This window comes from Curtobacterium sp. MCPF17_050 (assembly GCF_003224435.2).
Classification (GTDB): domain Bacteria; phylum Actinomycetota; class Actinomycetes; order Actinomycetales; family Microbacteriaceae; genus Curtobacterium.
In genome coordinates, this window is record NZ_CP126250.1 from 3,128,156 (window position 1) to 3,183,498 (window position 55,343).

56 protein-coding genes (2 of these 56 running past the window's edge) are annotated in these 55,343 nt (G+C 73.0%); 17 read left to right on the plus strand and 39 right to left on the minus strand.

Features of this window, described 5'->3' with window-relative positions:
- From DEJ34_RS14915 to DEJ34_RS14945, 7 genes are all read right to left on the minus strand, one after another.
- Positions 1–102 carry the beginning of a response regulator gene (locus tag DEJ34_RS14915; RefSeq protein WP_110889327.1) on the minus strand. Its footprint begins 585 nt before the window's first position, so only the first 102 of its 687 coding nucleotides appear in the window; it begins with the start codon at positions 100–102; the stop codon falls past the left edge of the window.
- Entirely contained in the window at positions 99–2,591 is a 2,493-nt protein-coding gene (locus DEJ34_RS14920; protein WP_110900364.1) for an ATP-binding protein, read from the minus strand. The genes DEJ34_RS14915 and DEJ34_RS14920 overlap by 4 nt, the downstream gene beginning before the upstream one ends.
- Positions 2,592–2,714: 123 nt before the next feature.
- Positions 2,715–3,317 (minus strand): potassium-transporting ATPase subunit KdpC, encoded by a 603-nt coding sequence (gene kdpC, locus DEJ34_RS14925; RefSeq protein ID WP_110900363.1) that lies wholly within the window; start codon positions 3,315–3,317, stop codon positions 2,715–2,717.
- Complete coding sequence (gene kdpB, locus DEJ34_RS14930; protein WP_110910561.1) at positions 3,314–5,461, minus strand: potassium-transporting ATPase subunit KdpB; 2,148 nt, start codon at positions 5,459–5,461, stop codon at positions 3,314–3,316. Before kdpB ends, kdpC begins: the two co-directional genes overlap by 4 nt.
- The gene (kdpA, locus tag DEJ34_RS14935) at positions 5,461–7,143 is read right to left on the minus strand and encodes a potassium-transporting ATPase subunit KdpA (protein ID WP_110910562.1); all 1,683 of its coding nucleotides are present in this window, start codon (positions 7,141–7,143) and stop codon (positions 5,461–5,463) included. Before kdpA ends, kdpB begins: the two co-directional genes overlap by 1 nt.
- Entirely contained in the window at positions 7,143–7,232 is a 90-nt protein-coding gene (locus DEJ34_RS14940) for a potassium-transporting ATPase subunit F (RefSeq protein ID WP_110910563.1), read from the minus strand. The genes kdpA and DEJ34_RS14940 overlap by 1 nt, the downstream gene beginning before the upstream one ends.
- On the minus strand, positions 7,229–7,450 hold the full coding sequence (locus DEJ34_RS14945) for a hypothetical protein (RefSeq protein WP_146236859.1): 222 nt from the start codon (positions 7,448–7,450) through the stop codon (positions 7,229–7,231). The genes DEJ34_RS14940 and DEJ34_RS14945 overlap by 4 nt, the downstream gene beginning before the upstream one ends.
- Positions 7,451–7,623: 173 nt before the next feature.
- Between DEJ34_RS14945 and DEJ34_RS14950 the strand changes: the two genes are divergently transcribed.
- On the plus strand, positions 7,624–8,643 hold the full coding sequence (locus tag DEJ34_RS14950; RefSeq protein WP_110910564.1) for an Abi family protein: 1,020 nt from the start codon (positions 7,624–7,626) through the stop codon (positions 8,641–8,643).
- A 14-nt stretch (positions 8,644–8,657) separates the two neighbouring features.
- On the opposite strand, the gene DEJ34_RS14955 is transcribed toward DEJ34_RS14950, so the two are convergent.
- Positions 8,658–9,659, minus strand: a complete 1,002-nt coding sequence (locus DEJ34_RS14955) for a WYL domain-containing transcriptional regulator (protein WP_110910565.1) — start codon at positions 9,657–9,659, stop codon at positions 8,658–8,660.
- Positions 9,660–9,761: 102 nt separating this feature from the next.
- Here DEJ34_RS14955 and DEJ34_RS14960 point away from each other — a divergent pair, with 102 nt between their 5' ends.
- Positions 9,762–10,181 (plus strand): VOC family protein, encoded by a 420-nt coding sequence (locus tag DEJ34_RS14960; RefSeq protein WP_110824323.1) that lies wholly within the window; start codon positions 9,762–9,764, stop codon positions 10,179–10,181.
- A gap of 40 nt (positions 10,182–10,221) precedes the next feature.
- Here DEJ34_RS14960 and DEJ34_RS14965 read toward each other — a convergent pair whose 3' ends face one another.
- Positions 10,222–11,067: a putative RNA methyltransferase gene (locus DEJ34_RS14965; RefSeq protein WP_110910566.1), complete on the minus strand. Its 846-nt coding sequence runs from the start codon at positions 11,065–11,067 to the stop codon at positions 10,222–10,224.
- A 36-nt stretch (positions 11,068–11,103) separates the two neighbouring features.
- Between DEJ34_RS14965 and DEJ34_RS14970 the strand changes: the two genes are divergently transcribed.
- Positions 11,104–11,718 carry a CG0192-related protein gene (locus DEJ34_RS14970; RefSeq protein ID WP_110910567.1) on the plus strand — a complete coding sequence of 205 codons (615 nt, stop codon included), beginning with the start codon at positions 11,104–11,106 and terminating at the stop codon, positions 11,716–11,718.
- A 59-nt stretch (positions 11,719–11,777) separates the two neighbouring features.
- Complete coding sequence (locus tag DEJ34_RS14975) at positions 11,778–12,716, plus strand: aldo/keto reductase (RefSeq protein ID WP_110910568.1); 939 nt, start codon at positions 11,778–11,780, stop codon at positions 12,714–12,716.
- Between the two features lie 78 nt (positions 12,717–12,794).
- Here the strand turns inward: DEJ34_RS14975 and DEJ34_RS14980 are convergent, their stop codons facing one another.
- The 12 genes from DEJ34_RS14980 to DEJ34_RS15035 all read right to left on the minus strand — a co-directional run bounded on the left by DEJ34_RS14980 (position 12,795) and on the right by DEJ34_RS15035 (position 24,132).
- Entirely contained in the window at positions 12,795–12,992 is a 198-nt protein-coding gene (locus DEJ34_RS14980) for a hypothetical protein (RefSeq protein ID WP_110824327.1), read from the minus strand.
- Between the two features lie 48 nt (positions 12,993–13,040).
- Complete coding sequence (locus DEJ34_RS14985; protein WP_110910569.1) at positions 13,041–13,325, minus strand: hypothetical protein; 285 nt, start codon at positions 13,323–13,325, stop codon at positions 13,041–13,043.
- Between the two features lie 54 nt (positions 13,326–13,379).
- Entirely contained in the window at positions 13,380–15,002 is a 1,623-nt protein-coding gene (locus DEJ34_RS14990) for a serine/threonine-protein kinase (RefSeq protein ID WP_110910570.1), read from the minus strand.
- 45 nt (positions 15,003–15,047) lie between these two features.
- Positions 15,048–15,887: a phosphatase PAP2 family protein gene (locus DEJ34_RS14995; protein WP_110824330.1), complete on the minus strand. Its 840-nt coding sequence runs from the start codon at positions 15,885–15,887 to the stop codon at positions 15,048–15,050.
- A 49-nt stretch (positions 15,888–15,936) separates the two neighbouring features.
- On the minus strand, positions 15,937–17,622 hold the full coding sequence (locus tag DEJ34_RS15000) for a bifunctional 3'-5' exonuclease/DNA polymerase (RefSeq protein ID WP_110910571.1): 1,686 nt from the start codon (positions 17,620–17,622) through the stop codon (positions 15,937–15,939).
- A 49-nt stretch (positions 17,623–17,671) separates the two neighbouring features.
- Positions 17,672–17,866, minus strand: a complete 195-nt coding sequence (locus tag DEJ34_RS15005; RefSeq protein WP_110824332.1) for a multidrug transporter — start codon at positions 17,864–17,866, stop codon at positions 17,672–17,674.
- Complete coding sequence (locus tag DEJ34_RS15010) at positions 17,863–18,651, minus strand: hypothetical protein (RefSeq protein ID WP_110910572.1); 789 nt, start codon at positions 18,649–18,651, stop codon at positions 17,863–17,865. The genes DEJ34_RS15005 and DEJ34_RS15010 overlap by 4 nt, the downstream gene beginning before the upstream one ends.
- Positions 18,648–19,556: a carbohydrate ABC transporter permease gene (locus tag DEJ34_RS15015; protein WP_181419465.1), complete on the minus strand. Its 909-nt coding sequence runs from the start codon at positions 19,554–19,556 to the stop codon at positions 18,648–18,650. Before DEJ34_RS15015 ends, DEJ34_RS15010 begins: the two co-directional genes overlap by 4 nt.
- Entirely contained in the window at positions 19,553–20,512 is a 960-nt protein-coding gene (locus DEJ34_RS15020; protein ID WP_110824334.1) for a carbohydrate ABC transporter permease, read from the minus strand. The genes DEJ34_RS15015 and DEJ34_RS15020 overlap by 4 nt, the downstream gene beginning before the upstream one ends.
- Before the next feature lie 121 nt (positions 20,513–20,633).
- Positions 20,634–21,950: an ABC transporter substrate-binding protein gene (locus DEJ34_RS15025; RefSeq protein WP_110900351.1), complete on the minus strand. Its 1,317-nt coding sequence runs from the start codon at positions 21,948–21,950 to the stop codon at positions 20,634–20,636.
- The gene (locus DEJ34_RS15030; protein ID WP_110889341.1) at positions 21,947–23,188 is read right to left on the minus strand and encodes a Gfo/Idh/MocA family protein; all 1,242 of its coding nucleotides are present in this window, start codon (positions 23,186–23,188) and stop codon (positions 21,947–21,949) included. Before DEJ34_RS15030 ends, DEJ34_RS15025 begins: the two co-directional genes overlap by 4 nt.
- Before the next feature lie 155 nt (positions 23,189–23,343).
- On the minus strand, positions 23,344–24,132 hold the full coding sequence (locus DEJ34_RS15035; RefSeq protein WP_110824337.1) for a DeoR/GlpR family DNA-binding transcription regulator: 789 nt from the start codon (positions 24,130–24,132) through the stop codon (positions 23,344–23,346).
- Between the two features lie 131 nt (positions 24,133–24,263).
- On the opposite strand from DEJ34_RS15035, the gene DEJ34_RS15040 reads away from it, so the two are divergent.
- The 5 genes from DEJ34_RS15040 to DEJ34_RS15060 are packed head-to-tail and all read left to right on the plus strand — an operon-like array spanning position 24,264 to position 29,065.
- Entirely contained in the window at positions 24,264–25,142 is an 879-nt protein-coding gene (locus DEJ34_RS15040; RefSeq protein ID WP_110889342.1) for an SIS domain-containing protein, read from the plus strand.
- Complete coding sequence (locus DEJ34_RS15045) at positions 25,142–26,119, plus strand: ROK family protein (RefSeq protein WP_110824339.1); 978 nt, start codon at positions 25,142–25,144, stop codon at positions 26,117–26,119. Before DEJ34_RS15040 ends, DEJ34_RS15045 begins: the two co-directional genes overlap by 1 nt.
- On the plus strand, positions 26,116–27,240 hold the full coding sequence (locus DEJ34_RS15050; protein WP_110910573.1) for an N-acetylglucosamine-6-phosphate deacetylase: 1,125 nt from the start codon (positions 26,116–26,118) through the stop codon (positions 27,238–27,240). The genes DEJ34_RS15045 and DEJ34_RS15050 overlap by 4 nt, the downstream gene beginning before the upstream one ends.
- Positions 27,237–28,232, plus strand: coding sequence for a 1-phosphofructokinase family hexose kinase (locus DEJ34_RS15055; protein WP_110910574.1), 996 nt, complete (start codon positions 27,237–27,239; stop codon positions 28,230–28,232). The genes DEJ34_RS15050 and DEJ34_RS15055 overlap by 4 nt, the downstream gene beginning before the upstream one ends.
- Positions 28,229–29,065, plus strand: a complete 837-nt coding sequence (locus DEJ34_RS15060; protein ID WP_110910575.1) for a class II fructose-bisphosphate aldolase — start codon at positions 28,229–28,231, stop codon at positions 29,063–29,065. The genes DEJ34_RS15055 and DEJ34_RS15060 overlap by 4 nt, the downstream gene beginning before the upstream one ends.
- Before the next feature lie 66 nt (positions 29,066–29,131).
- Here the strand turns inward: DEJ34_RS15060 and DEJ34_RS15065 are convergent, their stop codons facing one another.
- The 4 genes from DEJ34_RS15065 to DEJ34_RS15080 form a co-directional block, all read right to left on the minus strand.
- Complete coding sequence (locus DEJ34_RS15065; protein WP_110910576.1) at positions 29,132–31,477, minus strand: S8 family serine peptidase; 2,346 nt, start codon at positions 31,475–31,477, stop codon at positions 29,132–29,134.
- Positions 31,478–31,608: 131 nt separating this feature from the next.
- The gene (locus tag DEJ34_RS15070) at positions 31,609–33,006 is read right to left on the minus strand and encodes an L-serine ammonia-lyase (protein ID WP_110910577.1); all 1,398 of its coding nucleotides are present in this window, start codon (positions 33,004–33,006) and stop codon (positions 31,609–31,611) included.
- A 75-nt stretch (positions 33,007–33,081) separates the two neighbouring features.
- The gene (locus tag DEJ34_RS15075) at positions 33,082–33,276 is read right to left on the minus strand and encodes a PspC domain-containing protein (RefSeq protein ID WP_110824345.1); all 195 of its coding nucleotides are present in this window, start codon (positions 33,274–33,276) and stop codon (positions 33,082–33,084) included.
- A 105-nt stretch (positions 33,277–33,381) separates the two neighbouring features.
- The gene (locus tag DEJ34_RS15080; protein ID WP_110910578.1) at positions 33,382–34,320 is read right to left on the minus strand and encodes an NADP-dependent oxidoreductase; all 939 of its coding nucleotides are present in this window, start codon (positions 34,318–34,320) and stop codon (positions 33,382–33,384) included.
- A 93-nt stretch (positions 34,321–34,413) separates the two neighbouring features.
- Between DEJ34_RS15080 and DEJ34_RS15085 the strand changes: the two genes are divergently transcribed.
- Positions 34,414–35,232 carry a shikimate 5-dehydrogenase gene (locus DEJ34_RS15085; protein WP_110910655.1) on the plus strand — a complete coding sequence of 273 codons (819 nt, stop codon included), beginning with the start codon at positions 34,414–34,416 and terminating at the stop codon, positions 35,230–35,232.
- Positions 35,233–35,353: 121 nt separating this feature from the next.
- Here the strand turns inward: DEJ34_RS15085 and DEJ34_RS15090 are convergent, their stop codons facing one another.
- Genes DEJ34_RS15090 through DEJ34_RS15100 form a run of 3 tightly spaced genes read right to left on the minus strand, consistent with a single transcriptional unit; the run spans position 35,354 to position 37,963 of the window.
- A complete protein-coding gene (locus DEJ34_RS15090) occupies positions 35,354–35,797 on the minus strand; it encodes an SRPBCC family protein (protein ID WP_110824348.1) in 444 nt (147 codons plus the stop codon).
- A 1-nt stretch (position 35,798) separates the two neighbouring features.
- Positions 35,799–37,244 carry a phytoene desaturase family protein gene (locus tag DEJ34_RS15095; RefSeq protein ID WP_110889351.1) on the minus strand — a complete coding sequence of 482 codons (1,446 nt, stop codon included), beginning with the start codon at positions 37,242–37,244 and terminating at the stop codon, positions 35,799–35,801.
- A gap of 47 nt (positions 37,245–37,291) precedes the next feature.
- A complete protein-coding gene (locus DEJ34_RS15100) occupies positions 37,292–37,963 on the minus strand; it encodes a hypothetical protein (protein WP_110824350.1) in 672 nt (223 codons plus the stop codon).
- A gap of 102 nt (positions 37,964–38,065) precedes the next feature.
- Here DEJ34_RS15100 and DEJ34_RS15105 point away from each other — a divergent pair, with 102 nt between their 5' ends.
- Complete coding sequence (locus tag DEJ34_RS15105; RefSeq protein WP_181422171.1) at positions 38,066–38,341, plus strand: hypothetical protein; 276 nt, start codon at positions 38,066–38,068, stop codon at positions 38,339–38,341.
- A gap of 79 nt (positions 38,342–38,420) precedes the next feature.
- Here the strand turns inward: DEJ34_RS15105 and DEJ34_RS15110 are convergent, their stop codons facing one another.
- The 6 genes from DEJ34_RS15110 to DEJ34_RS15135 form a co-directional block, all read right to left on the minus strand.
- Positions 38,421–39,446, minus strand: a complete 1,026-nt coding sequence (locus DEJ34_RS15110) for a glycine betaine ABC transporter substrate-binding protein (RefSeq protein ID WP_110889353.1) — start codon at positions 39,444–39,446, stop codon at positions 38,421–38,423.
- Positions 39,443–40,207 (minus strand): ABC transporter permease, encoded by a 765-nt coding sequence (locus DEJ34_RS15115; protein ID WP_110824353.1) that lies wholly within the window; start codon positions 40,205–40,207, stop codon positions 39,443–39,445. Before DEJ34_RS15115 ends, DEJ34_RS15110 begins: the two co-directional genes overlap by 4 nt.
- On the minus strand, positions 40,204–41,529 hold the full coding sequence (locus DEJ34_RS15120) for an ABC transporter ATP-binding protein (protein WP_110889355.1): 1,326 nt from the start codon (positions 41,527–41,529) through the stop codon (positions 40,204–40,206). The genes DEJ34_RS15115 and DEJ34_RS15120 overlap by 4 nt, the downstream gene beginning before the upstream one ends.
- Positions 41,516–42,163: an ABC transporter permease gene (locus DEJ34_RS15125; RefSeq protein WP_110824355.1), complete on the minus strand. Its 648-nt coding sequence runs from the start codon at positions 42,161–42,163 to the stop codon at positions 41,516–41,518. Before DEJ34_RS15125 ends, DEJ34_RS15120 begins: the two co-directional genes overlap by 14 nt.
- Before the next feature lie 206 nt (positions 42,164–42,369).
- A complete protein-coding gene (locus DEJ34_RS15130; protein ID WP_146236860.1) occupies positions 42,370–43,032 on the minus strand; it encodes a DUF6197 family protein in 663 nt (220 codons plus the stop codon).
- 92 nt (positions 43,033–43,124) lie between these two features.
- Positions 43,125–44,024, minus strand: coding sequence for an aminoglycoside phosphotransferase family protein (locus DEJ34_RS15135; protein ID WP_110910580.1), 900 nt, complete (start codon positions 44,022–44,024; stop codon positions 43,125–43,127).
- Between the two features lie 51 nt (positions 44,025–44,075).
- Here DEJ34_RS15135 and DEJ34_RS15140 point away from each other — a divergent pair, with 51 nt between their 5' ends.
- Positions 44,076–44,507: a hypothetical protein gene (locus DEJ34_RS15140; RefSeq protein ID WP_146232822.1), complete on the plus strand. Its 432-nt coding sequence runs from the start codon at positions 44,076–44,078 to the stop codon at positions 44,505–44,507.
- 65 nt (positions 44,508–44,572) lie between these two features.
- On the opposite strand, the gene DEJ34_RS15145 is transcribed toward DEJ34_RS15140, so the two are convergent.
- From DEJ34_RS15145 to DEJ34_RS15155, 3 genes are read right to left on the minus strand one after another with little or no spacing between them, the layout of a single operon-like run.
- Complete coding sequence (locus tag DEJ34_RS15145) at positions 44,573–45,751, minus strand: GAF domain-containing protein (RefSeq protein ID WP_110910581.1); 1,179 nt, start codon at positions 45,749–45,751, stop codon at positions 44,573–44,575.
- Entirely contained in the window at positions 45,748–46,551 is an 804-nt protein-coding gene (locus DEJ34_RS15150) for a ThuA domain-containing protein (protein WP_110910582.1), read from the minus strand. Before DEJ34_RS15150 ends, DEJ34_RS15145 begins: the two co-directional genes overlap by 4 nt.
- Positions 46,548–47,711 carry a Gfo/Idh/MocA family protein gene (locus DEJ34_RS15155; protein WP_110910583.1) on the minus strand — a complete coding sequence of 388 codons (1,164 nt, stop codon included), beginning with the start codon at positions 47,709–47,711 and terminating at the stop codon, positions 46,548–46,550. The genes DEJ34_RS15150 and DEJ34_RS15155 overlap by 4 nt, the downstream gene beginning before the upstream one ends.
- 152 nt (positions 47,712–47,863) lie before the next feature.
- Between DEJ34_RS15155 and DEJ34_RS15160 the strand changes: the two genes are divergently transcribed.
- Together DEJ34_RS15160 and DEJ34_RS15165 are read left to right on the plus strand one after the other, a co-directional pair.
- On the plus strand, positions 47,864–49,303 hold the full coding sequence (locus tag DEJ34_RS15160) for a DUF4832 domain-containing protein (RefSeq protein WP_110910584.1): 1,440 nt from the start codon (positions 47,864–47,866) through the stop codon (positions 49,301–49,303).
- 80 nt (positions 49,304–49,383) lie between these two features.
- Entirely contained in the window at positions 49,384–49,842 is a 459-nt protein-coding gene (locus DEJ34_RS15165; protein WP_110910656.1) for a DUF3817 domain-containing protein, read from the plus strand.
- A 244-nt stretch (positions 49,843–50,086) separates the two neighbouring features.
- On the opposite strand, the gene DEJ34_RS15170 is transcribed toward DEJ34_RS15165, so the two are convergent.
- Both DEJ34_RS15170 and DEJ34_RS15175 read right to left on the minus strand, forming a co-directional pair.
- Positions 50,087–52,297, minus strand: coding sequence for an NADP-dependent isocitrate dehydrogenase (locus tag DEJ34_RS15170; RefSeq protein ID WP_110910585.1), 2,211 nt, complete (start codon positions 52,295–52,297; stop codon positions 50,087–50,089).
- Between the two features lie 160 nt (positions 52,298–52,457).
- Positions 52,458–52,946 carry a hypothetical protein gene (locus DEJ34_RS15175; RefSeq protein WP_110824365.1) on the minus strand — a complete coding sequence of 163 codons (489 nt, stop codon included), beginning with the start codon at positions 52,944–52,946 and terminating at the stop codon, positions 52,458–52,460.
- A 194-nt stretch (positions 52,947–53,140) separates the two neighbouring features.
- Between DEJ34_RS15175 and DEJ34_RS15180 the strand changes: the two genes are divergently transcribed.
- From DEJ34_RS15180 to DEJ34_RS15775, 3 genes are all read left to right on the plus strand, one after another.
- Complete coding sequence (locus DEJ34_RS15180; protein ID WP_146236861.1) at positions 53,141–54,139, plus strand: M23 family metallopeptidase; 999 nt, start codon at positions 53,141–53,143, stop codon at positions 54,137–54,139.
- Positions 54,140–54,310: 171 nt separating this feature from the next.
- Positions 54,311–54,478 (plus strand): CNNM domain-containing protein, encoded by a 168-nt coding sequence (locus tag DEJ34_RS15770; RefSeq protein ID WP_502864387.1) that lies wholly within the window; start codon positions 54,311–54,313, stop codon positions 54,476–54,478.
- A 13-nt stretch (positions 54,479–54,491) separates the two neighbouring features.
- Positions 54,492–55,343, plus strand: partial view of a hemolysin family protein gene (locus DEJ34_RS15775; RefSeq protein ID WP_502864383.1) — the 5' portion only. 252 nt of this gene lie beyond the right edge of the window; the window shows 852 of its 1,104 coding nt (coding positions 1–852); the start codon lies at positions 54,492–54,494; the stop codon falls past the right edge of the window.

Genomic DNA, 55,343 nt, shown 5'->3' on the forward strand with positions numbered 1-55,343 from the left:
CCGACCGTCCCGGGCCGTGACGACCTCGTACCCGCGGGCCCCGAGCGTCACGGCGAGCGCCCGCACGAGCTGCGCGTCGTCGTCGGCGATCAGCACCTTCATCGTCCCACCACTCCCAGGTGTCCGGCGATCGGCAACCGCACCACGACGGTGAGCCCGCCGCCCGGGGTGTCGTCGACCTCGATCGTGCCGCCCATGCCCTCGGTGAACCCGCGCGCGAGCGCCAGTCCGAGTCCGAGCCCGGTCTCGTTGTCGGTGTCGCCGAGGCGCTGGAACGGCTGGAACACGTCCTCGCGCCGGTCCTCGGGGATGCCCGGGCCGCGGTCGGCGACCCGGAGTTCGACCCCGCCGGCGAAGGCGCTCGCCGCGATCCGGACGCGCTCGCCGTCGGGTGAGTAGCGGACGGCGTTGGCGAGCAGGTTCACGACGACGCGCTGCAGCAGCACGGGGTCGGCGAGCACCGGCGGGAGCTCGGCGGGCAGGTCGAGGTCGACGTCCTCCGGCCCGAGCTCGAGTTCGTCGAGCGCGGGGGCGACGACCGTGTCGAGCGAGGTCGGGACCGGGGACGCGGCCAGTACCCCGGCCTGCACACGGCTGACGTCGAGCAGGTCGCCCAACAGCACCGCCAGCTGACGGAGGCTCTCGTCGGCGGTGGCGAGCAGGGCCTCCCGGTCGGCTTCGCGCAACCGCACGTCCCGCGCCCGGAGGGACTGCACGGCCGCGGACGCGGCGGCGATCGGTCGCCGCACGTCGTGGCTGACGGCCGCCAGGATCGCGCTCCGCACCCGGTCGACCGCGGTGATCCGCTCCGCGTCGACGGCGGTGCGGGTCAGCGCGCGGTGCTCGAGGGCGGCGTCGAGCTGCTGCTCGACGACCCGCAGCAGCCGGCGCTGGGTGGGGTCGTCAGGCGCACCGGCGAACTCCAGGACGGCGCCGGACGGGAGGCTCGTGGTCGCGTCCGGTGCGTCCCCGAACGTCCCCGACGTCGCCGGCACCTCGTCGCCCTGGCGGACCCGGACCCCAGCGAAGCCGAACGCCTCGCGGGTCCGGTCGACGAGGGCCTGGAGGGCGTCGTCGCCGCGGAGGACGCTCCCGGCGATCCCGACGAGGAGCCCGGACTCGGCGGCCGCGCGGCGGGCGGTGCGGGAGCGTCGGGCGGAGCGGTCGACCACGAAGCTGACGAGCACGGCGCTGACGACGTACATGACGAGGGCGACCAGGTGCCAGGGCTGTTGCACGGTGACCTGGTGCAGGGGTTGCACGAAGAAGAAGTCGAGACTCAACCCGGAGAGCACGGCGGCGAACACCGCAGGGAGCATGCCGCCGATGAGCGCCACCACGAGCACGAGCAGCTGGTAGGCCAGGACGTCGACCGTGATGGAGTCGGGGTCGTCGGTCAGGCTGAGCAGCCAGGTCAGCAGCGGCCCGGCGACCAGCGCGAGCACGAACGCGGCGACCACCCGGCTGCGGGACAGGCTCCCGCCGAGCTTCGGCAGCGCGAACCCGCCGCCGGCGCGCTCGTGCGTCACGACGTGCACGTCGATGTCGCCGGACTCGCGGATGACCGTGCTGCCGATGCCCGGGCCGGTGAGTGCGGCGGCGAGACGGCTGCGACGACTGATGCCCATGACGATCTGCGTCGCGTCGATCGAGCGGGCGAACCGGACGAGGGTCGTCGGCACGTCGTCGCCGACGACCTGGTGGTAGGTGCCGCCGAGCTGTTCGAGCAGGGCGCGCTGCGTGCCGAGCGCGCCGGGGTGCCGCTCGCGGAGGCCGTCGTTCGTCGTGACGTGCACGGCCGCGAGCTCGCCGCCGGCGGACCGGGCCGCGATGCGGGCGCCGCGACGGAGCAGGGTCTCGCCCTCCGGGCCTCCCGTCAGGGCGACGAGGACGCGCTCCCGCGTCTCCCACCGGTTCGCGATGCCGTGTTCGGCGCGGTACCGCTTGAGGGCGTCGTCGACCTCGTCGGCGAGCCAGAGCAGCGCGATCTCGCGGAGGGCGGTGAGGTTGCCCAGCCGGAAGTAGTTCGACAGTGCGGCGTCGACGCGGGCGGCCGGGTACACGAGCCCGTCGGACAGGCGGTCGCGCAGGGCCTGCGGGGAGAGGTCGACGACCTCGATCTGGTCGGCGGCGCGGACGACGGCGTCGGGGACGGTCTCGCGCTGGACGGTGCCGGTGATCTCGCGGACGACGTCGCCGAGGGACTGCATGTGCTGCACGTTCACCGTCGAGATGACGTCGATGCCCGCGGCCCGGAGCGCCTCGACGTCCTGCCAGCGCTTCTCGTGCGGGCTGCCCGGGGCGTTCGTGTGGGCGAGCTCGTCGACGAGGGCGACCTCGGGGCGACGGGCGAGCACGGCGTCGAGGTCCATGTCGTCGAGCGCGACCCCGCGGTGCTCGACCGTCCGGCGCGGGACGACCTCGAGCCCGTCGACGAGCGCGGCGGTGGCGGCGCGGCCGTGGGTCTCGACGACGGCGACGACCACGTCCCGCCCGTGGTCGGCCATCCGACGCCCCTCTTCGAGCATCGTGTAGGTCTTGCCGACGCCGGGGGCCGCACCGAGCAGCACCCGCAGCTTGCCTCGCTTCACGTGCTCATCCTCTCCTGCTCGGTGCCCGGCGCGGACCGGATCTGCACGTCGTCGTCCAGCTCGAACCGCAGTCACACGCGGTTCGGACGGGTCCCGGTTGTACGAGTCCGGTCCACACCGGGGTCAGTGCGCCCGCGCCAGGGCCAGATTCAGCTCGAGGACGTTCACCGCGGGGGCGCCGAGCACGCCGAGCTGGCGGCCGTCGGTGTGCTCGGCGACCAGGGCACGCACCCGGGCCTCGGACAGCCCGCGGGCGGCGGCGACACGGGACACCTGCTGCTCCGCGTACGCCGGGCTGATGTCCGGGTCGAGGCCGGAGCCCGACGCGGTCACGGCGTCCGCGGGCACCTGCGATGCGGGCACGCCGTCGGCCTCCGCGATCGCGGCTCGGCGCTCCTCGACGGCCTTCGTCAGGTCGGGGTTGGACGGGCCCAGGTTGGACCCGGACGACGCACCGGCGTCGTACCCCTCCTCCCCCGCGGCGGAAGGACGGGACTGGAACCAGCGGTCCGCGTCCTTCCCGGCGAAGGACTGGCCGATGAGGGAGGAACCGACGACCGTGCCGGACGAGTCGGTGACCATCGAGCCGTTCGCCTGGTCGGAGAAGGCGGCCTGGCCGACGCCCCACACCGCGAGCGGGTAGGCGACGCCGAGGACGACGGTGGCGAGCACGGTGAGGCGGACGGCCACGCCGGCGGAGCGGGAGAACGAACGAGTGGAAGTCATGACGAGAACCCCGGGATGAGACCGACCACGAGGTCGATCAGCTTGATGCCGATGAAGGGGACGACCACGCCGCCGAGCCCGTAGACGAGCAGGTTGCGGCCGAGGATCGACGACGCCGACGCTGCGCGGTACTTCACGCCACGCAGGGACAGCGGGATGAGTGCGACGATGACGAGCGCGTTGAAGACGATCGCCGACAGGATCGCCGACGCGGGGCTGTGCAGCCCCATGACGTTGAGGACGCCGAGGCCCGGGAACGTCGCCTGGAACATCGCCGGGATGATGGCGAAGTACTTCGCGATGTCGTTGGCGATGGAGAACGTGGTCAGGGCACCGCGGGTGATGAGGAGCTGCTTGCCGATCCGGACGACGTCGATGAGCTTGGTCGGGTCCGAGTCGAGGTCGACCATGTTGCCGGCCTCCTTCGCCGCGGTCGTCCCGGTGTTCATCGCGACGCCGACGTCCGCCTGGGCCAGCGCCGGGGCGTCGTTCGTGCCGTCACCGGTCATCGCGACGAGGTTGCCGCCCTCCTGCTCCCGCTTGATGAGCGCGAGCTTGTCCTCCGGCGTGGCCTCGGCGAGGAAGTCGTCGACGCCGGCCTCGGCGGCGATCGCCTTCGCGGTGCGCGGGTTGTCGCCCGTGATCATCACGGTGCGGATGCCCATGCTGCGGAGTTCGGTGAAGCGCTCGGCGAGGCCGTCCTTGACGACGTCCTTGAGGTGCACGACACCGAGCAGCGCGACCCGGCCCGACGGGTCCTTCCGGGCGACGACGAGCGGGGTCCCACCCTGGTCGGAGACCTCGGCGACGGTCGCGTCGACCGACGCCGTGACGGCGGGGTCGCTCGTGTCCGCCCACGCGAGCACCGCTGCCGCGGCGCCCTTGCGGACCTCGGTGCCGTCCGGCAGGTCGACGCCCGACATGCGCGTCTGTGCGGTGAACGGCACCTCGACGGCGCCGGCCGGGAGGCCCTGCACGGCCCCGGCGGTCAGCGCCAGGTCCACGATCGAGCGGCCCTCGGGCGTCCCGTCCGCAGCGCTGGACAGCGCGGCCGCGGCGGTGAGGTCGGCCTCGGTCACCCCGGGCACCGGCACGAACCGGGAGGCCCGGCGGTTGCCGTACGTGATCGTGCCGGTCTTGTCGAGGAGCAGCGTGGTGATGTCACCGGCTGCCTCGACCGCGCGGCCCGACATCGCGAGGACGTTGCGCTGCACGAGCCGGTCCATGCCGGCGATGCCGATCGCCGAGAGCAGCGCACCGATGGTGGTCGGGATGAGGCAGACGAGCAGGGCGATGAGCACCGTGATGCTGACCGTCGAGCCGACGAGCCCGGCGATCGGCTGCAGCGTGAGGCAGACGATCACGAACACGATCGACAGCGACGCGAGCAGGATGTTCAGCGCGATCTCGTTCGGCGTCTTCTGGCGGGCGGCACCCTCGACGAGCCGGATCATCCGGTCGATGAAGGTCTCGCCCGGGGTGGACGTGATGCGCACCACGATCCGGTCGGACAGCACGCGGGTGCCGCCCGTGACGGCGCTGCGGTCGCCACCGGACTCGCGGATCACCGGTGCGGACTCGCCCGTCACGGCGGACTCGTCGACCGAGGCGATGCCGTCGACGACGTCGCCGTCTCCGGGGATGACCTCCCCGGCGACCACGACGACGAGGTCGCCCTTCGCCAGGTCGACCGACGCCACGTCCTCGGTGGACGCCGACAGTGCGGCCGGGTCGGCCGGGGAGTACCCGACGATGCGCCGGGCGGTGGTCGTCGAGCGGGTCTTCCGCAGGGTGTCGGCCTGGGCCTTGCCCCGGCCCTCGGCGACGGACTCCGCCAGGTTGGCGAACAGGACGGTCAGCCACAGCCAGACGGCGATGACGAGGGTGAAGGAGGACGGGACGGGCGCGCCGGAGTCGGCCGTGCCTCCCGTCCGGCTGAACGGCTCAACGACGGCGGTGACCGTCGTCAGGGCGGCGCCCACCTCGACGAGGAACATGACCGGGTTCTTCCACATGAGCCGGGGGTCCAGCTTGCGGAACGCGCCCGGGAGGCCCGCCACCAGTTGGCGGGGCCCGAACGCCGACGGGCGTCGGCCCGGTTCGGGGGTCGTGTGCTGCTCCGTCTCGGGAGTCAGGGTGGTCATCAGGACAGTCCTTCTGCGAGCGGCCCCAGTGCGAGCACCGGGAAGTAGGTGAGTGCGGTGACGATGACGGCGACGCCGCCGAGGAGCGCGATGAACAGCGGCCGGTGCGTCGGCAACGTGCCGACGGTCGCGGGCACCGTGTCCTGCGCGGCGAGCGACCCGGCGAGCGCCAGGACGAACACCATCGGCACGAAGCGGCCGAGCAGCATCGCGACACCGAGCGCGGAGTTCATCCACGTCGTGTTCGCGGTGAGACCGCCGAAGGCCGAGCCGTTGTTGTTGCCGGCGCTGGTGAACGCGTAGAGCAGTTCGGACAGGCCGTGGTTGCCCGGGTTGAAGAGGCTCGTGCCGAGCACCTGCTCCCGGACGCCCGGGATCACCAGGGACAGCGCCGTGCCGAGCAGCACCACGGTCGGGGTGACCAGGATGTACAGCGCCGCGAAGGTCATCTCCTTGGCGCGGATCTTCTTGCCGAGGTACTCCGGCGTGCGGCCGACGAGCAGCCCGCCGATGAACACCGTGATCACGGCGAGCACGAGCATGCCGTACAGGCCCGAGCCGACGCCGCCGGGGGTGACCTCGCCGAGCATCATGTTGACGAGCGCCATCATGCCGCCGAGCGGGGTGAAGCTGTCGTGCATGGCGTTCACGGCGCCCGTGGACGTCGAGGTCGTCGCCGTCCCGAAGAGCGTCGAGCCGAGGATGCCGAAGCGGACCTCCTTGCCCTCCATCGCGGCACCCGCGGCGTGCGTCGCGGCACCGCCACCGGCGAGCTCCGCGATCGACATCGCCGAGAGCGACACCAGGAAGATCGCACCCATCACGGTGACGATCGCGGTGCCCTGACGGGTGTCGCCGACCATCCTCCCGAAGGCGCGCGGAAGCGAGAACGGGATGACGAGCATGAGGAACACCTCGAACAGGTTGGTCCACGCCTGCGGGTTCTCGAACGGGTGCGCCGAGTTCGCGTTGAAGTAGCCGCCACCGTTGGTGCCGAGCATCTTGATCGCCTCCTGCGAGGCGACGAACCCGTCCGGGACGTGCTGCGTCCCGCCGGCGAGCGTCGCGACGTCCGTGCCGGCGCCCCAGGACTGGATGACACCGCCCGCGACGAGCACGAGGGCGGAGACGAAGGCCAGCGGCAGGAGCAGCCGGCCGGTGCCACGGACGACGTCGACCCAGACGTTGCCGATCGTGCCCTGGCGGCGACGGGCGAACCCGCGGACGAGTGCGACGGCGACGGCGAGCCCGACCGCTGCCGACAGGAAGTTCTGCACCGCGAGCCCGGCCATCTGCACGGAGTACCCGACGGTGACCTCGGGCGAGTACGACTGCCAGTTCGTGTTCGCGACGAACGAGGCCGCCGTGTTGAACGCGAGTGCGGGGCCCACGGCGGGCAGGCCGAGGTCGCCCGGCAACACCACCTGGATGCGCTGGAGCAGGTAGACGAGCAACAGCCCGACGACGCTGAAGAGCAGCACGCCGCGGAGGTAGGCGGGCCAGGACTGCTCGGCGTCGGGGTCGACGCCGATCACGCGGTACACGAGTCGCTCGACACGGCCGTGCCGGGGGCTCGTGAAGACGCGGGCCATCCAGTCGCCGACGGGACGGTGCACGAGGACGAGCAGCAGGACGAGGACGGCGACCTGGGCGATGCCCGCCCAGGTCTGCGCGGCGCCCATCAGAACTTCTCGGGGCGCACGAGCGCCCAGACGAGGTACACGACAGCGGCGATGCCGAGGACGGCAGCGGCGATGGTGATGCCGATCACAGCCGCTCCACCCCCTTGGCGATCAGTGTCACGACGCCGAAGACGGCGAGGACACCGGCGACGACGAAGACGTCGAACACGTGGGACTCCTGGAGATCGAGGTGCCCGCGGCAGGTGCCGTGGACCGCACCGGTGGTGGTGCGGTACCGATGCTGTGCCCGGTGCTGTGCCTCCCGGCCCGTCCTAACGGTTCCCTGACGGATGCGTGTGCGACGCATGCGCGCCACTAACAGGCAGCTCCGACCCGGCGTCGGCGTCGGGAGGTCTGCTACTCTCGGGTCATCACGATCGGCCCGCTCGCCTCACGGCTCGGGCCGATTTTCTCGTCCTGCTGTCAGGGCCTCTTCGGCACCGGGACGGTCCGAACTGGTCCTCGACCCGCGGGAGTGATGTGCAGTACGAGAAGCCGTGGTTGCCGATCGACGCCCAGATCGAGAAGCTCCGTGCCCGCGGGGTGGTCGTCGATGACGACGCGCTCGCCGCAGACGTCCTGCGAGAGGTCGGGTACTACCGGCTGACCGGGTACCTCCACCCGTTCCGGGAGTCCAGCCCCGTCGTTGACCACACCGGCCGGGCCCGGCTCGTCGTCCTCGATCAGTACCGCAGCGGAACCCGTCTCGAGCATGCCGTCGACCTCCTCGAGTTCGACCGCTGCCTGCGGTCGCTCGTCATCGAGGGCGTGGACCGGATCGAGGTGGCGCTGCGCGCACAGGTCGGCCATGTGTTCGGGCGGCGGTCTCCGTTCGCGCACGAAGACCCGGCCTCGTTCACGCCAGCGTTCACCGCACCGGACGACCGGAGCACCACGGGTAGCCGTCACGGCGATTGGCTCGAACGGGTCCGTGCCCGTCAGGATGCGTCCGACGAGGCCTTCGTCGTGCACTTCCGGACCGTGTACGACGACCGGATGCCGATCTGGGCGCTGACGGAGATCCTCGAACTCGGCCACCTGGCTCGACTGTTCAGCGGCGCGCAGAACGACCTCGCCACCGAGATCGCACGGGCGTTCGGTGTCCCGACGAAGCGACTGCTGGTGAGCTGGCTCGCTTCGGTCAACTACGTCCGCAACGTCGCCGCGCACCACGCGCGACTGTTCAACCGCAAGCTGGTCAACGCCCCACGACGTCCACGCGGAGACGACGTCCCGCTCCTCGCGCACCTGTCGGCGACCGACGCCCCGAAGAGCTTCGGTGTCTACAGCATCCTCGCCGTCATGGCGTACCTCCTCCGGTCGGTACCCTCCGACGTCGACTGGGCGGAGCGGGTCGCAGCGCTGCTCGCGCGCTTCCCCGAGAACCCGCATGTGGACCTCCGCTCCATGGGTGCGCTGCCGACCTGGCTCGCATGCCTTCTGTGGACGCCCGGGAGGGTGAGCGGGGACAGCGCCGGGCGCGGCAGCGGTCGTCGGTGACCTCCGCGGACCGGTCACGAAGCGGACGCCGGGTCCGCATCCGCCGAGGCGCGCAGCTGATCGGCGAGCGCCGTCGTCGCCGTTCGGAGTTGCTCCGGACCGACCACCGTGAACGGCACGGTGAACCCGGCGAACCGGGCCGCGAGCGCCGGCCACGACCACGACCCCGTCGTCAGCCGACAGGTGCCGTCGTCGAGGTCCTCGAGCACGGCGTCGTCGTCGACGTACGGTGCGACTCCGCTCGCCGGGACGTGGAGGACGGCGGTGCCGGTGCACGGCCAGCCACGTCCGAGGAGATCAGCGGTCCCCTCCGCCCCGCGGAACCGGGCCGCGACGAACGCCGCCGGGTCACCGCCCGGCACCGGCCGGGGTGTGAACGCCAGACCGCTCGGCGCCCGGGGCTGCATCCGGTCGATGCGGTACGTGCGCCAGTCGTCCGCATCGGGCGACCAGGCGAGGAGGTACCAGCGACCCGACCGCGCGACGACGGCGTGCGGCTCGACGCGGCGCGTCGGCCCGTCGTCCGTACCGACGCCGGGCCAGGCGGACGTGTACCCGAAGCGGAGGACGTGGGCGGAGCGGACGGCGTCGCTCACGGCGACCAGGACCGCGGGGTCCACGACGGTGCTCTCCGGCGCGGTCGCGACCTCGACCGCGTCGATCCGGTGGCGGAGCCGCGACGGCATCACCTGGCGCACGGTCGCGAGGGCCCGCGCTGCGGCGTCGGCGATGTCCGCGCCGGACGCCGGTGCGACGGCGAGTGCCAGGGCGACGGCGACCGCCTGGTCGTCGTCGAACAGGAGCGGTGGCAACTCCGAGCCCGCCGCCAACCGGTAGCCACCGGTCGGGCCACGGAGCGACGTGATCCGGTAGCCGAGCTCCCGCAGGCGGTCGACGTCGCGGCGCACGGTCCTCGGGCTGACGTCGAGCCGCTCGGCCAGCACGTCACCGGCCCAGTCGCGCCGGACCTGCAGCAGCGACAGCAGGGTGAGCATGCGAGACGACGGTCCGGACATGGTGCGAGTCTGCCGGAGGATGCGGACACGATCTGACCGCATCACCGGGGAGGCTCGTCAGCAGCGCGGCCGGAGCGGTCGCCACCAGCACGAGGAGTCGTCATGACGTTCACCACCACCCCGCACCTCAACTTCGACGGCCGGGCCCAGGAGGCCCTGGCGTTCTACGCGGCCGCCTTCGGGACCGAGGCCTCGGTCGCCACGTACGGGCAGACGGGCGCATCGGAGGACCCGGCGTGGGCCGACCGGGTCGTCTTCGGTCAGGTCGAGCTCCCCGGGGGCGCCCGGGTCATGGCGTTCGACGTCTGGCCGGGACAGCCCTACGACCAGGGCCAGAACGCCTCATACGTGTACCTGATCGCCACGGACGAGGCCGAGCTCCGCGCCGCGTGGGACGGGCTCGCCGTGGGCGCCGAGGTCCGGCAGCCGCTGGGCCCGTCGGCGTGGTCGCCCCTGGCCGGGCAGCTCCGCGACGAGTTCGGGGTCGTGTGGGCGTTCGACATGCCGCAGCAGCAGTCCTGATCCGCCTGGACCGGGCGTGCCACGAGCGCGCCCGGCCCGGTCAGCCGACCGGCACCCAGGTGCTCACGGTCACGGCGGCGGTCACGGTCGTCGGCGCGAAGACCGTGTCGGCCGCGACGTGGTGGTGACTCGGCCCCATGTGCACCACGTCGTGCGCGTCCTCGGCGGACAGGTCCATCGTCCACGTCAGGTCCTCGCTCGACCGGAGCGCGAACGCCGGCGTGAGGGATCCGTGCAGGCGCCGCTCCTTCTCGGGGTCGACGCTGATCGTCGCCTCGGCGAGTTCCGCGAGGTGCCCGGCCCGTGGCGTCACGACGGCCAACACCCCGGCGGGGTGCAGCACCCGGGCGTACTCCCGCTGGTTGCGCGGTGCGAAGACGTCCAGCACGACGGCCGCGGCGTCGTCGACGACCGGGAGGCGCTCGGTCACGTCCCCGACGACGGCACCGGCGCGCGCGTGGACGCGCGCCGCACGTCGGATCGCGACGGCCGACAGGTCCAGGGCGACCCCGAGCCTCCCGTCCGGTCCTGCCGGTCCGTCCTCCTCCGCCGGACGCGCGGCGTCGAGCGTGTGCGCGAGGTAGGTGCCGGGGCCGGACCCGACGTCGAGGACGATGCCGGGAGCGGTCGCGCTGACGGTGACGGCGGCGAGCGCACGTTCCACGGGCGCGTAGTGCCCGCGCCCGAGGAACCGCAGACGCGCGTCCACCATCTCCGGGGTGTCCGCGGTCAGCGTCCGGCGCTTGGCGGGCAGGAGCGTCAGGTGTCCCTGCTTCGCCTCGTCGTACCGGTGTCCGTCCGCGCACCCGGCCTGTCCGCTCCCGGTGCGCGCGAGCGGCTCGGTGCACACGGGACACGCGAGCACGGGGAGGAGGTCGTCGCGCACCGGTCCAGGGTACGGGGAGGGCGGTAGGTTGCCGGCATGGCCGTCACCCACGAAGCGACCCTCACCCCCGGCAAACTCGACGCGATCAGCGCCTGGCTGCCCCGCCAGCCGTGGAGCGGGGTCGGCACCCGTACCGCGGTCGAGCAGGTCGGCCGGTTCCGGTTCGACGACCCCGACGGTGAGGTCGGGGTGGAGACCTACCTCGTCCGCGCCGGGGACGGGCCCGTGCTGCACGTGCCGCTGACCTACCGCGGTGCTCCGCTCGCCGGCGCCGACCCCTTCCTGGTCACCGAGATGGAGCACTCCGTCCTCGGGCACCGCTGGGTGTACGACGCCGTGGGCGACCCCGTGTACGCCGACGTGCTGCGCCGTGCGATCGCGACCGGCGGCCACGAGGCGGACCTGCAGCGGGCCTCCGGGAACGGCACCGTCGAGAAGGAGGGACGGGCGTCGGGCAGCGGTGCCGACGCGGAGTCCCCCACGGTGACCGAGGTCACGGTGCACACCGAGGGGACGACCACGACGATCACGACCGGGCAGGGCGCCGTCGCGGTCCTCCGGGTGCTCGGAGGACCGATCCCGGCCGGAGCGACGCTCACCGCCGGCTGGGGTGTCGACCGCTCCGCGGTGGTCGCCGTCCTGCTCGCGTAGCCGAGGCGGGTACGGCCAGGGCCTCGCACGCACGGGTGGCGGCTGGCAGGATCGGTCCGGTGAAGACACTGGAGTTGCCACAGACGGACCTCACCGCTTCCGACGTCGTCGTCGGACTGATGCGGATCAACGACATGAGCGACGAGGACATCCGCTCGCTGTACGCCGCGTCGCGCGACGCGGGCGTGACGATGTTCGACCACGCGGCCGTGTACGGCGGCTGGCACGGCTGCGAGGAGCGCTTCGGTGGCGCGGTCACGCTGTCCGCGGCCGAGCGCAGCGAGATCCAGCTGCAGACCAAGGTCGGCATCCGGCCGACCGCGAACGGCGCGTACTTCGACTTCTCGTACGAGCACATCATGTCCTCGGTCGAGGAGTCGCTGACCGCCCTGCGCACCGACTTCATCGACGTGCTGCTCCTGCACCGCCCGGACGCGCTGGTCGAGCCCGACGAGGTCGCGAAGGCGTTCGACGAGTTGCACGCCGCCGGCAAGGTGCACCACTTCGGCGTCTCGAACCACACCCCGGGTCAGACCGAGTTGCTGAAGAAGTCCGTGCGGCAGCCGCTCGCGTTCAACCAGGTGCAGCTGAGCATCACGCACGCGAACGTCATCACGCAGGGCCTCGTCGCGAACATGGCCGGCCTCGACCAGTCGATCGACCGGGACAACGACATCCTCAACCACGCCCGCCTGAACGACGTCACGCTGCAGGCCTGGTCGCCGTTCCAGAAGGGCTTCTTCGACGGCGTCTTCCTGGGCGACCGCGAGCACCACGCCGAGCTCAACGACGTGCTCGAGGAGATCGCCTCGGCGCACGGCGTCACCCCGACCGGGATCGCGGTGGCGTGGATCACCCGGCACCCCGCGCACTTCCAGGTGGTGCTCGGGACGACGAACCCGCAGCGCGTCGGCGACTCCGCCGCCGGCTCGGACGTCGAGCTCAGCCGCGAGGAGTGGTACCGCGTCCTGACGGCGGCAGGCCACACCGTCCCCTGACGCAGGAGGCCTGACGCCTGACCTCCGGGCCTCCTCCCACCGGGAGGGCCACGTCCCACCGGGCCCCGACCTGTCGCCTCAGCGCGTCGGGTCGGGGTCCTCGTCGTGGTCCCGCAGCGTCGGCGCCGCGGTCGGGTCGGTCGTCCCCCCGGACACGACCTCGATCCGGAACCCGAACGCAGCCGGGTCCTCGTCGAGCTCGAGCCCGTCGCCGCTGACCTGGTCTTCGGGGATGGCGCGACCCTTCGACGGGTCGAACGCGCTGCTCATCGACATCCGACGAGCATGCCCGGCGTCCCCGGGAGTCGCCGCAACGTCGGCTGGCTAGGAGCCGAGGTCCTCGGGGTGCAGGCGGTCGCCGGGTTCGGGCGTGCGGAAGACGGGCCCGCCGCCGGCCTCGTCCTCGTCGTCGTGTCGGACCGGGGAGTCACCGGGGTTCCCGATCGCCTCGGCTCCGGACACGTCGGCTCCCGACGGCTCGGACCCGGAGGACTCGGGCCCGCCGGAGGCCCCGCGGGCTTCCTCGACCTCGAGTTCGTCCTGGTCGGAACCGTCCACGGGGACGTCGCTGCCCTGCTGCATGGGATCGAACGGTGCACTCATCGACATGGGTCGAGTGTGCTCCTCACAGGTGGACAGCGCGTCCGGACTGTCCGTCGGGCGTCAGCCCCGGCCGGGAGCGTCGCCGGACTTGCCGGGCCCGCCGCCGGGGCCACCACCCGGTCCACCGTTCCCGGTGCCCTTGCCCGGGTTCGCGGGGACCTCCTGCGAGGTCGTGTCGACGCCCGTGTCCAGGGGCTCCTCGACCGGCAGACTCGTCTCGACGCTGGGCTCCGGGACCGACGAGGGCAGTTCCTCGGCCGGCTCGCTCGGCTGTTCCTCCGCGGGCTCGCTCGGCTGCTGCTCGGCCGGCTCGCTCGGCTGCTGCTCGGCGGGCTCGCTCGGCTGCTGCTCCGCGGGCTCGCTCGGCTGCTCCTCGGCCGGCTCGCTCGACTGGTCCTCGGTGGGCTGCTGTTCGGCGGGCTCGCTGGACTGGGTGGGAGCCGGCGTCCCGTCGTCCCGGCCGAGGGCGAGCGCTGCGACCAGCACCCCGGCGACCAGGAGCACGGCGAGGACGATCACCGGCAGCACCCAGCGCTTCCGCTCGCGCTCCTCGGGCGCACTCCCCGACGGGCCGGCCGGGACGGCAGCGGTACCCGTCCGTCCACCCGCACCGCCGGCGGCACCGGCACCGGCCGCACCCGGCGTCCCGAGCACCGTGGTCGCGACGTCGTCGTCAGCGCTGCGTGCGGACTGCGTCGGCAGGCGGCGGGTCGCCGTGTCCGCATCGGAGGCTCCGCTCACCGGCATCGCACGGGTCGCGGCGTCCGCCGACGCGGCTCCCGCTCCGGCCGCGGCGGCCGCCCCGACCGCCCCGCCAGCGGCAGCCGCCTTCGTGAGCGCCCCCGGGCCTCCCGGCAGGAGCTGGGTGGCGGGCGCGACGTCGTCGCGGCCGAGTGCCCGGAGCCGCGCCGCCGCTTCCGCGGCGGACGGACGGTCCTCCGGGTGCTGCGCGGTCATGACGTGCAGGAGCGTCCGCCACGCCGTCGGCAGGTGTTGGTCGATCTCCGGAGCCCGCGCGAGTCGGGCGGTGGCTGCCTCGACGGCGCTGCCGGGGAAGGCCTGCTTGCCGGTCAGGGCCTCGAGGAGCATGAGCCCGAGCGCGTACACGTCGGCCTCGCCGGTCACCGGCTGACCGAGGACCTGCTCCGGGGCCAGGTAGGCGGCCGTGCCGATCACGGTGCCGGTGCCCGTGACCCGGGCGGCGTCGCGGAGGAGCGCGATGCCGAAGTCGGCGAGCTTGACGTGCTCGCCGTCCTGCTCGAGCAGGACGTTCGCGGGCTTGACGTCCCGGTGCACGATGCCCTGCGCGTGCACGGCGGCGAGGCCCTCCGCGACCTGCGCCCCGACGCGGGCGGTCGTGACGGTGTCGAGCGGTCCCTCGCGCAACCGCGTGGCGAGGTCACTGCCCGGGACGAGCTCCATGACGAGGAACGAGTCGCCGTCGGCGGTGTCGAGAGCCGCGTCGAACAGCGTCACGAGGTTCGAGCTGCGGAGCCCGGCGAGCACGTGGATCTCGGCCTCCGCGCGAGCCCGCTCGCCGTGGTCGACCGGTCCGATCCGGAAGAGCTTGACCGCGACCTCGCGTCCGAGCTGCTCGTCGACGGCGCGGTACACCGACGCCATCCCGCCGTGTCCGAGGGTCCCGGTCACCCGGTACCTGCCACCGATCAGCCGTTCTTCCATGCAGGGGAACCTACCGGGCTCAGCTGGCGAGCACGCGCAGCCGGGTCAGGACGGGGTGGGCTCCGCTCCCCGGTGCAGCGCCGTCAGGTAGAGCCGGTGCGCGGTGATCACCACCGCGAGCCAGGCGAGGCCGAGCGCCCACGCCGCCAGGACGTCCGTCGTCCAGTGGTGCCCGAGGAACACCCGCGAGACGCCGACCGACAGGACGAACAGCGTGCCCGCGACGATCGTCCAGACCCGGGTCACGACGCGGCTCTGGCGGAGGAGCAGCAGGTACACGATGGTGCCGACGATGACGGTGGAGTTGAGGGTGTGCCCGGACGGGAACGACGGCGAGTGCTCGTACGGCGGGACGGCGTCGGACAGGGGCGGACGGCTGCGACCGATCAGGTCCTTGCCGGCGATGGTCATCGCGAGCGACCCGGCGCTGGCGGCGACGAGCAGGACGAGCGGCGTCCACGCGCGGCGCTGGACCGTGAACCCGATCAGGAAGAGCACGGCGACGATCGGCATCCCGATGGTCCCGGCGATGTCGGTCCACCACGTGACGCCCTGGTCGAGCACGGGCGAGCGGAGCGTCAGCATCCAGTCGAGCACGGGGCGGTCGAGCACGGCGACGTCGTCGGCCTCGCGCACGGCGTCGTAGACCTCGGACGCGGCCCAGGTCGCGGTCGTCGCGATGCCGATCCCGACGAGCAGCGTCAACACGAGCAACGGGAGGGCGCCGTACCGTCGACCGAGGGCGGCCCACCCGTCCGCGACCGACCGGCCGGCGCGGGTCCGCCAGCGGGTGAGGTCGACGTCGCCGACGGTCCGGTCGGCGCGCTCGCGGTCGGCGCCGCCGATCACGGGGGTCCGACCGGAGGGGGTGTCGTGCTGTTCCATCCGACCAGCCTGGACTCCCGTGGCTGTGCAGGCCCGGCCGACGGTGCGGCTACTTCGCCTCGGAGTAGGCGTCGACGACCGCCACCGACAGCGGGAAGGTGACCGGGAACCCGCCGAACATGATCCGCCCGGCGTCGACTGCGGCGGCGCGGACCTGCTCGGCCACCCACTCGGCGTCCGCGGCGGGAGCGTGCACGACGAGCTCGTCGTGCACGAAGAACACGATGTGTGCGCCGGCGGTGACGGGCCCGGACGTCCTGGTGGCGAGCCGGGTGCGGAGGCCGCCCATCCAGGAGAGCGCCCACTCCGCCGCCGTCCCCTGCACCACGAAGTTCCGGGTGAACCTGCCCCAGCTCCGGGCTCGCGACTCGACGGCCCGCTGCATTCCCGGCGACCCCTCCACCGAGTAGGCGCGGTTCCTCGCCTCGAACCAGGACGGGTCGGGGACCGGGGAGGTCCTGCCGAGCCGCGTCGTCACGGGCTCGCCGCGTTCCCCGGCCCGGGCCGCCTGCTCGACCAGGTCGAGCGCGCGCGGGAAGGCCCGGGCGAGCCGCGGGACGAACCGGCCGCCCTCGCCCTGGGTGGCGCCGTACATCGCCCCGAGCATCGCCATCTTGGCCTGCTGCCGGGTCTGCACGGCACCGGACGCCACGACCCCGTCGTACAGGTCCTGCCCGTCGCCGGCGGCCGCCATGGCGGTGTCGCCGGACATCGCCGCGAGGACCCGCGGTTCGAGCTGCGCTGCGTCCGCGACGACGAGCTTCCACCCGGGGTCGGCGACCACGGCGGCCCGGACCTGCTTCGGCAGCTGCAGGGCGCCGCCGCCGTTCGCGGCCCACCGTCCGGTGACGACCCCGCCGACGACGTACTCGGGGTGGAACCGGCCGTCCCGCACCCACTCGTCGAGCCAGGTCCAGCCGTTCGCGGTGAGCAGCCGGTACAGCCGCTTGTACTCGAGCAGCGGTTCGATCGCCGGGTGCTCCAGGTGCTGCAGCTCCCACTTCCGGGTGCTCTCCACGACGAGTCCGGCCCGCCGCAGGGACCGCAGGACGTCCGCGGGTGAGTCCGGGTTGAGGCCGGGGTCGTCGAGCCGCTCGCGCAGGACCTCGGCCAGGTCCTCGAGCTTCCGGGGACGGACGCCGTACGGGACCCGTGGCCCGAGGGCGTCGGCGAGCAGGCGCTCGTGCACGTCCGTCCGCCAGGGCAGGCCCGCGTGCTTGACCTCGGCCGCGACGAGCGCACCGGCGGACTCGGCCGCCAACAGCAGTCGGAGCGCGCCCGGCTCGGTCGAACCGGCCACGGCGTCGAGCTGCGCCCGCAGCTCCGCGACCGGGTCGAGGTCGTCGTCGGCCGGGGCGAGCGCGAACAGGTCGTCGTCGAAGAGCGACGCTTGCGTGGTCGGCGCTGGCCGGGCCTCCAGGACGGCCGGTGCGTCCCAGCCGCTCTCCGGCGCCTGCGCGAGGGCGGACCCGCGGCTCACCAGGGCGGTCCGGAGGACCCGGTGTCCCAGGCGCAGGTCGACACAGCGGGCGACCCGCCCGCCGGCGGCGAGCACCGCGGGGTACCAGCGCGCGGTGTCCGACCAGACCCAACGGACGCCCGGTCCGTCGGTCGCGGCGACGAAGGCCGGGAGGTCCGACTCGGCCACCCGTGTCGGCTCGCCGTCCGGCTGCCCCGCGTCCGTCAGCGGCGTCGCGGTGACGCGGCCGTCGGCGGCGGCGAGGACGAGGTGCACGGGTCGATTCTGCCGTGCGCCACCGTCCGCCCCGCACCGGGCGGTGCGCTCAGTCGCCCGGGCGGACCGCAGCGCTGTCGGCGACGTCGATGCGGACGTCGCCGGACTCGGTCTCCTCGACCTCCACGCGGGGTGCCTCGTCGTGCTCGTCGGACCCGGACATCCGGCGGAACGTGTCGTGCCGACGCTCCTCGAAGGTCATGTCGACGCCGTCGTCCAGGTGGTCTCGGTCGGGTGCGCTCATGCGGGCGACGGTACGCCGACCGGAGCGGTCCCGGCGCGTTCGGACCAGTACCCGCCAGCGGCCCACCGCTCCTGGACCGCACGCTGGAGCCGACCCGAGGGCACCGCCCGACGCGCGGACGCCAGGTCGGTGCCGAAGACGAACTTCGCCACGGAGACGTCACCCGCCCCGTGCGGATCGGTCGGTCCCGGCAGCAGCGCGAACCGCGCTGCGAAGCGCGCGGTGTTCGACGACGGGCCGAGGACGGCAGCGACCTCGGGATCGAGCAGCCACGACGAGCACACGAATGTGTCGACCGTGGACGCCGGGTCGAGCCGCCGGAGCACGGTGGGCGCGGCCGCGAACGACCGGTCGCATGCGTCCGGGTCGAGCGGTCCCGTCTCCGGCACGTGCACCCCCCACGCCGGCGTCCCGTCCGGCAGCCGGGCGGTCCGCTCGAACTGGAGGCGCCCCACGGCCACCACGCGGCCGGTCGCCACCTGGACGAGCCAGTCGAGACCCGTGCCGTCGAGCCCGTAGCGGCCGACCTTGCGGTCGACGTCGGCGACGCTCGCCGCGGCGTCCTCCGGGCTGCAACCGTGGGTGACGAGCCACTGCTCGGTGACCGGCAGCACCGCACGGAGGGCTCCGAGGAGGGCGGCCTCCCGGCGCGTCGGGCCGAGGTGGGCCACGGCGTCCTCGAGCGCCGGAGCCAGCCCCGCTGGTTCCCCCGGCGAGCCGACGGCGGCGGTGAGGAGCGCGGCGGGGGCGGGGCTGGCCTCCCGTCCGTCGTCGGCCGGACTCACTTGAGACCGGAGGAGGCGAGCCCGTCGATCACCCGGCGCTGCAGCACGATGAACATGATGAGCACGGGCGCCATCGCCATCAGGCTCGCTGCCATCAGCACCGGGTAGTTCACGGTCCGGTCACTCGACAGGGTCGCGAGCCCGGCGGCCAGGGGCATGGCCTCGGCGCGGGTCGACACCACGAGGGGCCAGAGCAGTTCGTTCCACGACCAGAGCACGGTGGTGATCGCGAGCACGCTCATGGACGGTCGCGCCAGGGGGAGCATGATGCGCCAGAACGTCTGGAACGGGTTCGCACCGTCCATCCGGGCAGCCTCCTCGAGCTCGGCGGGCATGTTGAGGAACGCGGTCCGCATCAGGAACGTGCCGAACGCGCTGAACAGCCCCGGCGCGACGATGCCGGCGAGGGTGTCGAGCCAGCCGAGTCCCTGCACGATCTGGTACTGCGAGATGAGGTAGACCTGCGACGGCACCAGCAGGATCGACAGCACGATCCCGAGGATCAGCCCACGGCCCCGGAACCGCATGCGCGCGAAGGCGTAGCCGGCGAGCGTGCACAGGACGATCTGCGCCACGGTCCGGATGAGCGTCACCCAGATCGACGTCCCGAGCTGGCTGAGGAACGGCAGCCGCTCGAACACCTGCGCGAAGTTGTCCCACTGCAGCTGACCCGGCCAGAACACCGGCGTCGGGGAGGTCACCTGCGCGTTGGTCGACAGCGACATGATGATCTGCCAGAGGAACGGGAACGCCATCACGAACCCACCCACCCCGAGCACCACGTGGATCCACCAGTGGCTGCCGCCGCGGCGACCGGGACGTGCCTGGCCACGGACCCGGCTCCGGCTGGCGGCCGAGGCGGCCGCCGAGAGCTTGCTGCCGTGCGCTTCGATGATGCCGGTCATGACTGCACCCACTTCTTCTGGACACGGAACTGGACGACCGTGATGATGCCGATGAGCAGGAAGATGACCATCGCGATCGCCGCCGCGAAGCCCTTGTCGCCGTCGACGAACCCGGAGTTGTAGAAGTAGAAGACGAGGGACATCGTCTCCGGGACCACCGGGTTCAGCGGGCCGAGGATCGCGTAGAGCAGGTCGAACAGCTGGAAGCTCGAGATGGTCGTGACGATGAGCACGAAGAAGATGCTCGGGCTGAGGAGCGGCACCGTGACCGAGCGGAACTGCCGCCACCGGCTGGCGCCGTCGAGCTCGGCCGCTTCGTACAGCTCGGGCGGGATGTCCTTGAGCCCGGCTCCCAAGATGATCATCGAGAACCCGAGCGATGACCACAGCCCGACCAGCGAGACGGCGACGAGCGCGAAGCCCGGGGTCGAGATCCAGTACGGGCCGTCGATGCCGAACAGGCCGAGGAACGAGTTCACGATGCCGAAGTCGCCGTTGAACATGATGCGCCAGACCAGGGCGATCGCCGCCGGCATCGCGACGTAGGGCAGGAAGAACAGCACGCGGTAGAACTGTGCGAAGCGCAGGCCGGGGGTGTTCAGCAGGCTCGCGAGCCAGACCGCGATCGGGATGCCGAGCAGGACGATCACGGTGTAGACGATCGTGTTGCCCAGCGACTGGTAGAGCTGCGGGTCCGCCAGCAGTCGCGTGTAGTTCGCGAGTCCGGTGAAGCTCGCTCCGCCGAACACGCCCCAGCTCGTGAACGAGTAGTAGAACGTCTGGATGATCGGCCAGATGAAGAAGGTGCCGACGCCGATGAGCAGCGGCAGGACGAAGAGCCACGGCCAGAATCCGTCGCTGCGTGGGGCCCGCGTCGGCCGCGACGGGTCGGCGGGGCGGGTCTCGGGCGGCGGGGACGCCTGCGCGGCATCGGGTCGCTGGGTGTGGATCGTCATCAGGTCGCTCCTCGGCCAGGGCGGTCGGATCGGGTGGTCCGGGTGGTGCTGGGTGCTGCGGGGGGTGCGGACGTGTGGGTGCCGGCCGGTCGGGCGTGGGGCCCGACCGACCGGCTCGTCGTCACTCCTCGGCGAGTGCCGCGTCCATCTTCTGGGCGAGTTCCTTCGTCACCTGGTCGACGGGCTCGGAACCGTCGAACGCACTCGGCAGCAGGTTCGTCTCGAGGGTGTTCCACGCGGCGGTGTTCTTCGACACCGGCAGCGGCTTGGCATAGTCGACCGCGTCGAGGAAGACCTGCAGGTCGGCATCGGGCATGGTCTTCGTGAAGGCGTCCTGCGTGCCGGTGTAGGCGGGGATGACGGCGCCCATGTCGCCCTGCTGCTGCTGGGCGGGCTTGCTGGCCAGGTAGGCCTGGAGTGCCTGCGCGGCGGCTTTCTCCTTCGAGCCCTCCGCGACGACGTTCGAGACGCCGTGGATGACGGTCGCCTGCTCCTTGCCCTTGGGCAGCGGGTAGGCGACGACGTCCTTCTCGAGGTCGGATCCGATGAGCGCGGAGCGGAACCAGCTGCCGCCCTGGTACATCGCGACCTTGCCGGAGGTGAACCACTGGTCGGCCGTGGTGTCGGTCAGCTGCTTGATCGAGGGCGAGGCCCCGGACGCGATCAGGTCGGTCCAGAAACCGATGCCCTCCTGCGTGGCCTTCGAGTCGTACCCCGACTCGTCGCCGTCGATGACCGAGCCACCGGCCTGGAAGATCGTGTCGTAGTAGGTGGTCTGCCCGTCCATGCCCGCGGCGGCGCCGTACGCACCGTCCGACTTCAGCTTCTCGGAGAGCTCGGCACCGGTCTCCTGGAAGTCGTCCCAGGTCCAGTCCTTCGACGGCATGGCCACGCCGGCCTTCTCGAACAGGGCCTTGTTCATCCAGACGCCGATGGTGTCGAAGTCCTTCGGGACGCCGTACTGGGTGCCGTCGTACGTGTAGAGCTTGTTGAGCGCTGGCGAGTAGTTCTCCGGGTCGATCGCGCCGGACTTCACCTCGCCGGTGATCGGGGCCAGCTTGCCGTTCGCTGCGTACAGCTGGAAGTTCGGGCCGTTCATCCAGAAGAGGTCGGGGAGCGTGTTGCTCGAGCCCTGCGTCTGCAGCTTCGTGAAGTAGCTGGCGTACGGCGTGACGTCGACGTTCACCGTGATGTCGGGGTACTCCTCGTTGAACCCCTTGATGTTCGCCTTGATGGCCTTCACCTGGTTCTGGTCCCAGACGGCGTACGTCAGGTTCGCCTTCGTGTCCTTCGCGACCTCACCGGAGCCGGAGTCCGAGGACCCGGCGGAGGACTGGCTGCTGCATCCGGCGAGGAGCGCGACGGCGCTGACGGCGGCAGCGAGACCGAGCAGTGCGCGGCGGCGGCCGCGGCCCGGACGGGCGGTTGGAGCGGTCATCGGGTGGTCCTTTCGGGGACGTCGTCGCGGTCGGGAGCGGTCGCGAAGTGTCGGAGGGTTGCGTCGGGGAGGGGCGGCACGTCGATGGGGACGGAGCCGTTGCGGAGCGAGCGGGTGGCGAGTGCCCCGGCGGCGACGGCGGCGCGCGCCGCGATCGGGGACAGGGTGGTCGGCTCGCCGAACGCCAGGGAACGGAGGAACTCGGTCACGGTGAGCAGGTCGGCGTCGGCGTGGCCGTCCTCGACGCCGTCGATCGGGTACTCGACGTCCCCGGCCACGTCCCAGTTCCGGCGGTGGTTCCACACCTTGACCACGCCGCCGCCGGTGTCGCCGATGTTCTCGAGGCGCCCGTGGGTGCCGATGACCGTGTAGTTCCGCCAGTAGTCGGGCGTGAAGTGGCACTGCTCGTAGCTGGCCTGGACGCCGTTGTCGAGCGTCATCATGACCATCGACACGTCCTCGACGTCGACGACGGGGTTCAGGCCGGTCTGCTCGGCGGGCGGCCAGTTGTCGAACGAGAACCAGTCGGTCATGAGTTCGCCGCTGCGGTCCCGGCGGTCGGTGACGTCCCCGTAGACGGAGAGTGACCCCATGCCGACGACCCGGCTGGTGTAGGCGCCGGCGAGCGCGTGCACGACGTCGAGGTCGTGGCTGGCCTTCTGCAGCAGGAGCGAGTTCACCCGGCTGCGGTCGGCGTGCCAGTCCTTGAAGTAGTAGTCGCCGCCGTTGCCGACGAAGTGGCGGACCCAGACGGCCTTGACCTCGCCGATCTCACCGCGTGCGATCACGTCGAGCATCAGGCGCACCACGGCCGCGTGCCGGAAGTTGTGGCCGACGTAGAGCGGGGTGCCGGTCTCGGCGGCGGTGTCGAGGACGGCGTCGGCGTCCTCGACCGTGATGGCGAGGGGCTTCTCGAGGTAGACGGCGATGCCGGCCCGGAGCAGGTCGATCGCGATCTCGGCGTGGGTCCAGTCCGGGGTGGTGACGATCGCGGCGTCGACGGCGTTCGGGGCACCGTCGGTCCCGATCAGTGCGCGGTGTCCGTCCACGACGGTGGCGTCCGGCCAGGCCTCGGCAGCGCGCTGTCGGCCGGCTTCGGTGACGTCGGCGGCGGCCACGATCCGGGCGTCGACCCCGTCGGCGTCGAGCCCGGCGGCGGCCACGTGGTCCGCGATGTACGACCGCTGGCCGATGCCGACCACGCCGACTCGGAGTGTGCGGGTGCTCGTGGTGCTCATCTCGCTCCCTTGCGTGATTGTGACGGCCATGATGCCAAATCGATCATGAATGCACAATATGTGCTCATGGATCGCTCACGGAAGCGAGATGCGGGGGTTTTACACGCCGGTAACGTTCCCGCCCTCCGTATGGAGGCGCGGGACGGGTCGGCCGGTCAGTCCGCGACCACGAGCTCCGTGCCGGCGGCCGCCAGGTCCGTGGCGAACGACGCCGGGACGCCACGGTCCGTGACCAGGACGTCGATGCGGTCGAGGGGGCAGATGCGGGCGAAGGTGGACCGCTCGATCTTCGTCGAGTCGGCGACCACGATCACCCGACGACCCACTGAGGCGAAGTGCCGGCTGACCTCGGCCTCCCCCTCGTGCATGGTCGTGGCGCCGTACTGCCCCGTCAGCCCGTCCACGCCGAGCACGACCACGTCCAGCGCGAACTCGTCGAGCGTGTCCCGGACCAGCGGCCCGATCAGCTCGTAGGACTGCCGACGGGCGACCCCACCGGTCACGACGATCTTGACGTTGGCGCGGACCGACAGCTCGTACCCGATGTTCAGGGCGTTGGTGACGATCGTGATGCCGTACTCGCCGTCGGCGCGGATGAAGCGCTCGCTCTTGCCCAGTTCCCGCGCCACCTCGGTCGTCGTGGTCCCGCCGTTCAGTCCGACCGTGTCGCCGGGGGCCACGAGGGCCGCGGTCGCCCGGGCGATCGCCGTCTTCGCCTCGGCCTGGCGGGCGATCTTGTACTGCAGCGGGAGCTCGTACCCGGCGCCGAGGGCAGCGGCGCCCCCGTGGGTCCGGGTGACGAGGCGCTGGTCGGCGAGCGTGGCGAGGTCGCGACGGGCGGTGGCGGCGGAGATCCCGAGCTCGTCCCCGATCTCGGTGATCGAGACGTTGCCACGGTCACTCACCAGCTCGAGGAGGGCGTTGAGCCTCTGCTGCGGGGTCATGGCGTCATCCTACGGGCGCGTCTCCACCCGTCGCGTGATCGGAAATGACGTTTTGCACTTGCATCGAGCACGATCGATCGTCATGCTGGCCGGTATCCGATCACACGGATCGGTCCGACCGGAAGGACACCATGTCCGACACCTTCGTGGGCGCCGAGCTGGCATCGCAGCCGGACTCCTGGCGCTCCGCCGCGGCCCTGCTGCCCTCGTTCATCGACGTCCTGCCCCAGCCGGGTGAGCGCGTCGCCGTCATCGGCTGCGGCACGAGCTGGTTCATCGCGATGAGCTACGCCGTCGCCCGCGAATCAGCGGGCCTCGGACAGACCGACGCGTTCGCCGGCTCCGAGTACCCCGTCGACCGGCAGTACGACCGCGTCGTCACCATCTCGCGCTCGGGCACGACCACCGAGATCATCGACCTGCTGCGTGCCCTGCCCGAGCAGCGCACCGTGCTGATCACGGCCGTGCCGGACAGCCCCGCTGCGGCGGACGCGGACGCCGTCGTCGCGCTGCCGTTCGCCGACGAGCGCTCCGTGGTGCAGACCCGCTTCGCGACCACGGCACTCGCGCTGCTCCGCGCCTCCCTCGGCGACGACGTCGAGGGCCTCGCCGACCAGGCCGAGACCGCGCTCACCCTGCCGATCGACGACCTGCTCGACGCCGAGCAGGTGACGTTCGTCGGCCGTGGCGCCGCGGTGGGCCTGACGTCCGAGGCCGCCCTGAAGACGCGTGAGGCCGCACAGTTCTGGGCCGAGTCGTACCCGGCGATGGACTACCGCCACGGCCCGATCGCGATCGCGCAGCCCGGTCGCCTGGTCTGGTCGCTCGGCGCCGTGCCGGACGGTCTCGCCGACGAGGTCGCCGCCACCGGTGCCCGCCTCGTGCACCACGACCTCGACCCGCTCGCCGGACTCGTCGTCGTCCACCGGTTCGCCGTCGCCCTCGCGGAGCGCCGCGGTCTCGACCCGGACCACCCGCGATCGCTGACCCGTTCGGTCATCCTCACCTGATGACCGCGCGCGGGGCGGTGCTCGGAGTCGACGTCGGCGGCACGGGCATCAAGGCCCGACTGACCGCGGACGACGGACTGGTGCTCGACGAGCAGCGCGTCCCGACTCCCCGCGACGACCCCGCTGCCGACGCCCTCGCCGTCGTCGTGGCCGAGCTCGCCGTGCGCGCCGGCTCGGTCGCCCGACAGCACGGCACGGGCCTCGGCGCCGTCGGCCTCGTCGTCCCCGGAGTGGTCGACGAGGCCGCCGGCCGCTCGGTGCTGTCGGTGAACCTCGGCTGGCAGGACGTGCCCGTGCGCCAGCGGGTGGCCGCGGCGCTCCGGGCGTCGGGCACCGACGTCCCGCTCGCGTTCGGCCACGACGTCCGCGCCGGGGCACTCGCGGAGGTGCGGGCCGGGGGACTCGACCGCGGCACGGTCGCGTTCGTCCCGGTCGGCACCGGGCTCGCGAGCGCCCTGGTCGTCGACGGCCGGGTCGTCAGCGGTGACGGCTGGGCCGGCGAGATCGGCCAGGTCCGCATCCCCCACGGGCCGCTCGCGGGCCTCCGGGTCGAGGAGGTCGCCTCGGCCGGTGCCGTCGCCCGCCGGTGCGGCGTACCGACCGCGCACGCGGCGATGCTCCGCGTGCGGGACGGCGAGCTCCGTGCCCGGCAGGTGTGGGACGACTGCGTCGACGTGCTCACGGACGCGCTGGCCTGGCTGACGGCCGTCGCGGGGTGTCACACGCTGGTCATCGGCGGTGGACTCGCGCAGTCCGGCCCGCTCCTGCTCGACCCGCTCACCGCGGCGCTGACGGACCGGTTGGTGGGCGTCCGGGTCCCGGCCGTCGTCGGTGCACGGCACGGCGACGCAGCCGGCGCGATCGGTGCGGGCCTCCTCGCCGAGGAGCTGCTGGAACGAGACCTGCCGACCCGCCACCGGCGGGACGACGACCGCTCGCAGCAGCACGACGACGGGCCCACGGCGGTGTCGGCGTGACGACGCTCGTCCGCGCCCCACGGGTGGTCACCGCCGAGGCCGACCTGGTCGACGGCTGGATCGCGGTGACGGGGGGTCGTGTCACCGCGGTCGGGAGCGGCCCGGCGCCGACGTCCGACCGCGTGCTCGAGGCACCCGGCACCGTCGTCCCGGGGTTCGTCGACCTCCATGCGCACGGCGCCCTCGGTCACGACTTCGCCTCGTGCTCGGCCGACGAGGCCCGCGCCGCCGCCGCGCACCACGCCGGACTCGGGACCGCGCACCTCGTCGCCTCGATCGCGACCGGGACCGTCCCGGACACGGTCGCCGCGCTCCGCCGCCTCCGACCGCTCGTCGCCGACGGGACCCTCGCCGGGCTGCACCTGGAGGGGCCGTGGCTGTCGCCCGCTCGGCGCGGCGCGCACGCGGTGTCCCTGCTGCACGCGCCGACCGCCGGCGAGGTCGACCTCCTGGTCGACGCCGGCGGCGCGGCCCTCCGGGTCGTCACGCTCGCACCCGAACTCCCCGGCGCGATCGACGCGATCCGCCGACTGGTCGACGCCGGGGTCGTCGCCGCGATCGGGCACACCGACGCCGACACGGAGCAGGTGCAGCGAGCGGCCGACGCCGGCGCGACCCTGGTCACCCACCTCTTCAACGGCATGCCCCCGCTGCACCACCGTGAGCCCGGTCCGGTCGGGGTCGCCCTGGTGGACGAGCGGCTGACCGTGGAGTGCATCGTCGACGGCCACCACCTGGACCCGGTCGCCGTCGACCTGGTCCGCCGCGCCGCCGGTGACCGCATGGTCTTCGTCTCGGACGCGATGGCCGCCACCGGCTGCGCGGACGGGGCGTACCGGATCGCCGGGTCCGACGTGGTCGTCGAGGGCGGTGTCGCGATGCTCGCCGACCGGTCCTCGCTGGCCGGCAGCACCATCACCGTCGGCGACGCCGTCGCCCGGGTCCTCGCCGCTCGTCCCGACAGCGACCGTCCCGGTCACGTCCGGGAGGCCGTGGTCGCCTCGTCCGTCCGGGCGTCCGCCGTGCTCGGCCTGCGTCCACCACTCACCGTCGGTGCTGCGGCCGACCTGGTCGTCATCGACCCCGCCGGCCGTCCCGTCGTCCTGGAGGTCCCCGCGTGATCGTCGTCCTCACCCCGAACCCGGCGGTCGACGTGACCTACCGCGTCGCCGAACAGTCCGTGGGCATCACCCAGCGCGTGCTCGACGTCGCCCGCCGACCGGGCGGGAAGGGCGTCAACGTGGCGCGGGTGCTCGACGCCGCCGGCGTGGCGACGACATCGGTCCTGCCGCTCGGCGGGACCACCGGCGCCTGGACCGCCGCGGCCATGCAGCGCGACGGACTCGCGGTCACCGCGGTGCCGCTCGCCGGGGACACGCGCACCACGGTCACGGTCGTCGACGACCTCGTGCACCCGACGATGTACGGCGAACCCGGACCCGCGGTGACCGCGGACGAATGGGCCGCGGTGGGCGTCGCACTCCGCCGCAGCTGGGCCACGGCGTCCGCGTTCGTCGTGTCCGGGTCCCTCCCGCGCGGCACCGACCCCGTCGTGGTGCGCGCCTGGGTGCGCGACGCGGTCGACGCCGGGGTGCCCGTCGTGGCCGACCTGTCGGGTCCGGCGCTGCTCGAGGCCGCGTCCGCCGGGGCGTCGATCTGCAAGCCGAACCGCGACGAGCTCCTCGACGCCACCGGCGCCCGGGACGAACGGACCGGCGCCCTCGACCTGCTCTCACGCGGAGCCGGGATGGTCGTCGTCTCCGCGGGTGCCGCGGGCATCAGTGCGCACACGCGGACCGGAGTCGTCACCGTCCCGGCCGTCCCCGACGTCCACGGCAACCCGACCGGCGCGGGCGACGCCGCGACGGCGGGGCTCGTCCTCGCCCTCACCGCCTCCGGCAGCCGCACCACGTCGGGCGCCCCGCGGTCGGACCTCCTCGGGCACGACCTCCTCGGGCACAACCCCCTCGGGCACGACGTCGTCCGCCACGCCCTGCGTTCCGCCGCGGCGTACGGCGCCGCCGCGGTCCTGCGTCCCGTCGCGGGCGAGGTCGACCTCGACGCCGTCGACCGATTCCTGACCCAGCTCGACCGAACCGGGAGCACCACATGACCACCGCCCTCGCCCTCACCGGCCTCCTCGACACCGCCCGCACCGCCCGCCGGGGCGTCGGCGCCTTCAACGTCGTCCTCCTCGAGCACGCCGAGGCCATCGTGGCCGGTGCCGAGCAGGCCGGACTGCCGGTCGTCCTGCAGATCAGCGAGAACTGCATCCGCTACCACGGTGGGGTGACGCCGATCGTCACCGCGACCCAGGCGATCGCACGATCCGCCGACGTGGCGGTCCTGGTGCACCTCGACCACGTCGAGGACCGCGCACTCGTCCACGCCGGCATCGACCTCGGCGTCGACTCGGTCATGTACGACGGCTCGCACCTCGACTACGACGCCAACCTCGCGGCGACCCGGGAGCTCGCCGACGCGTGCCACACCGCCGGGATCGCGATCGAGGCCGAACTCGGCGAGGTCGGTGGCAAGGACGGTGTCCACGCACCCGGGGTCCGGACCGACCCGGACGACGCCGCCGCGTTCGTCGCGGCGACCGGTGTCGACGCCCTGGCGGTGGCCGTCGGCACCTCCCACGCGATGCAGACCCGTGAAGCGTCCGTCGACCGGGACCTGGTCGGCCGGCTGCGGGCCTCCGTCCCGGTGCCGCTCGTCCTGCACGGCTCGTCGGGCCTGTCCGATGACGAGCTCCGCGGTGCCGTCCACGCGGGCATGACGAAGATCAACATCTCCACGCACCTGAACGGCCTGTTCACCCGGGCGCTGCGGGACGTCCTCGACGACCGGCCGGACCTCGTCGACCCGCGCCGCTACGTGGCCGCGGGTCGGGACGCCGTCGCCGCCGAGACCGCCCGGTTGCTCGCGCTCCTGGCCGGCTGAGCCGGACGAGCACCACCGGCGGACCCGCCGTCGGTCCCGCGGAGCACGTCGAGCGGTCCGGTCCGCTCAGCCCCGGGTGCGGCTCGCCCAGACCACCGTCGTGCCCTTCCGGAGCACCAGGTTGCCGTCCGACTGCATCCGCAGGACCATGCCGGCTCCCCCGCGCTCCGCCGTGCCGGTGGACCACCGCGTCTGGCCGAACGGACTCGCGAGCACCAGGTCGCCGCTCGGCAGCAGCAGGAGGGACGCCCCCGCGCCACCGCCGGACCTCCGGGACAGCACCCGGCTGCCGGAGCCGATCACCAGGTCCCCGTCGAAGCGCATGGTGAGCCGCCGGCCGCCGGAGGCGTCCCGCAGCGACTGACCCGGGACGAGCGTGGCCCCGGGGACGAGCCGGTCGGCACCGGGGGCCCGGTTGTGCCACAGCACGGCACCGTCCCGTGCGGTCACGCGGACGTCGCCGGCGTCGGTCACCGTCAGACGTGCGCCGCCGGAGGCGGTCCGTGCGGACGTGGACCAGAGGACCGCACCGGACGGCGCCACGACGGCGAGCCGCCCGGTGGTGCCGAGCCGCAGACCGGCACCCGCGGCACGCCCGCTGCTCTGCCAGAGCCGGCGGCCGTTGCCCCACTCGACCAGCGAGCCGTCCGCCTGCACGTCGAGCCAGTACTGGCCGTTCGGCGAGTGGATCGACGTCCCGGACGGCACGGTCCGGGTCCCCGAGGTCACGGCCGTCGCGCCCGCTCCCGCCGCGGCCGCGGTGGTGGTCGGCCGCGTGCAGTCCGCCGCGGTCGGGAGGAGCCGTCCGAGGGCGGACCACTTCGGCGAGCCGAGCCCGGTCGCCGCGTCCCAGCCCCGGGTAGCGGGCGCGGTGCCGTTGCTGCCGGTGACGACGTCCCGGAACGCGGTCGGGTTCGCGTACAGCGCCTGGTGCACGTCGCCCACGCCGACGGCACACCCACGTGCGGTCAGCGCGACGGCGAGCTGTCCGGCCAGCACCGGGGACGCCAGGCTCGTGCCGCCGCCGAGCACGAAGCCGTGCGCCGTCGACATGTACACCGCCGGACCCTTCGCCGGGTCGGCGAGCGCGGCGACGTCGGGCAGCATGCGCTTCGTGCCGGTGATGCCGGTGCCGGTCTGCCACGCGGGCCGGGCGTAGGCCGACGAGGTGCCACCGCCGCCCGCGCCGAGGGAGTTCGACCACCCGGACTCGGTCCACCCGGCCTTCGTCTTGCTGAGCGACGTGCCGCCCACGGCCACGACCGCCGGCGAGGACGCCGGGTACGAGACGTCGCGGATGGTCGTCCTCGGGCCGGTCGGGCAGCGGGCGCCGTCGTCACCGGTGGCGGCGAAGACCGTGGCGCCGGCTGCGACGATCCGCGACAGCGCCGCGTCGAGCGCCGCCCGTGCCCCGGCCGGGGTCTGCGTCTCACAGCTGCCCCACGAGATGCTGACCGCGGTGATGCCGGCGGTGCGGACGTCGTCGGCGATGCGGCTGTAGGCGTCGTAGCTGCCCTGGAACGAGTTCGGCGTGACGTACACCCGCTGACGGGCACCCGGCGCGACGGCGAGCAGCGCCTGCTGGTCGAGCGCGACCTCGGTCTCGCCCTGGTACCCGTCGCCCCGGTGCGGGTCGGCGCCGTCGACCGCGATCTGGTCGAGTGCGGGGAGCTTCCGTCCGGTCGCCGCGGCGTAGGCACTCAGGTCGTTGCGGTCCCAGCCGGAGAACTGCACGGTCGCGACCGTCGCGCCGGCGCCCGCGGTGGCCGACCCCGAGGACCGGTACGCGCTCGCCAAGGTGGCAGGGCCGTACCCGGCGGGGACGGCCGCGTGCGCCAGCGCCGGGCGCACGTCGAGCCCGAGCACGGCGACGACGCTCCCGCCGAAGGACTGTGGCAGGGTCGGTTCGGCGGTCGGGTGCATGCCGTCGCCGGTGCCGACCAGGTCGACGCCGAACAGGGCCTCCGCCCGGGCTGCGGTGCCGCGCGCCTCGACCTCCCACGTGTCCGGGTCGGTCACCGTGAAACCGGCGTCGGTCAGCACGGTCCGAGCGCGCGACCGGGCGTCCTCCACCGGTGCGACCGCCGCCACGGCGTCCGCGCGCTGGTCGGCGGTGTCCCCGGCGGTCGCCCCGGGGAGCGCGGTGAGGGCGGCCGGGTCGACCGGCCGGAGCACGAGCGTCAGGTCGACCGCGGTGTCGCCGGGTGTCGCGCCGACGGTGGCGTCGGCCGGAGCGGGCACGCCACCGGTCGCGGGAGCGGGCACAGCGGTGCCGGCAGCAGGAGCGGTGGTCGCGGTGGCGGCCGCAGGAGCGGTGGCGGCGGGCAGCGCCTGCGCGGGGAGCCCCGTGCCGGTGACGGCGAGCGCCACCACGACGGCGGTGGCGAGGAGGGTCGGCGTGCGGGGTGACATGAGCGATCGCTCCCGGAGGTCGGCGACGACGGCCGTCCCTGACCGTCGGTCCGAGCGGTGACGGACGCTGCACGCTAACGCGGGGCGGCACGACCGCCGCAGCCCCAGTTCCGGGGGCTGCGGCCGCGGTTTCAGCAGAGCGGGACGTTCACCGCGAGACCACCCATCGCGGTCTCCTTGTACTTCGTCGACATGTCGGCACCGGTCTGCCGCATCGTCTCGACGACCTGGTCGAGCGAGACGTGGTGCACCCCGTCGCCGCGCAGCGCCATCCGGGCGGCGTTCACGGCCTTGTTCGCGGCGATGGCGTTGCGCTCGATGCAGGGGATCTGCACGAGGCCGCCGATCGGGTCGCACGTCAGCCCGAGGTTGTGCTCCATGGCGATCTCGGCCGCGTTCTCCACCTGCTCGGGGGTCCCGCCCAGGACCTCGGCGAGCCCGGCCGCCGCCATCGACGCCGCGGAACCGACCTCGCCCTGGCAGCCGACCTCGGCGCCGGAGATGGAGGCGCGCTCCTTGTAGATCGAGCCGATCGCACCGGCGGTGAGCAGGAACCGCACGACGGCGTCGTCGCGTTCCGCCCGGGACCCGCGTGCGACCGGTCCGACGTAGGTCAGGGCGTAGGCGAGCACCGCGGGGATGATCCCGGCGGCACCGTTCGTCGGCGCGGTGACGACGCGGCCGCCCGAGGCGTTCTCCTCGTTGACCGCCATCGCCGTGAGGTTCACCCACTCCATCGCGAAGAGCGGGTCGTGGTCCGGGTCGTCACGCGTGAGCTGCTCGTACCAGTCGGCCGCACGTCGGCGGACCTCGAGCCCGCCGGGCAGCGTGCCGGTGCGTCGGACGCTGCGCTCGACGCAGTCCTCCATCACGGCGTGGATGCGCAGGAGCCCGGCACGGACCTCGTCCTCGCTGCGGTGCGCGGTCTCGTTGGCGAGCGCCACACCGCTGACCGGGAGGCCCGTGGTCGCGCAGGCGGACAGCAGCTCGGCTCCGCTGGAGAACGGGTACGGCACCGCGTCCGTCTCGACCGGGATCGCGGTGCCGGCGACGCCCTCGCCCGGCTCCTCGTCCCCGTCGCGGGCGATGAACCCACCGCCGATCGAGTAGTACGTCTCGACGGCGGTCTCGGTCCCGGTCGCGTCGAACGTCCGGAGGCGCATCGCGTTCGGGTGCCGCGGCAGCATCGTCAGCGGGTGCAGCACGACGTCGGCGAGCCGGAACGGCACGACGGTCCCGCTCGCCAGGGTCAGGCGTCCGGTGGACTCGAGGGCGGCGAGCGCGGCCGTCATCACGTCGGGGTCGACGTCCTCCGGGCGGTGCCCCATGAGCCCGACCGCGACGGCGCCGAGCGTGCCGTGTCCGTGACCGGTCGAGGCGAGCGAGCCGTAGAGGTCGACGCGGATGGACTCGACGGGTCCGTCCGCCGTCCGCGCGGCGAAGTCGGCGGCGGCGCGCATCGGTCCCACGGTGTGGGAGCTCGACGGGCCGACACCGATGCTGAACAGCTCGAAGACGGAGACCGGCACGCCGACGAGCCTACGCCGTCCGGACGGGACGGCAGGGCTCCGGAGCCGGGCCCCGTGCGGGCGACCCCGGGGAGGTCAGCGGCGCTTCCCCTCGGTCGGCATCACGATCCAGAGCACCACGTAGGCGATCCAGAGCGGCCCGGGGAACAGGCTCAGCAGGACCCAGAGCACGCGGACGGCGGTGCGGGACCAGCCGAAGCGGTCGGCGATGCCGGCGCAGACCCCGGCGAGCAGGCGACCGGAGCGGGGACGGTGGAGTGTGTTCGTCATGTCCCCGACGCTACGGTGTCCCGCTGCACGGCGGCACCCGGGCGACACCCCGCCCCGGGGTGGGGGCAACCCCACCCACGCTGCACGGGCCTCCCGGCCGTCGCCCTACGGGAGCAGGACGATCTTGCCGCGGGTGTGGCGTTCCTCGACCTGGGCGTAGGCGTCCTGCACCGCGTCGAGCGGGAAGGTCGCGGCGATCGGGACCTCGATCGACCCGTCGGCGACCATGTTCGCGAGTGCCGACAGGATCTCCGGGTCGGCGGTGTCCGCGCTGCCGGACGCCTTCGCGCCCACCTCGGCCGCGGCGTCGAACGCGATGACCGTCTCGATGCGGTCGGCGGGGATCCCGAGCGTGATGCCGAGGTGCACGTACTCCGGGCCGAACGTGTCGATGAGCGCGTCGATGCCGTTGGTGGCGAGTCCGCGGATCCGGTCCTCGAGGCCGTCGCCGTACGCAACCGGGCGGGCCTTCTTCTCGCGCAGCCACTCGTGGTTCGCCTCGGAGGCGATCGCGATGACGTCGACGCCCTCGTTGGTGAGCAGCTGCGTGACGAACCCGCCCACGCCCCCGGCGGCACCGGACACGACGACGGTCTCGCCGGGCCGCGGGTCGACGGCGCGGACGGCCGCCGCCGCGGTGGTGGCGATCACGTCGAGGCCACCGGCGGCCTCCCACGAGAGCAAGCGGGGCTTCGGGACGAGCTGCCCGGCGGGAACGGAGACGTACTCCGCCTGGCTCGATCGCTCCCACGACCACCCGAGGACCTCGTCGCCCTCCTCGAACCCGTCGACGTCGAGGCCGATCGCGGCGACGGTGCCGGCGAGGTCGGTGCCCTGCCCGGACGGCAGCCGTTCGGGGTCGTGGTCGTCGACGAGGCCCTGGCGGATCGCGGTCTCGCCGGGGTTGACGCCGGCGGCGCGGACCTTCACGAGGACCCGCCCGGGGGCGACCTCGGGGACGGGGACCTCGGCCACGTGCAGGACCGAACGGTCGCCCCACTCGTCGAAGCGGACGGCGCGCATGGTGTCAGGGAGAGCAGTCATCCCGCGTCACGGTACGCCAGCACGCTGCCCCGCGCCCGGAACGACACCACGTGGACCGCTCCATCGGCGGCGGTGTCGTGGGACACTGGCGCCATGCCCATCCTCCACAAGGACATGCAGCTGTGCATCTCGCTCGCCGCCCGTCCGAGCAACATCGGCACCCGCTTCCACAACTTCCTCTACGACGAACTCGGCCTCGACTTCGTCTACAAGGCGTTCACCACGACGGACCTGTCCGGCGCCGTCGCGGGGATCCGGGCGCTCGGCATCCGCGGCTGCTCGGTGTCGATGCCGTTCAAGGAGGACGTGATCCCCCTCGTCGACGAACTCGAGGAGTCTGCCCGCGCGATCCGCTCCGTCAACACGATCGTCAACGACGGGGGCGTCCTCACCGCGTCGAACACCGACTACGAGGCCGTCGCGTCGTTGCTCGACTCGCACGGTGTCGACCGCTCCGCACGGGTCCTGCTGCGTGGCTCGGGCGGGATGGCGAAGGCCGTCACCGCGGCGTTCCGTGGTGCCGGGTTCGAGCGCCTGACCGTCGTCGCCCGCAACGAGGCGACCGGCAGTGCCCTCGCCGACCAGTATGGCTACGCCTGGGTCGCGGACGAGGACGGTGCCGGCGACGCCGACCTGCTCGTCAACGTCACGCCGCTCGGCATGCGCGGCGACGACGAGGCGACGCTGTCGTTCACGCCGGAACGCATCACCGCCGCGCACACGGTCTTCGACGTCGTCGCGTTCCCCGCCGAGACCCCGCTCGTCCGGGCCGGTCGGGAGGCCGGTGCACACGTCATCACGGGCGCCGAGGTCATCGCGCTGCAGGCCGCCCGGCAGTTCGAGCGGTACACGGGCGTGGCGCTGACGGCCGACCAGGTCGCCCGCGCGAGCGCGTTCTCGCGGGAGGAGTAGCGCGAGGCGCCCCCGTCGCCGCGAGACGCCGTCGCCTCGCCGAGACGCCGCCGGATCCGGCGGCGTCTCGCGCAGGCCGCGGCGTCGCACGCGGACGGGGGCGTCCCGGTGCTCGCCAGCGTCAGTGGCTGCGCGCGCGCCCCGCAGCGACCCAGCCGAGTCGGCGGGCGGTCTCGTGGTTCCGGAACCAGATGCCGGGCTGCGCGATGAAGCCCGGGACGAGCGACCCGGGGCCCTTCACCGGGTTCTCGCGGATCGTCACGCGGCAGCCGCGCGGGTGCGGCTCGACGTCGACCTCGACACGCGCCTCACCGACCGGCCAACCCCGCGCCTGGATCACCATGTGGCGTGGCTCGTCGTACTCGAGGACGGTCGTCGTGTCGTTGATGACGAACGGCCAGACGCCGAACGAGTGGTGGATCTCCGTGCCGACCGCGGGCCACCCCGGGTCCTCGCCGCGCATGCGGGACGCGCCGACCACCCACGTCGGGTAGAGCCAGCCGTCGCGGAGGACGTCGAAGACCTCTTCGGGGGTGCAGTGGATGATCCGGACGTTCTTCGCCATGTCAGCTCCTCGGTGCCAGGTCGACGTCCACCGGCAGCCCGTAGGTGTGTCGGAGGGCGCTCTTCGCCGCGTGCCAGCCTGCCATGCCGTGCACCCCTGGCCCGGGAGCCGCGGACTGCGAGGCCAGGTACATGCCGCCGCCCATCCGCCACGGGTCGCTCGAGAGCACGGGACGCTTGACCAGCTGCCAGAAGCTCGCGGCACCGGAAGCGATGTCGCCGCCGGCGTAGTTCGGGTTGTACTGCTCCATGTCCGCCGCGGTCCGGCTGTTCGTCGCCACGATGGTGTCCCGGAAGCCCGGGGCGAAGCGCTCGATCTGGCGGATGACGGATTCCTGGTGGTCGACGGTCGAGCCGGCCGGGACGTGCGCGTACGCCCAGAAGACGTGACCGCCCTCCGGTGCCCGGCCCGGGTCGACGACGGTCGGTTCGGAGCCGAGGACGTACGGGCGCTCGGGGTCCTGCCCGCGGGCGACCTGCGCCTCGGCCTCGGCGATCTCGGCCCGCGTGCCGCCGATGTGCACGGTTCCGGCGCGTCGGAGTTCCCGGTTCGTCCACGGCACCGGCTCGGACAGTGCGAAGTCGACCTTGGCCGCTGCGTTGCCGAACCGGAACCGACGCAGGGCCCCGCGCTTCGGTGTCGGCAACTGGTCCCCGGCGATGGCGAGCATGGTGGGGACGCTCGTGTCGAAGAACACCGCCTTGGCCGGGGTCAGGTCCCCGAGCGCGTGCACTTCGCGACCGGTCTCGATCGTGCCGCCGTGCGCGACGAGGTCCGCGGCGAGCGCGTCGACGATCGCCTGGCTCCCGCCGATGGGCACCGGCCACCCGCGGGCGTGGGCGTAGACGCCGAGCGAGAGTGCGGCGGCGGCCGTGGCGAGCGACGGCATGTGCTGGATGGAGTGCGCCGCGACGCCGCTGATCATCGCCGGCGCGACCTCGTCGCGGAAGCGTGCGTTCCACGCGCGGGTCCCCTGCTCGAGCGCACGGAGTCCGAAGCGGGCGACGGTCACCGGGTGTCGTGGCACGTGCAGCAGGGCGTCGGTGGCGAAGTCGGACACCTGGTCGGCGTTCCGCACGAGCGGGGCCATGAGCTGCCGGTAGGCGCGGCCGTCGAGGCCCAGGGCGTCGGCGGTCCGGTCGAGGTCCTGGTACGCGATGCCGGCGCGGCCACCGTCCAGGGGGTGGCCGAACTGCACCTCGGGCAGGCGGAGCTCGATCCGCTGCTCCATGCCGAAGGCCCGGAAGAACTCGGACTGCAGCGCCATGGGGTGCACGGCCGAGCAGACGTCGTGCAGGTAGCCCGGGAGGGTCAGTTCCTTCGTCCGGGCACCACCGCCGATGGTGTCGTTCCGCTCGACCACCTCGACGCTGAGCCCGGCGCGGGCGAGGGTCACCGCCGCGGCCAGCCCGTTCGGTCCGGCTCCGACGACCACCGCATCAACCATGTGGGTGAGCCTACGGAGCGGCGGCTGGACGTGGTACCGGCACCCGGTCAGCTCGTGGTGGTGTCCGCCTCGGCCGGGTCCGTGCCGTCGTCCGACCCGTCCACGTCCGTCGGGTCGTCGTCGCCCACCGGCCGGCCCGTGCCCACCGGGTGCTCGGCGACCAGGGCCGCGAAGTCCTCGTCGAGGAGCTGTTGCACGCGCTCCTCCCGCCCGATCTCGTAGTCGTCGGCCGGCCGCTGCGCCCACCCGAGTCGTCCGACGACCGTGGTGCCGATGTCGTCCCAGGCCCGGGCCCGGGCGGCGAGCACGATGCCGTCGACGAAGTACTGGTCGTCACGCCGGGCGTCGAGCCGCTCGGCGAGTTCCTCGTAGGTGGCCTCGCGCGTCCGGAGCTTCAGGTCGTCTCCGCGGCGGTAGTCGTGCTGGTGCTGCGAGCGGCCGCCCTGCTTGCTCGACCGGACCCGGATCGCCCGCATCCGCTCGGCGTCGGCACGCTGCTCCTCGGCCATCCGGTGCAGTTCCTGACGGGCGGCGTCGGCGATGAGGGCGTGGTCGAAGTACCCCTGGTCGCGCAGGGCGTTCGTGATGATGCGGTTCGCCACGGCCACGGTGACGGCGGCCTTCGCGATGAGGAAGCCCTCGTCCACGGCGCGCTTCAGTTCGACCTGGCTGACGGGTCGGTCGCGCACGTCGGGCTTGCGTCGTCCGAACAGTGCCATGCGACGACGATACCGGCGACGGACGACGGTCCGCCCGGAGACGGACACGGATCACCGTCTGGAGGGACGCCACCGGTCCGCCCCGCCCGTACCGTCGAGGGCATGGTCATCACGGACGACTCCCAGCGCACCGGCCTCGGCACCGCGAGCCTGGTGCTCGGCATCTGCTCACTGCTCGCGGGCTGGACGTTCGTCGCCCCCGTCGTCGGACTCTGCCTCGGCATCGCGTCCCGCGGTCGGGAACGCGCCGCCCGCGGCCGTGCCGGGTGGGGGATCCTGCTGAACCTCGTCGCGCTGGCCTTCTGGATCCTGCTGTTCGTCTTCGGGCTCGGGCTGGGTGTCCTCACCACCTGGCAGTCGGTCGTCCAGGGGTCGTGACGGACGGGAGGCGCGGTGCCTGCTGGCACCGCGCCTCCCGTCCGTCATCGCGACCTCGCGACCTCGCGACGTCGCGACCTCAGGGCTCCGTGATGAAGCCCTTCTTCACCATCCACTCGAACGCGACGTCGGCGGGCTCACGTCCCTCGACGTCCACCTGGCGGTTGAGTTCCTGGAGCACCGCGTCGGTGAGTTCCGGCGAGATCTGGTCGAAGACGCCCTCGAGCTGCGGGTACTCCTCCAGCGTCGAAGTCGACAGCACCGGGGCGACGTTGTACGCCGGGAAGAACCCGCGGTCGTCCTCGAGGACGCTCAGCCCGAGGGACTTGATGCGGCCGTCGGTGGTGAAGACCTCGCCGAAGTTGCACGTGCCGCGGTCGGTCGCCGTGTAGACGGTTCCGGTGTCGAGGATGTCGACCGCGTCCTTCGCCACCGCGCTGTCGCCGGAGCCACCGAGATCGAGACCGTACTTCTCGAGCATCGGCTTGAAGCCGTCCGCTCGGGAGTTGAACTCGGACTCGACGCAGAACGTGCGCTCGTCGGCGGGCAGCTCCGCGATCTGCGACAGCTTCGTGATGCCGCCGAGGTCCTCGACCGCTTCCTCCCGCACCGCGAACGCGTAGGTGTTGTTCATCGGCGCCGGGGCGAGCCAGGTGAGGCCGTTGCCGGCGTCCTCGTCCTTGACCGCCTGCCACTGCTCGGTCTTGTCCGGGATGCCCTCCTTGTGGGCCATGAAGGTCAGCCACGCGGTGCCGGTGTACTCGTACGTCATGTCGGCGTCGTGCGAGGTCATGAGCTGCCGGACGGCGACCGACCCGGGCACGTTCGTCTCGTCGGTGACGTCGAAGCCGGCCGCCGAGGCGGCGAGGACCGCGATCTTCCCGAGGACGAGCTGCTCGGTGAAGTTCTTCGACGTGACCGTGAGCGGGGCGTCCTCGGGCAGGCTGTCGATCCGCTCGATCGTGCCCGGCGCCGCCGCCGGGACGAAGGACGCGGCGGGCTGCAGTCCGCAGCCGGCCAGGAGGCTCGTGGTGACGCCCGCCAGGGCGGCGGCGGTCAGCAGGCGGCGGGGTCGCGGGCTGCGGGTGCGTGCCGTGCGGGTCATCGGAGTCCCTTCGGTCGGGCGAACGTCTCGACGATGCGGCCGAGCCAGTCGATGGACAGGGCGAGCAGGGCGATGAGGAGCGCGCCGGAGACGAGCACCTTCGGCAGGAACAGGTTCACGCCCGTGGTGATGAGCAGCCCGAGGCCACCGGCACCGATGAACGTCGCGAGGGCGGCCGAGCCGACCAGGAGCACGAGCGCGGTGCGGATGCCGGCGAGCATGACGGGCACGGCCAGCGGCAGTTCGACCTTGAGCAGGACGGACGCCGCGCTCATGCCCATGCCGCGGCCGGCCTCGACGAGTCGGGCGTCGACGCTCTCGATGCCGATGATCGTGTTCCGCAGCACGGGCAGGATCGCGTAGAGGACGAGCGCGACGACGGCGGCCCAGAACGTGAACCCGAGCCAGAAGGCCAGGAGCACGACGAGCCCGACGGCGGGGGCGGCCTGACCGAAGTTCGCGACCGCCAGGATCGCCCCGCTCGCCTTGCGCAGCGGTCCGCGGGTCAGCGCGACGCCGAGTGGGATGGCGACGACGAGCACGATGACGGTCGACACGACGGTCAGCAGGACGTGCTGCCAGGCCAGGTCGAGCAGCCCCGAGGGGTTGAGGGTGCTGCGCTCGGTCGCGGTCAGGTCCGCGTTGGCGAGCCAGACCGCGAACGCGGCGAGGACGACGAGGATCACGACCGGCTGGATGACCAGCCCGCGCCAGCTCGTCCGCTCCCCGGTCGCCGGGGACGCGGTGACGACGTCGCTCACCGGTCGTCCCGGCCGTCGGACGGGACGGAGTCCGCGTCGAACGAGTCGTCGGCGGACCCGGCGGGCTCGTCCCCGAGGTCGGCGGCCGCGCTGCTCGGCATCGCCTGGAGGGGGTTCGTGTTCGTCCCGACCGGGGTGTACGCCTGGTCCTCGGCGGCCGCGGCGCGGGTACGGGTGATCGCGTCCATGACCGTCTCGACCGTGATGACGCCCTGGAAGGCGTCCCGGCGACCGGTCACGAGCGCGGCCCCGGCGCTCGAGACGAGCATGGTGTCGAGCGCGTCGTTCAGGGTGGACGCCTCGGAGACGACGGGCAGGTCCGCCTCGATGCCCTCCGGGATCCGGTCGAGGCGCTCGAGCTGGCGGCGCGACGGCCACCCGATCGGCCGCTGCCGCCGGTCGACGACCACGGCGTGCCCGTGGCCGCCGGCCTCGCGCATGCGCTGCAGGACGGCCTCGGCCTGCTCGCCGGGCGAGCACGTCACGGCGTCGGCCAGCCCGACCTCGCGGACACGGGTGAGCGTGAGCTGCTTGAGCCCGGCACCCGACCCGATGAAGTTCTCCACGAACTCGTTCGCGGGCTCGGCGAGGATGCGCTCCGGGGAGTCGTACTGCACGATGTGCGCGCCCTCGGAGAACACGACGATCCAGTCGCCGAGCTTCACGGCCTCGTCGAAGTCGTGCGTGACGATGACGATCGTCTTGTGCAGTTCGGCCTGGATGCGGATGAGCTCGTCCTGCAGGCGCTGCCGGGTGATCGGGTCGACGGCGCCGAAGGGCTCGTCCATGAGCAGGACGGGCGGGTCCGCTGCGAGCGCACGGGCGACGCCGACGCGCTGCTGCTGACCGCCGGAGAGTTCCCGCGGGTAGCGGTCGCGGTAGGTGTCCGGGTCGAGCGAGACGAGGTCGAGGAGCTCGTCGACGCGGGCGGCGATCTTCTCCTTCGACCAGCCGAGCATCTTCGGCACGACGGCGATGTTCGCCGCGACGGTCATGTGCGGGAACAGCCCGCCGGCCTGGATGACGTATCCCATCCGGCGGCGCAGCTCGTCGCCGTCGATCTTCGTCACGTCGTCGTCGCCGACGACGATGCGGCCCTCGGTCGGCTCGATGAGGCGGTTGATCATCTTCAGGGTGGTCGTCTTGCCGCAGCCGGAGGGGCCGACGAGCATGACGATCTTGCCGGCCGGGATCTCGAGCGTGATGCCGTCGACCGCGGGCTTCGCCTGGCCCGGGTACCGCTTCGTGACCTGGTCGAGCAGGATGCTCCGGCCGGTGACGTCGGTGTCGGGCGCGGTGGTCGGGGAGTCAGTGCTGGACACGGATACCTCTCGAGGTGGTCAGGCGGCCGAGGCCGAGGAGCAGGAGGTCGAGGACCAGGGCGAGCAGCACGACGCCCACGGTCCCGACGATCACGGAGTTGAGGGAGTTCGCGCCGCCGAGACGGGAGAGCCCGGAGAAGATGAAGCTGCCGAGTCCCGGCCCGAGCGCGTACGCGGCCACGGCGGCGACGCCCATCACCATCTGCGCGGAGACCCGCACGCCGGTGAGGATGATCGGCCACGCCATCGGCAGTTCGACCTGCACGAGGGTGCGGAAGCGGCTCATCCCGATGCCGCGGGCCGACTCGACGACGGCCGGCGGGATCTCGTTGAGCCCGACGACCGCGTTCCGGAGGATCGGCAGCGCGGCGAAGAACGTCACGGTGACGACGGACGGCACGACGCCGAACCCGAGCGGCACGAGCAGCAGGCCGATGACGGCGAAGGAGGGCAGCGTCAGCCCGATCGTGGACACCTCGTTCGCGGCGGACCGCAGACCGGGGATCCGGTAGACGAGCGCCGCGAGGACCACGGCGATGACGGTCGCGAGCACGACGCACTGGACCACCAGCGAGAAGTGCTGCCAGGACGAGAACCAGATCTGGTCCCATCGCTCGGCGATGTACTGGAACACCGGTTCTCCGCTCCCTCCGGTCGGCTGTCCGCCCCACGGAACGGGGTACGGACTTCCCCAAGCTACGCAGGTCGCCAACCTCGGGCCGGCGGCGCGGCGGCCGTTCCTGCGTGGACACCCATGGATCGCGCGAGGAGAACCCCTGATGAGGGCAGAGCTGTACCGGGGACCCTGGGAGAACGGTAACGATCGGGCGGGACGGTGGGCTACAGGCCGGATCCGCGTCTGCCGGCCTCTGCCCGGAGCGCGACCGACCGCAGGGCCACCCGTGCCTGTTCGTGCACGGCGACGCGCTCGGCCGTGAGGAGCAGGCCGGCGACCTGTTCGGCGGTCCGGTCACCACCGTCGTTCCACCGGGTGAGGTCTCGCACGCGGGCCATCCGGACGTCCGGAGCGGGACACCACGTCACCGGCGACCCCTCGGGCACGGCGAGCGCGTGCCACACCAGGTCGAGCGAACGCTGCACCGACTGGGCGTGCACGGCGTGCGGGCCGCCGGCCGCGTCGACGACCGCACCGACCAGGCAGGCCCCGACGAGCGGTCGGCCGACGACCTCGATGGCGGCGGCGCTCGAGGCGGTCCGGGTGCGTCCGCGGTCGTCGAGGTAGGCGAACCACGCGTGCTGGACCCAGCCGCGCTCCACGACGGCCCGAGCGTCCGACAGCACGCGCTGCAGGTCCACCAGTTCGGCCTGCTCCGCCTCGAGGCGCCGCAGTCGTGCGGCGGTCCGTCGGGCGGCGAGGTGGTCGAGGACCCGCCGCACCCGGCCGCGCCGGTCGGGGACGGCTCGGAAGGAGGGAGCGGCGTCGGTGGCGACGTCGTGCTGGACGCGGAACTCGAGGGTCATGAGGCCCCTCCCGATCTTCACGTGCACGGATGGTGTGGAGGCACGCTAACCCCGTGCCCGCGGCGGCGGTAGCCCCCGCCCGACGGTCGTGCGCGAACCGGAGGGCCGGTCGGTCAGTCGTCGACCACGGCGTCGATCGCCCGCCGTGCGACCGCGCGGGACGACGCCTCGTCGCTCACGGCGAGCGCCGAGGCGATCGAGACGGCCCAACCACGCGCACGGCCCCACGTGTGCGGGTCCAGGCTGGCGTCCTGCGCGGTGACCCGACGTCGGAAGTCGGCCCGGGCCTCCCGGCCGAAGGTGAGCCAGGCGGTGGCGAGGTCGACCGCCGGGTCGCCCGCGGTCACGTCGCCGAAGTCGACGACGGCGGACAGGCGGTCGCCGACCGGGCCGGGCGTGACGAGCAGGTTGAACGGGTGCAGGTCGCCGTGCACCCAGACGGGAGGCCCGGCGTGCTCGGGCAGGTCCGCCGCCGTCCGCCAGAGCGCGGCCAGTTCCACGGCTCGCGGTACGGGGTGCGACGACAGCCGCTCGGTGACCGCCTCGGTCCTGGTGTGCAGCGGGACGGCGCGCACCGGGTTCGACGGTGCGTCCGCCGGCGCCGGGACGTGCAGCGCGGCCACGAACGCGGCGAGCGCCCTCGGCACGGCTCCCCCGCTCCCGGCTCCGGTCCGGTCGCCGACGGGCACGCCGGGGAACCACGGCACGACGCTCCACGACCACGGGAAGCCGGAGCCGGGTCGACCGGTGCGGACGGGGACCGGGACGGGGACGACCCCGCCGACGAGACGGGCGAGCCCGGGGAGCCACCGCTGCTCGTGCTCGACGAGCGTGGCCGCGGCGGCCCGCCGGGGCAGCCGGACGGCGAGGTCGGGGCCGAGCCGGAGGAGGACGTTGTCCCAGCCGTTCCCGACGACGGTGAGTGGGCGGTCGGCGAGGTCCGGGTGCTGGTCGGCCAGCAGCGCCCGGACGAGCGGGACGTCGACGTCGACCTCGGCTTCGGGCGTGGGCACGTCGCGATGCTAGCCCGGCGGTCGTCCGGGTTCGTGTCGTACCGTGCCGCCATGCATGCTTGGCGGGAGCCCGCGCGGTGGGCCAGGACCGGACGGTGGCTGCTGGTGCCGATCGCCGTGCTCGACTGGTTCGCCCTCGTGCCGCAGGTGGTGTTCGTGGTGGCGTTCTCGATCGCCGTCGTGGGGCTGGTCGGGATGGGTGCGGCGCTCGTCGTCCGCGCGCTCGGACGGCGGCGCGGCACGATGGCGGCGCTCGGGGTCCTGATGCTCCTCGGTGGCCTGGCGATGTTCGGGCTCGACCCGTTCCCGGGGTCCGTGCCGTTCCTCGACCCGTGGTGGCCGGAGGTCCTGACGCAGCCGCAGCACGTCGGGAGCGCCTACTGGCAGCTCGCGGCCCTCGGCGTCGTCCTGACCGGCTTCGGGCTGCTCGCGACCCTGCTCGTGGCCGCGTTCACCGACGGGCCGCGCCGCACCGTCCGCTGAGGCATCCGGGCGCGCTGGCCGGTCCGGGTGCACGGGTCGGTCCGGGCGCACGGGATCGCGTGCCGTCAGGCGGTCGGCTGCTCCGCGGTCCCCCGGCGCGTGACGACGACGAGCGTCACGTCCGTCGGTGGGTCCTCGTCCCCGAGCAGTCCGCGGACCCGGTCGACCAGGGCCGCCGTGTCCGACGCACCGGTGACCGCCGCAGCGACCTCGTCGAGGGTCGCGAACCCGGGCAGCGTCGTCAGGCCGTCCGAGGACACGACGAGCCGGTCACCGACGGCGAGGTCCAGCGCCACCACCGGGTGCTCCTCCGCCGCACCGCCGACCCCGAGCGGGAGCGCGGACGGGAGCGCCCGGTGCGTTCCGTCCGATCGGACGAGCAGTGCGGTCCCGAGCCCGGCGTCCACCAGGTCGACGTGGCCCGACGTCGGGTCGAGCCGGGCGTGCACGAGCCGGGCGACCGCGTCCGCGACCCGCAGGTCGGGGGCGACCTGGGCCTCCAGGCCGGGCAGTGCGGACGCGAGCGGTTCGTCCACCCGTGCGACGAGTGCCCCGCGGACGGTCGCCGCGAGCAGTGCGGAGGCCGCACCGCCGGTCGCGACGGTGCCGACCGTGACCGCGAGGGTCCCGTCCGCCGCGACCCGCCAGTCGGCGACGTCACCGCCGCCGTCCGGACGTCGTGCCGTCACCGTCGCGAGCTCGAGTCCGGGGACCGCGACCGGGTCGGGCACCAGGCCGGTCCGGACCCGTCCGAGACGGTCGCGCTCGAGTGCGTGGCCGAGCTCACGCTCCGCCCAGTGCGCCAGGTCGCGCAGCAGCGCGAGGTCCTCGTCGGAGAACGAGCGCGGCTGCGCGTCCATGATGCAGAGCGTCCCGACGCGGGTCCCGTCGTCCATCGACAGCGGCGCACCCGCGTAGAACCGGATGCCGTGCTCGGCCACGGCAGCGGTGTGGGCGAACCGCTCGTCGAGCGTCGTGTCCGGGATCACCATCGGCGCCGGGGTGAGCACGGTGGTGGCGCAGAACTGCTCACTCGCGGGCACGCTCGACCCCTGGTTCCACCCGAAGGTCGACTGCGTCGTGACGAGGTCGTGGTGGACGAGGTTGAGGAACGTCAACGGCACGCCGAACGCCTCGTGCGTCATCCGGGTGATCCGGTCGAAGCGTTCCTCGGGCCCGGCACCGAGGACGCCGAGCGCCTCGACCAGTGCCGTGCGGTGCTCGGCGTCCTGCGGTGTGCTCACACGCCCTGTCTACGCGCTCCCTCGTCCGTGAACCAGTCCCTCGGGTGGGGGTCGGCGGTGAGCTGCCGACGTGGCCCGGTCGGTGCCGCCCACTGTGCGGCGTTCGCCAGCACCCGCTGGATGTCCGGGTGGTGGTACACCGGGTACTCCTGGTCGCCGGGCGAGAAGTAGAACACCTTGCCGAGGCCGCGGCGGTAGGCGACCCCCGAGCGGAAGACCTCGCCGCCGGCGAACGTCGACAGGAAGACCTCCTCGTCGGGGCGCGGGATGTCGAAGTACTCGCCGTACATCTCCTGGCGGTCGATGACGATCGGGTGCGGGACCCCGGCGGCGATCGGGTGGTCGGGCGCGATCGTCCAGACGAGTTCCCGCTCCCCGTCGTTCCGCCACTTCAGCGAGCACGTCGTGCCCATCAGCCGGGTGAACGGCTTCGAGTAGTGGCCGGAGTGCAGCACCACGAGCCCCATGCCGGCGTGCACGTGGCGGACGACGCGCTCGACGACCTCGTCCGCGACCTGGTCGTGGGCGATGTGCCCCCACCAGAACAGGACGTCCGTGTCGGCGAGCCGCTCCTCGGTCAGGCCGTGCTCCGGCTCCTGCAGCGTGGCGGTCGTGACGGTGTGCGTCGACGCGTGCTGGCCGTGGGTCGGGTGCGAGCCGTCGGCGCCGTCCGCACCGGGGGCGAGTCGGGCCTCCAGGCCGGCGGCGACGACCGCGTGGATGCCGTCCGGGTAGTGCTCGCGGACCGTCTCGTCGCCGCGGGTCTCGTGGACGTTCTCGTTCCAGACGACGATGTTCACCGGACGACCTCCACTTCGTGCCCGGCCTGCGCCGACGCGTAGATCGCGTCCACCACGCGGCTGCGGTGCAGGGCGAACTCGCCGTGGTGCCCGTCGTGCAGACCGGAGCGGATGGTGGCGAGGAACTCCTCGATGACGCGCTGGTGGTGACCCGCGGGGACCTGCACGCCCGGGCGGGTGACCGTCGGGACGCCCTGCTCGTCGGAGTACAGGGTCACGGTGCCCTCGGTGGCGTAGTCGCGGACGAACAGCCGCGCGCCGCCGGTCGAGCCGAGCAGCTCGACCTCGATGTCCTCGACGTCCTTCGAGTAGCTCGCCCACGACGCCTGCAGGAGCAGACTGGCGCCGTTCTCGAAGCGGAGCAGGGCGCTGGCGAAGTCCTCGACGTCGAACGGGCGGCCCGTGGCGGCGGACACCGGGTCGCGGTCGCTCCCGCCCCGACCGGCACGGCCGAGCTCGTTGTACGTCACGGCACTGGCGGTCACCACGCGGGGCTCGCCCATGAGGTGCAGGGCGATGTCGAGCACGTGCGAGCCGAGGTCGATGAGCGGACCACCGCCCGCGGTCTCCTTGTTGACGAACCAGCTGCGGATGCCCGGGATGCCGGCGCGGCGCATCCAGCTCGCGCGGGCGTGGTAGACGTCCCCGATCGGGCCGGTGCCCGGCTCGGCGAGGGCGCCGTCGTCGGAGGCGTCGACGGCGGTACCGGCGGTCTGCCCGCCACGCAGGTGCGTCGCGAGGAACTGCACGTCGGCACGGCGACGGTGGTTGTAGGCGACCTCGAGGACGCGGTCGTTGCGGACGGCCGCGTCGACCATCTCCTGCGCCTGCTGACCGGTCGTGGCGAGGGGCTTCTCGCAGAACACGTGCTTGCCGGACTCGAGCGCGGCGATCGCGATCGGGTGGTGGAGGCTGTTCGGCACGCCGATCGAGACGATGTCCAGGTCGTCGCGGGCCACGAGGTCCTGCCAGTCGGCGTACGCGTTCGGGACGCCCCGGCTGGTCGCGAGTTCGCGGAGCCGTTCGGGTTCCTGTCCGGCGAGGGCGATCACCTCCACGCCGGGGAGTGCGGTGAAGGCGTCGAGGTGCGTGGTCCCGGCGAAACCGAGGCCGACCACCCCCACGCGCAGCGTCTTCGATGCATCAGTCGTCTGCGACATGCCTCCACGCTACCGAGATTCCGGTCGAATCGATACGACAAGCTCGTGCTGGTCTTTCCTGACCGTTTGGCCTACTTTTTGATCACATCCGCGCAGGCGTCGACACCAGGGGGTGCCGATCAGCGTCCGCGCCGAGGACAGGGGCTCGTCCGATGCAGCACCGCACCATCACCACCGCCGCACTCGCGGCCGTCATCGCTCTCGCCGTGCCGACGAACGCGTGGGCATCGCCGCACGGCGGTCACCATCACCCGGCACCGACCAGCTCGACCGTGACGTACACGGCGAGCGACGCGGTCATCCCGAACCCCTCCCGCGGGTTCGACCACACCACCGCGACGCACTACCGCGCCGACGGCAGCGGGTACACCCCGCTCGACGCCGCCACGCTCCGCGGCTACCGGTCGGAGGGCGTCACGCAGATCGTCCGGGTGTTCTACATGGAAGCGTTCGCCGACCAGCGACGCCTCAGCCCGGCCTGGCTCCGCCTGGTGCAGCGCGACTACGACACCGCCCGCGCGGCCGGCGTCGGCGTGATCACCCGGTTCGCCTACGTGCAGGGCGGCGACTACCCGTACTCGGCACCGTACGGCGACGCCGACCTGCCCACCGTGCTCGCGCACATCGAGCAGCTCACGCCGACCCTCCGCCGGAACGCGGACGTCATCCCCACGCTGCAGGAGGGGTTCATCGGCCTCTGGGGCGAGGGCTACTACACGGACCACTTCGCCAGTGATCCGGCGAACCCCGGCGTGCTGACGGAGGCGGACAAGGACGCCAGGCGCCAGGTCGTGGAGGCCGAGCTCGCCGCACTGCCGTCGAGCCGCTCCATCCAGGTGCGCACCATGCAGATGAAGCAGGACGCCCTCCGCACGCCGTCCGGCACCGCCGGCGCGCTCACTCCCGCCCAGGCGCACGACGGGTCCGCGGCGTCGCGCATCGGCCACCACAACGACTGCTTCCTCGCTTCGCCGGACGACTTCGGCACGTTCCTGACCGATCCGCTGTCGCTCGACCAGGACTACCTGGCCGCTGAGTCGCGGTACGTCCCGGTCGGTGGCGAGACCTGCGCGGTGAACGCCCCGCGGTCGGAGTACCCGTCCGCCTCGGCCGAGATGGCGAAGTACCACTACAGCTACCTGAACCTCGACTACAACCAGGACGTCCTGGCGTCGTGGGGCGATGCGGGCATGACGGACGCCGCGAAGAAGCTCGGCTACCGGTTCACGATGACGTCGAGCACCGTGACCTCCGGGAAGCACGCGTCGGTGTCGGTGTCGGTCCGCAACGACGGCTGGGCCGCGCCGTACAACCCCCGTCCGGTGCAACTCGTGCTGACGAACGGCCACCGCCGCGTGACCGTCCCCGTCCGTGCGGATGCGTCGTCCTGGCAGCCCGGGACGACCACGACGGTCACCGCCTCGCTCGCGCGGGTCCCGTCCGGTACCTGGCGGGTGGCACTGGCACTGCCCGCTCCGGAGCGGTCGATCGCACGGAACCCGGACTTCGCGATCCAGACCGCCAACGTCGGAACGTGGAAGGCCGGCACCGGTGTGAACGACCTCCAGCAGGTCGTCTCCGTCCGACGCTGACCAGGAACCACACGACGCCCCGGCCGACCACGGTCGGGGCGTCGTGCTGTCCCTCAGCGGAGTCCGCCACGATGGTCGGCATGACGCCTCGATCCCTGTTCCGCGGCCTCGCGATCGCGGAACTCGTGACCTGGACGATGCTCCTGGTGGGCATGCTGCTGAAGTACGGCCTCGGCGCCGGGGACTGGCCGGTCCGCGTCGGCGGCGGCGTGCACGGCTTCGTGTTCCTCGCCTACCTCGTCGCCACGACCGTCGTCGCCGTCAACCAGCGCTGGTCGTTCGGCGCCACGGCCCTCGGGTGGCTCAGCTCGGTCGTGCCGTACACGACGCTGCCGTTCGAGGTCGCGGTCGCCCGGCGCGGCATGCTCGACGGCGCGTGGCGTCGCGGGCCGTCGGCCGGGGAACGACCGGGGCCGCTCGACCGGCTGCTGTTCCTCGTGGTGCGGCACCCGGTGCTCGCGGCCGTGGTCGGCGTCGTGCTCGTCGCGGCCGTGTTCGGCGTGCTGCTCGTGCTCGGTCCGCCGGTGCCGTCCCGCTGACGGCAGGCCGCCGGCCGGCTCGCGCGCGTGCCGGGTCGCACGCGGAGCGGGGTCGCGCGCGGGCCGGGTCGCGTGCGGACCGAGTCGCGAAAGCGACAGGTGTGCGCGGAAGGATCCCCGCGGACTGTCGCTTCCGCGCCGGGGTCCGCGTCGGGCCGCACCGGGTCAGCGGACCCGCCGAGCGCGGAGGACGGGAGGCCCGGTGCCAGCCGGCACCGGGCCTCCCGTCCGCGTGGGACCGCGCCTACAGGCTCGCGAGCGCCGCGTTCAGCGTCGCCGACGGGCGCATGACCGCGCTCGTCTTGGCGTCGTCGGGCCGGTAGTACCCGCCGATGTCCGCCGGGTGGCCCTGCACCTCGACGAGTTCGTGGACGATCGTGTCCTCCTGCTCGGCGAGGGTCGTGGCGAGGCCCTGGAACGCCGCAGCGAGCTCGGCGTCCTCGGTCTGCGCGGCGAGCTCCTCGGCCCAGTACTTCGCCAGGTAGAAGTGGCTGCCGCGGTTGTCGATCGAGCCGAGCTTGCGGCCGGGCGACTTGTCCTCGTCGAGGAACGTCCCGGTGGCGCGGTCGAGCGTGTCCGCGAGGACCTTCGCCCGGGCGTTGCCGGTCACCCCGGCGAGGTGCTCGAGGCTGACGGCGAGCGCGAGGAACTCCCCGAGGCTGTCCCAGCGCAGGTAGTTCTGCTGCACGAGCTGCTGCACGTGCTTCGGCGCGGACCCGCCGGCACCGGTCTCGAACAGTCCGCCACCGCCGAGGAGCGGGACGACCGAGAGCATCTTGGCCGAGGTGCCGAGCTCCATGATCGGGAACAGGTCGGTCAGGTAGTCGCGGAGCACGTTGCCCGTGACCGAGATCGTGTCCTCGCCGCGGCGGATGCGCTCGAGCGAGAACCGCATCGCGTCCTCGGGCGACAGGACCTCGATCTGCAGGCCGTCGGTGTCGTGCTCCTGCAGGTACGTCCGGACGAGGCCGATCAGCGCGGCGTCGTGCGCACGGGTCTCGTCGAGCCAGAACACCGCGGGCGAGCCGGTGGCGCGGGCACGGGTGACCGCGAGCTTCACCCAGTCACGCACGGCGACGTCCTTGGTCTGGCAGGCGCGCCAGATGTCACCCTGCTCGACGTCGTGCTCGAGGACGGTCTCGCCGGCCGCGTTCGTGACGCGGACCACACCGGCGCCCGGGAGCTCGAAGGTCTTGTCGTGGGAGCCGTACTCCTCCGCCTTGAGCGCCATGAGGCCGACGTTCGGCACCGAGCCCATGGTGGCGGGGTCGAACGCGCCGTTCGCGCGGCAGTCCTCGATCACGGCCTGGTAGATGCCGGCGTAGCTCGAGTCCGGGATGACGGCGACGGTGTCGTGCTCCTCGCCGTCCGGGCCCCACATGTGGCCGGAGGTGCGGATCATCGCGGGCATGGAGGCGTCCACGATGACGTCGCTCGGGACGTGCAGGTTCGTGATGCCCTTGTCCGAGTCGACCATGGCGAGGTCGGGGCCGGCGTCGATGCCGTCCTGGAACGCCTGCTTGATCTCGGCGCCGTTCGGCAGGGCGTCGAGCCCGGCGAGGATCGAGCCGAGGCCGTCGTTCGGGGTGAGCCCGGCCGCGGCGAGGTCTGCGCCGTAGCGGGCGAAGACGTCGGGGAAGAACGCGCGGATCACGTGCCCGAAGATGATCGGGTCGGAGACCTTCATCATCGTGGCCTTGAGGTGCACCGAGAACAGCAGGTCCTCGTCCGCGGCACGCTGGATCTGCTTCCGCAGGAACGCCTCGAGCGCGGCGACGTGCAACACGGTGCCGTCGACGACCTCCCCGGCGAGCACCGGGATCGGCTGGCCGAGCGTCTGCTCGGTGCCGTCCTGTGCCACGAACGTGATGGTCAGGGTGTCCTCGGCCGGGGCGACCCAGGTCTTCTCGTTCGACCGGAAGTCGTCGACGCCCATCGTGACGACGTTCGTCTTCGAGTCGGCACGCCACGCACCCATGCGGTGCGGGTGCTTGCGGGCGTAGTTCTTGACCGACAGCGGGGCCCGGCGGTCCGAGTTCCCCTCGCGCAGCACCGGGTTCACGGCGCTGCCCTTGACGCGGTCGTACCGGGCGCGGGCGTCCCGCTCGTCGTCCGTGGTCGGCTCGTCCGGGTAGTCCGGCAGGTCGTAGCCCTGCGCCTGGAGCTCCGCGATCGCGACCTTGAGCTGCGGGATCGACGCCGAGATGTTCGGCAGCTTGATGATGTTGGCCTCGGGCGTCCCGGCCAGGTCTCCGAGCTCGGCCAGGGCGTCGTCCAGGCGCTGCTCGTCGGTGAGCCGCTCCGGGAACTGGGCGATGATCCGTCCCGAGAGCGAGATGTCGCGGGTCTCGACCTCGACACCCGCGGTCTTCGCGAAGGACGCGATGACGGGCAGGAAGGAGTGGGTCGCGAGGAACGGGGCCTCGTCGGTGAGCGTGTAGATGATCTTGGCCATGCTGGCGGGTACTCCCTTGTTCGCGCGGTCCGTGCCCCCCACGCTACTCGCGGCGCGAGATGTCTCGACGTCAAGACACCGACGCTGGGGAAACTGTCGGCCAGGCGCCCGCCTGTGGACGGCGGCCGTGCCGGCGGAGGCGCCACGGGCCTCCCGGTCGTCAGACCGTCAGACGGAAGACCCGCAGCCCGGCGGTGCGCAGCCCGGCGGTCCCGAGCCGGGTCCGCAGGTTGCGGAACGGCCGCCGGAAGCCGGACACCGCCGTGGCCGCTCCGAGTTGGTGCAGGACCTCCGCCGTGAGGGCGCGCTCGAGCTTCGGCACCAGCCGGGTCCGGCCCGACACGGTGATGACGATGCGCACGGCAGTGGGTCGGAGCAACGGGGCGAGCCGTTCGGCGGTCTCCTGCGCGCGGAGGAACGCGGGGTCGTCACCGGAGCGACGGATCGCGATGACCGCCAGCTCGGCGTCCGCCTCGCCGTCGAGGTCCGGCACGTCGTCGACGCCGACCACCCGCATGCGCGCCGCGTCCACCCCCGCGCGGACGGCCGCCGACCGGAGGACGGGGAGGAGGTCCTGGGTACCGGCGAGCACGACCTCCGCCGACCGCAGGTCGATGGGTTCGTGCCGCTCCCGCGGCGATCGGGCCATGAGGGGTCCTCTCCGTCGCTTCCCCCGACCCTACTGACGGACCGGCCGGGAGGCCCGGATCGCCCGTGTCCGCCGGGTCGACTCCCAGCGGGGCCGGCTGCCACCCCACCGCGCCGGGGACCACCGGCGACGCTGCAGGGTGTCGGAAGAGGGGCTGTACAAGCGGACAGCTTCGTGCAGAATGGGCTGCGGCCATGACTCCCCCTGACGCAGACCACCCCAGCAGCACGCCCGTCGTGCACCTGACCCGCCGTGCTGCCCTCGCCGCCGAGCGGGCCGCGCGTGCCCGGCAGACCGAGCAGGTCGGGAACACCGTGCCGGCCGAGCAAGCGGTGTGGGACGAGCAGGCGACGGGCGCTGCGCAGAGCGGCCGAACCGAGCGGCCGCACGTCGCCGCTCCCGCATCGGAGCGCCACGCCGACACCCGCACCCGCCGGGTGCCGCGTCGGCAGGTCGCACTCGCGCCGCGTCGGACAGCCGCGGTCGCCGCCCCGACCCCCCGGAGCCCCCGTCGCGCCGCCCGGGCGAGCAGCCTCACGGTGACGAGCGCCGTCGCCGCCCTCGTCATGTTCGGCGCCTCCGCCATGCCCGCGCACGCCGGCACCGGTCCCTCCGTCGCGACCTCGACGCTCGCGCCGACCGTGACCACCCAGGACTTCGCCGTCACCCAGGTCGCCCTGGCGAGCACGAGCCGCGACGGTTTCACGGTCGGTGGTGGCGTCGCCGCGGCCGACGCGAAGCCCGGAGCCTCGGTGACGTACGGCGGCGCGGTCCGCTCGCCGTTCCCCGGTCCCGTGCGGATGAGTTCCGGCTTCGGGTACCGCACGGCTCCCTGTGGCGCGTGCTCGTCGCTGCACCAGGGCCTCGACTTCAACCCCGGCATGGGTGCGCCGATCGGGGCGGTGGCCGCCGGGACGGTCCGGGTCTCGGGCGTGTACTTCTCGTACGGCGAGACCGTCATCATCGACCACGTCGTGGACGGTCGGAAGGTCTCGACCCTCTACGGGCACATGATCCCCGGCTCCTCCCCGCTGCAGGTCGGCGACCGCGTCGAGCCCGGCCAGTTCATCGGCAGCGTCGGCTCCTCCGGGGTCTCGACCGGGGCACACCTGCACCTCGAGGTCCTGATGGACGGCACGCTCCCCATCGACCCGGCAGCGTGGATCGCCGCGCACACCGGGCAGCCGCTCTAGATCCCGTCCCGTCCCCTGTCGGGCTGCCACGACCGCGGCGGACAGCGACGGCACAGCCGCCCCGCGGCACCGTCCCAGTCTCCCTGTGCATGATCACAGGATGGACGATCACCACAGACCGCCCGCCCACCCGACGTCGCCGCAGGCGTCCCACTCCGCGCAGCCCCGCTGATGGGCGCCGACACCTGGATCGCCTTCGGACTCGTCGTCCTCTTCGTGCTCGTCGGTGGTGTGTTCGCCGCCGCCGAGATCGCCCTCGTCTCGCTCCGCGAATCCCAGTTGCAGCAGCTCGAACGCCGCGGGTCCCGGGGGGGCACGCGTCGCCGCGCTCGGCCGTGACCCGAACCGCTTCCTGTCCGCGGTCCAGATCGGCGTCACGGTCGCCGGGTTCTTCTCGGCCGCCTACGGTGCCGCATCGATCGCGCCGGACGTCGCCCCGCTCCTCACCGGGCTCGGGCTCGAGCAGGGCGCTGCCGAGGCCGTCGCCCTCGTCGCGATGACCCTCGTCATCGCCTACCTCTCGCTCGTGTTCGGTGAACTCGTGCCGAAGCGGCTGGCCCTCCAGCGCGCCGAGGGGTTCTCGATGCTCGTCGCACCGACCCTCGACCGGTTCGCCGTGCTCATGCGCCCCGTGATCTGGGTGCTGTCGACGTCGACGAACGCCGTCGTCCGACTCCTCGGCGGCGACCCCGACGCCCGCAGCGAGTCGATGAGCACCGAGGAGCTCCGGGGCCTCGTGACCGACCACGACGCGATCGACGCGCAGGGCCGCCGGATCGCCCGCAGTGCCCTCGACGCCGGGGACCGCATCCTCCGCGAGTCCATGCGGCCCTGGTTCGACGTCGACGTCCTCGACGCGGGCCTGCCGCTCGCCCGGGCGACGGACCAGGCGATCGACCGCGGCCACACGCGGTACCTCGTCACCGGCGGGTCCCGGGACGGCGTCGTCGGGTTCGTGCACCTCCGCGACCTCCTGCGACCGGCCGACCCGAGCGCGGCCGTCGCGACCGTGGTGCGCCCGGTGCTGGCGATGCCCGAGACGAAGTCGCTGACCGGGGCGATCGCGGACATGCGCGCCGACGGCCACCAGATCGCGCTCGTCGTCGACGAGTACGGCGGCAGCGCCGGCATGGTCACGCTCGAGGCGCTGCTCGAGGACCTGGTGGGGACCATCCGCGACGAGTACGACGACCGCACCCCGACC

Excerpts from the sequence above, each read along its gene's own strand:
- kdpC (WP_110900363.1), bottom strand. The coding sequence starts at position 3,317 with ATGACTTCCACTCGTTCGTTCTCCCGCTCCGCCGGCGTGGCCGTCCGC.
- kdpB (WP_110910561.1), bottom strand. The coding sequence starts at position 5,461 with ATGACCACCCTGACTCCCGAGACGGAGCAGCACACGACCCCCGAACCG.
- kdpA (WP_110910562.1), bottom strand. The coding sequence starts at position 7,143 with ATGGGCGCCGCGCAGACCTGGGCGGGCATCGCCCAGGTCGCCGTCCTC.
- DEJ34_RS14945 (WP_146236859.1), bottom strand. The coding sequence starts at position 7,450 with ATGCGTCGCACACGCATCCGTCAGGGAACCGTTAGGACGGGCCGGGAG.
- DEJ34_RS14955 (WP_110910565.1), bottom strand. The coding sequence starts at position 9,659 with ATGTCCGGACCGTCGTCTCGCATGCTCACCCTGCTGTCGCTGCTGCAG.
- DEJ34_RS14960 (WP_110824323.1), top strand. The coding sequence starts at position 9,762 with ATGACGTTCACCACCACCCCGCACCTCAACTTCGACGGCCGGGCCCAG.
- DEJ34_RS14970 (WP_110910567.1), top strand. The coding sequence starts at position 11,104 with ATGGCCGTCACCCACGAAGCGACCCTCACCCCCGGCAAACTCGACGCG.
- DEJ34_RS14980 (WP_110824327.1), bottom strand. The coding sequence starts at position 12,992 with ATGTCGATGAGCAGCGCGTTCGACCCGTCGAAGGGTCGCGCCATCCCC.
- DEJ34_RS14985 (WP_110910569.1), bottom strand. The coding sequence starts at position 13,325 with ATGTCGATGAGTGCACCGTTCGATCCCATGCAGCAGGGCAGCGACGTC.
- DEJ34_RS14990 (WP_110910570.1), bottom strand. The coding sequence starts at position 15,002 with ATGGAAGAACGGCTGATCGGTGGCAGGTACCGGGTGACCGGGACCCTC.
- DEJ34_RS14995 (WP_110824330.1), bottom strand. The coding sequence starts at position 15,887 with ATGGAACAGCACGACACCCCCTCCGGTCGGACCCCCGTGATCGGCGGC.
- DEJ34_RS15005 (WP_110824332.1), bottom strand. The coding sequence starts at position 17,866 with ATGAGCGCACCCGACCGAGACCACCTGGACGACGGCGTCGACATGACC.
- DEJ34_RS15015 (WP_181419465.1), bottom strand. The coding sequence starts at position 19,556 with ATGACCGGCATCATCGAAGCGCACGGCAGCAAGCTCTCGGCGGCCGCC.
- DEJ34_RS15020 (WP_110824334.1), bottom strand. The coding sequence starts at position 20,512 with ATGACGATCCACACCCAGCGACCCGATGCCGCGCAGGCGTCCCCGCCG.
- DEJ34_RS15025 (WP_110900351.1), bottom strand. The coding sequence starts at position 21,950 with ATGACCGCTCCAACCGCCCGTCCGGGCCGCGGCCGCCGCCGCGCACTG.
- DEJ34_RS15030 (WP_110889341.1), bottom strand. The coding sequence starts at position 23,188 with ATGAGCACCACGAGCACCCGCACACTCCGAGTCGGCGTGGTCGGCATC.
- DEJ34_RS15035 (WP_110824337.1), bottom strand. The coding sequence starts at position 24,132 with ATGACCCCGCAGCAGAGGCTCAACGCCCTCCTCGAGCTGGTGAGTGAC.
- DEJ34_RS15040 (WP_110889342.1), top strand. The coding sequence starts at position 24,264 with ATGTCCGACACCTTCGTGGGCGCCGAGCTGGCATCGCAGCCGGACTCC.
- DEJ34_RS15045 (WP_110824339.1), top strand. The coding sequence starts at position 25,142 with ATGACCGCGCGCGGGGCGGTGCTCGGAGTCGACGTCGGCGGCACGGGC.
- DEJ34_RS15060 (WP_110910575.1), top strand. The coding sequence starts at position 28,229 with ATGACCACCGCCCTCGCCCTCACCGGCCTCCTCGACACCGCCCGCACC.
- DEJ34_RS15065 (WP_110910576.1), bottom strand. The coding sequence starts at position 31,477 with ATGTCACCCCGCACGCCGACCCTCCTCGCCACCGCCGTCGTGGTGGCG.
- DEJ34_RS15075 (WP_110824345.1), bottom strand. The coding sequence starts at position 33,276 with ATGACGAACACACTCCACCGTCCCCGCTCCGGTCGCCTGCTCGCCGGG.
- DEJ34_RS15080 (WP_110910578.1), bottom strand. The coding sequence starts at position 34,320 with ATGACTGCTCTCCCTGACACCATGCGCGCCGTCCGCTTCGACGAGTGG.
- DEJ34_RS15085 (WP_110910655.1), top strand. The coding sequence starts at position 34,414 with ATGCCCATCCTCCACAAGGACATGCAGCTGTGCATCTCGCTCGCCGCC.
- DEJ34_RS15090 (WP_110824348.1), bottom strand. The coding sequence starts at position 35,797 with ATGGCGAAGAACGTCCGGATCATCCACTGCACCCCCGAAGAGGTCTTC.
- DEJ34_RS15095 (WP_110889351.1), bottom strand. The coding sequence starts at position 37,244 with ATGGTTGATGCGGTGGTCGTCGGAGCCGGACCGAACGGGCTGGCCGCG.
- DEJ34_RS15100 (WP_110824350.1), bottom strand. The coding sequence starts at position 37,963 with ATGGCACTGTTCGGACGACGCAAGCCCGACGTGCGCGACCGACCCGTC.
- DEJ34_RS15105 (WP_181422171.1), top strand. The coding sequence starts at position 38,066 with ATGGTCATCACGGACGACTCCCAGCGCACCGGCCTCGGCACCGCGAGC.
- DEJ34_RS15110 (WP_110889353.1), bottom strand. The coding sequence starts at position 39,446 with ATGACCCGCACGGCACGCACCCGCAGCCCGCGACCCCGCCGCCTGCTG.
- DEJ34_RS15140 (WP_146232822.1), top strand. The coding sequence starts at position 44,076 with ATGCATGCTTGGCGGGAGCCCGCGCGGTGGGCCAGGACCGGACGGTGG.
- DEJ34_RS15155 (WP_110910583.1), bottom strand. The coding sequence starts at position 47,711 with ATGTCGCAGACGACTGATGCATCGAAGACGCTGCGCGTGGGGGTGGTC.
- DEJ34_RS15160 (WP_110910584.1), top strand. The coding sequence starts at position 47,864 with ATGCAGCACCGCACCATCACCACCGCCGCACTCGCGGCCGTCATCGCT.
- DEJ34_RS15165 (WP_110910656.1), top strand. The coding sequence starts at position 49,384 with ATGACGCCTCGATCCCTGTTCCGCGGCCTCGCGATCGCGGAACTCGTG.
- DEJ34_RS15170 (WP_110910585.1), bottom strand. The coding sequence starts at position 52,297 with ATGGCCAAGATCATCTACACGCTCACCGACGAGGCCCCGTTCCTCGCG.
- DEJ34_RS15175 (WP_110824365.1), bottom strand. The coding sequence starts at position 52,946 with ATGGCCCGATCGCCGCGGGAGCGGCACGAACCCATCGACCTGCGGTCG.
- DEJ34_RS15180 (WP_146236861.1), top strand. The coding sequence starts at position 53,141 with ATGACTCCCCCTGACGCAGACCACCCCAGCAGCACGCCCGTCGTGCAC.
- DEJ34_RS15770 (WP_502864387.1), top strand. The coding sequence starts at position 54,311 with ATGGGCGCCGACACCTGGATCGCCTTCGGACTCGTCGTCCTCTTCGTG.